The sequence below is a fragment of the Candidatus Bathycorpusculum sp. genome, assembly GCF_009778815.1.
GTDB classification, from domain to species: domain Archaea; phylum Thermoproteota; class Bathyarchaeia; order Bathyarchaeales; family Bathycorpusculaceae; genus Bathycorpusculum; species Bathycorpusculum hydrogenotrophicum.
Genome location: NZ_WRFL01000011.1, coordinates 1 through 46,245 on the forward strand (window position 1 = coordinate 1; position 46,245 = coordinate 46,245).

Annotated in this window: 49 protein-coding genes and 3 pseudogenes; 43 read left to right on the forward strand and 9 right to left on the reverse strand. The window is 43.4% G+C overall.

Going from position 1 to position 46,245, the window contains the following annotated elements; translation table 11 throughout:
* The 4 genes and pseudogenes from FWF39_RS03630 to FWF39_RS03645 form a co-directional block, all read left to right on the forward strand.
* A pseudogene (locus FWF39_RS03630) lies at window positions 1–1,161 on the forward strand (hypothetical protein); the annotation flags it as partial.
* Window position 1,162: 1 nt separating this feature from the next.
* Window positions 1,163–1,831 (forward strand): DUF4255 domain-containing protein, encoded by a 669-nt coding sequence (locus tag FWF39_RS03635; RefSeq protein ID WP_343382078.1) that lies wholly within the window; start codon window positions 1,163–1,165, stop codon window positions 1,829–1,831.
* Window positions 1,832–1,870: 39 nt separating this feature from the next.
* A complete protein-coding gene (locus FWF39_RS03640) occupies window positions 1,871–3,856 on the forward strand; it encodes an ATP-binding protein (protein WP_343382079.1) in 1,986 nt (661 codons plus the stop codon).
* Complete coding sequence (locus FWF39_RS03645; RefSeq protein ID WP_343382080.1) at window positions 3,840–4,094, forward strand: hypothetical protein; 255 nt, start codon at window positions 3,840–3,842, stop codon at window positions 4,092–4,094. The genes FWF39_RS03640 and FWF39_RS03645 overlap by 17 nt, the downstream gene beginning before the upstream one ends.
* 145 nt (window positions 4,095–4,239) lie before the next feature.
* On the opposite strand, the gene FWF39_RS03650 is transcribed toward FWF39_RS03645, so the two are convergent.
* From FWF39_RS03650 to FWF39_RS03665, 4 genes are read right to left on the reverse strand one after another with little or no spacing between them, the layout of a single operon-like run.
* Window positions 4,240–4,728 (reverse strand): phage baseplate assembly protein V, encoded by a 489-nt coding sequence (locus FWF39_RS03650; RefSeq protein ID WP_343382081.1) that lies wholly within the window; start codon window positions 4,726–4,728, stop codon window positions 4,240–4,242.
* Window positions 4,725–5,807, reverse strand: a complete 1,083-nt coding sequence (locus FWF39_RS03655; RefSeq protein WP_343382082.1) for a hypothetical protein — start codon at window positions 5,805–5,807, stop codon at window positions 4,725–4,727. The genes FWF39_RS03650 and FWF39_RS03655 overlap by 4 nt, the downstream gene beginning before the upstream one ends.
* Before the next feature lie 49 nt (window positions 5,808–5,856).
* Complete coding sequence (locus FWF39_RS03660; RefSeq protein ID WP_343382083.1) at window positions 5,857–6,147, reverse strand: hypothetical protein; 291 nt, start codon at window positions 6,145–6,147, stop codon at window positions 5,857–5,859.
* Between the two features lies 1 nt (window position 6,148).
* Window positions 6,149–6,817 carry a hypothetical protein gene (locus FWF39_RS03665; protein WP_343382084.1) on the reverse strand — a complete coding sequence of 223 codons (669 nt, stop codon included), beginning with the start codon at window positions 6,815–6,817 and terminating at the stop codon, window positions 6,149–6,151.
* A gap of 524 nt (window positions 6,818–7,341) precedes the next feature.
* Here FWF39_RS03665 and FWF39_RS03670 point away from each other — a divergent pair.
* Both FWF39_RS03670 and FWF39_RS03675 read left to right on the forward strand, forming a co-directional pair.
* Window positions 7,342–7,551 carry a hypothetical protein gene (locus tag FWF39_RS03670; protein ID WP_343382085.1) on the forward strand — a complete coding sequence of 70 codons (210 nt, stop codon included), beginning with the start codon at window positions 7,342–7,344 and terminating at the stop codon, window positions 7,549–7,551.
* Window positions 7,552–7,582: 31 nt separating this feature from the next.
* Window positions 7,583–7,993 (forward strand): hypothetical protein, encoded by a 411-nt coding sequence (locus FWF39_RS03675; RefSeq protein ID WP_343382086.1) that lies wholly within the window; start codon window positions 7,583–7,585, stop codon window positions 7,991–7,993.
* 107 nt (window positions 7,994–8,100) lie between these two features.
* Here FWF39_RS03675 and FWF39_RS03680 read toward each other — a convergent pair whose 3' ends face one another.
* Window positions 8,101–8,340 carry a hypothetical protein gene (locus tag FWF39_RS03680; RefSeq protein ID WP_343382087.1) on the reverse strand — a complete coding sequence of 80 codons (240 nt, stop codon included), beginning with the start codon at window positions 8,338–8,340 and terminating at the stop codon, window positions 8,101–8,103.
* A gap of 37 nt (window positions 8,341–8,377) precedes the next feature.
* A complete protein-coding gene (locus FWF39_RS03685; protein ID WP_343382088.1) occupies window positions 8,378–8,527 on the reverse strand; it encodes a hypothetical protein in 150 nt (49 codons plus the stop codon).
* Between the two features lie 139 nt (window positions 8,528–8,666).
* Between FWF39_RS03685 and FWF39_RS03690 the strand changes: the two genes are divergently transcribed.
* The 21 genes and pseudogenes from FWF39_RS03690 (at window position 8,667) to FWF39_RS03790 (ending at window position 25,046) form a co-directional block, all read left to right on the forward strand.
* Entirely contained in the window at window positions 8,667–10,520 is a 1,854-nt protein-coding gene (locus tag FWF39_RS03690; protein ID WP_343382089.1) for a ribosome biogenesis/translation initiation ATPase RLI, read from the forward strand.
* A 297-nt stretch (window positions 10,521–10,817) separates the two neighbouring features.
* Window positions 10,818–12,875 (forward strand): DUF4157 domain-containing protein, encoded by a 2,058-nt coding sequence (locus FWF39_RS03695; RefSeq protein WP_343382090.1) that lies wholly within the window; start codon window positions 10,818–10,820, stop codon window positions 12,873–12,875.
* 281 nt (window positions 12,876–13,156) lie between these two features.
* Entirely contained in the window at window positions 13,157–13,297 is a 141-nt protein-coding gene (locus tag FWF39_RS03700) for a hypothetical protein (RefSeq protein WP_343382091.1), read from the forward strand.
* Between the two features lie 483 nt (window positions 13,298–13,780).
* On the forward strand, window positions 13,781–14,890 hold the full coding sequence (locus FWF39_RS03705) for a DUF4157 domain-containing protein (RefSeq protein ID WP_343382092.1): 1,110 nt from the start codon (window positions 13,781–13,783) through the stop codon (window positions 14,888–14,890).
* A 1,178-nt stretch (window positions 14,891–16,068) separates the two neighbouring features.
* Entirely contained in the window at window positions 16,069–16,554 is a 486-nt protein-coding gene (gene rplV / locus FWF39_RS03710; RefSeq protein ID WP_343382093.1) for a 50S ribosomal protein L22, read from the forward strand.
* Window positions 16,555–17,433: a 30S ribosomal protein S3 gene (locus FWF39_RS03715; protein WP_343382094.1), complete on the forward strand. Its 879-nt coding sequence runs from the start codon at window positions 16,555–16,557 to the stop codon at window positions 17,431–17,433.
* Between the two features lie 2 nt (window positions 17,434–17,435).
* Window positions 17,436–17,720: a 50S ribosomal protein L29 gene (gene rpmC / locus FWF39_RS03720; protein ID WP_343382095.1), complete on the forward strand. Its 285-nt coding sequence runs from the start codon at window positions 17,436–17,438 to the stop codon at window positions 17,718–17,720.
* On the forward strand, window positions 17,717–18,004 hold the full coding sequence (locus FWF39_RS03725; protein WP_343382096.1) for a ribonuclease P protein subunit: 288 nt from the start codon (window positions 17,717–17,719) through the stop codon (window positions 18,002–18,004). The genes rpmC and FWF39_RS03725 overlap by 4 nt, the downstream gene beginning before the upstream one ends.
* Window positions 18,005–18,011: 7 nt before the next feature.
* Window positions 18,012–18,326, forward strand: coding sequence for a 30S ribosomal protein S17 (locus tag FWF39_RS03730; RefSeq protein WP_343382097.1), 315 nt, complete (start codon window positions 18,012–18,014; stop codon window positions 18,324–18,326).
* A gap of 3 nt (window positions 18,327–18,329) precedes the next feature.
* Window positions 18,330–18,773, forward strand: a complete 444-nt coding sequence (locus FWF39_RS03735; RefSeq protein WP_343382098.1) for a 50S ribosomal protein L14 — start codon at window positions 18,330–18,332, stop codon at window positions 18,771–18,773.
* A gap of 12 nt (window positions 18,774–18,785) precedes the next feature.
* Window positions 18,786–19,343 carry a 50S ribosomal protein L24 gene (gene rplX, locus FWF39_RS03740; protein ID WP_343382099.1) on the forward strand — a complete coding sequence of 186 codons (558 nt, stop codon included), beginning with the start codon at window positions 18,786–18,788 and terminating at the stop codon, window positions 19,341–19,343.
* Between the two features lies 1 nt (window position 19,344).
* A complete protein-coding gene (locus FWF39_RS03745; RefSeq protein WP_343382100.1) occupies window positions 19,345–20,109 on the forward strand; it encodes a 30S ribosomal protein S4e in 765 nt (254 codons plus the stop codon).
* Entirely contained in the window at window positions 20,102–20,647 is a 546-nt protein-coding gene (locus FWF39_RS03750) for a 50S ribosomal protein L5 (protein WP_343382101.1), read from the forward strand. The genes FWF39_RS03745 and FWF39_RS03750 overlap by 8 nt, the downstream gene beginning before the upstream one ends.
* Window positions 20,648–20,656: 9 nt before the next feature.
* On the forward strand, window positions 20,657–20,821 hold the full coding sequence (locus FWF39_RS03755) for a 30S ribosomal protein S14 (RefSeq protein WP_343382102.1): 165 nt from the start codon (window positions 20,657–20,659) through the stop codon (window positions 20,819–20,821).
* A gap of 15 nt (window positions 20,822–20,836) precedes the next feature.
* Complete coding sequence (locus FWF39_RS03760) at window positions 20,837–21,220, forward strand: 30S ribosomal protein S8 (protein WP_343382103.1); 384 nt, start codon at window positions 20,837–20,839, stop codon at window positions 21,218–21,220.
* Window positions 21,221–21,232: 12 nt separating this feature from the next.
* Window positions 21,233–21,781, forward strand: coding sequence for a 50S ribosomal protein L6 (locus FWF39_RS03765; protein ID WP_343382104.1), 549 nt, complete (start codon window positions 21,233–21,235; stop codon window positions 21,779–21,781).
* Window positions 21,781–22,164: pseudogene (locus FWF39_RS03770) on the forward strand (50S ribosomal protein L32e); the annotation flags it as partial. The gene FWF39_RS03765 and the pseudogene FWF39_RS03770, both read left to right, overlap by 1 nt.
* 200 nt (window positions 22,165–22,364) lie before the next feature.
* Entirely contained in the window at window positions 22,365–22,820 is a 456-nt protein-coding gene (locus FWF39_RS03775) for a 50S ribosomal protein L19e (RefSeq protein WP_343382105.1), read from the forward strand.
* Window positions 22,821–23,420: pseudogene (locus FWF39_RS03780) on the forward strand (50S ribosomal protein L18); the annotation flags it as partial. It lies immediately after the preceding gene.
* 461 nt (window positions 23,421–23,881) lie between these two features.
* Entirely contained in the window at window positions 23,882–24,547 is a 666-nt protein-coding gene (locus FWF39_RS03785; RefSeq protein ID WP_343382106.1) for a 30S ribosomal protein S5, read from the forward strand.
* A gap of 1 nt (window position 24,548) precedes the next feature.
* Window positions 24,549–25,046 carry a 50S ribosomal protein L30 gene (locus tag FWF39_RS03790; RefSeq protein ID WP_343382107.1) on the forward strand — a complete coding sequence of 166 codons (498 nt, stop codon included), beginning with the start codon at window positions 24,549–24,551 and terminating at the stop codon, window positions 25,044–25,046.
* A gap of 339 nt (window positions 25,047–25,385) precedes the next feature.
* Here the strand turns inward: FWF39_RS03790 and FWF39_RS03795 are convergent, their stop codons facing one another.
* Window positions 25,386–25,784: a hypothetical protein gene (locus FWF39_RS03795; RefSeq protein WP_343382108.1), complete on the reverse strand. Its 399-nt coding sequence runs from the start codon at window positions 25,782–25,784 to the stop codon at window positions 25,386–25,388.
* A gap of 253 nt (window positions 25,785–26,037) precedes the next feature.
* Between FWF39_RS03795 and FWF39_RS03800 the strand changes: the two genes are divergently transcribed.
* A complete protein-coding gene (locus FWF39_RS03800; protein WP_343382109.1) occupies window positions 26,038–26,181 on the forward strand; it encodes a hypothetical protein in 144 nt (47 codons plus the stop codon).
* Window positions 26,182–26,310: 129 nt separating this feature from the next.
* Here FWF39_RS03800 and FWF39_RS03805 read toward each other — a convergent pair whose 3' ends face one another.
* Window positions 26,311–26,505: a hypothetical protein gene (locus tag FWF39_RS03805; RefSeq protein ID WP_343382110.1), complete on the reverse strand. Its 195-nt coding sequence runs from the start codon at window positions 26,503–26,505 to the stop codon at window positions 26,311–26,313.
* Window positions 26,506–26,953: 448 nt separating this feature from the next.
* On the opposite strand from FWF39_RS03805, the gene FWF39_RS03810 reads away from it, so the two are divergent.
* From FWF39_RS03810 to cmk, 11 genes are all read left to right on the forward strand, one after another.
* Window positions 26,954–27,475, forward strand: coding sequence for a hypothetical protein (locus FWF39_RS03810; protein ID WP_343382111.1), 522 nt, complete (start codon window positions 26,954–26,956; stop codon window positions 27,473–27,475).
* 152 nt (window positions 27,476–27,627) lie between these two features.
* Window positions 27,628–30,579 carry a COR domain-containing protein gene (locus FWF39_RS03815; RefSeq protein ID WP_343382112.1) on the forward strand — a complete coding sequence of 984 codons (2,952 nt, stop codon included), beginning with the start codon at window positions 27,628–27,630 and terminating at the stop codon, window positions 30,577–30,579.
* A gap of 241 nt (window positions 30,580–30,820) precedes the next feature.
* On the forward strand, window positions 30,821–31,153 hold the full coding sequence (locus FWF39_RS03820) for a hypothetical protein (RefSeq protein ID WP_343382113.1): 333 nt from the start codon (window positions 30,821–30,823) through the stop codon (window positions 31,151–31,153).
* A gap of 451 nt (window positions 31,154–31,604) precedes the next feature.
* Window positions 31,605–32,447 (forward strand): DUF4157 domain-containing protein, encoded by an 843-nt coding sequence (locus tag FWF39_RS03825; protein ID WP_343382114.1) that lies wholly within the window; start codon window positions 31,605–31,607, stop codon window positions 32,445–32,447.
* A gap of 849 nt (window positions 32,448–33,296) precedes the next feature.
* Entirely contained in the window at window positions 33,297–35,156 is a 1,860-nt protein-coding gene (locus FWF39_RS03830; RefSeq protein WP_343382115.1) for a hypothetical protein, read from the forward strand.
* On the forward strand, window positions 35,153–36,778 hold the full coding sequence (locus FWF39_RS03835; protein ID WP_343382116.1) for an RICIN domain-containing protein: 1,626 nt from the start codon (window positions 35,153–35,155) through the stop codon (window positions 36,776–36,778). Before FWF39_RS03830 ends, FWF39_RS03835 begins: the two co-directional genes overlap by 4 nt.
* A gap of 374 nt (window positions 36,779–37,152) precedes the next feature.
* Window positions 37,153–37,599 (forward strand): Hsp20/alpha crystallin family protein, encoded by a 447-nt coding sequence (locus FWF39_RS03840; RefSeq protein ID WP_343382117.1) that lies wholly within the window; start codon window positions 37,153–37,155, stop codon window positions 37,597–37,599.
* Entirely contained in the window at window positions 37,589–37,999 is a 411-nt protein-coding gene (locus FWF39_RS03845; protein ID WP_343382118.1) for an uL15 family ribosomal protein, read from the forward strand. Before FWF39_RS03840 ends, FWF39_RS03845 begins: the two co-directional genes overlap by 11 nt.
* 9 nt (window positions 38,000–38,008) lie before the next feature.
* Window positions 38,009–39,448 carry a preprotein translocase subunit SecY gene (secY, locus tag FWF39_RS03850; protein ID WP_343382119.1) on the forward strand — a complete coding sequence of 480 codons (1,440 nt, stop codon included), beginning with the start codon at window positions 38,009–38,011 and terminating at the stop codon, window positions 39,446–39,448.
* Window positions 39,449–39,720: 272 nt separating this feature from the next.
* Entirely contained in the window at window positions 39,721–40,608 is an 888-nt protein-coding gene (locus FWF39_RS03855) for an EMC3/TMCO1 family protein (protein WP_343382120.1), read from the forward strand.
* A 30-nt stretch (window positions 40,609–40,638) separates the two neighbouring features.
* Window positions 40,639–41,259: a (d)CMP kinase gene (cmk, locus tag FWF39_RS03860; RefSeq protein ID WP_343382121.1), complete on the forward strand. Its 621-nt coding sequence runs from the start codon at window positions 40,639–40,641 to the stop codon at window positions 41,257–41,259.
* 157 nt (window positions 41,260–41,416) lie between these two features.
* Here cmk and FWF39_RS03865 read toward each other — a convergent pair whose 3' ends face one another.
* Window positions 41,417–42,454, reverse strand: coding sequence for a radical SAM protein (locus FWF39_RS03865; protein WP_343382122.1), 1,038 nt, complete (start codon window positions 42,452–42,454; stop codon window positions 41,417–41,419).
* Window positions 42,455–42,707: 253 nt separating this feature from the next.
* Between FWF39_RS03865 and FWF39_RS03870 the strand changes: the two genes are divergently transcribed.
* The 4 genes from FWF39_RS03870 to FWF39_RS03885 all read left to right on the forward strand — a co-directional run bounded on the left by FWF39_RS03870 (window position 42,708) and on the right by FWF39_RS03885 (window position 46,113).
* Entirely contained in the window at window positions 42,708–43,439 is a 732-nt protein-coding gene (locus FWF39_RS03870; RefSeq protein WP_343382123.1) for a glycosyltransferase family 2 protein, read from the forward strand.
* Window positions 43,440–43,857: 418 nt separating this feature from the next.
* The gene (locus tag FWF39_RS03875; protein WP_343382124.1) at window positions 43,858–45,474 is read left to right on the forward strand and encodes a DUF4157 domain-containing protein; all 1,617 of its coding nucleotides are present in this window, start codon (window positions 43,858–43,860) and stop codon (window positions 45,472–45,474) included.
* 15 nt (window positions 45,475–45,489) lie between these two features.
* Window positions 45,490–45,900 (forward strand): hypothetical protein, encoded by a 411-nt coding sequence (locus FWF39_RS03880; RefSeq protein ID WP_343382125.1) that lies wholly within the window; start codon window positions 45,490–45,492, stop codon window positions 45,898–45,900.
* Window positions 45,901–45,960: 60 nt separating this feature from the next.
* Entirely contained in the window at window positions 45,961–46,113 is a 153-nt protein-coding gene (locus tag FWF39_RS03885) for a hypothetical protein (RefSeq protein ID WP_343382126.1), read from the forward strand.
* Window positions 46,114–46,245: the final 132 nt, after the last annotated feature.

Below are 46,245 nucleotides of genomic sequence, written 5' to 3' on the forward strand. Positions count from 1 at the left end.
CGTGAACAGGGGTCTGTGTCTGAGCAAAAATTGGTTGATTCTTCTAAAGCGGTGGTAGTAGTGGATTCTTTGTCAGTTGAGGGTTCTTCTTCTTCTTCTGTTCGGTCTGTGTCTGATTCGGTTAATTATGAGGGGTTGAGACCTGATTTGGTGCCTCAAGAGCCGCCAAATTCGCCCAAGTATATGGTGTTTGATTCAACTGAAGAAAAAATTACTCAAGACTCTTCTGAGGAGATATCTGGCACTTTTTTAGCTAAGGCTCCAAAGCTGGATGTTGATACACAGATAATCGAGCTAACCAACAGAGAACTTAAGCGTGCTACCGCAGATTCTATAGTTGGACCCCAAAAGGCTTCTCTGCAGTTGGCACCTAACAAACAAACATTAAACGAGCAGTCTGTTGAACTGGCATCTTCTTTGGGGGATCGTTGGAATTCTGCATATCCACCTAAAGAACCCCTGCCCAAAATTCCAACCAGTGCACAAACAAACATAACCGAAAAAAACTCTGACCCCCCTATTGATGCAGAGCAAACCCATACAAATGCCGCAGTTGAAATCAACCCCGCAACCAAACCTATAGATTCATCTTTTGCAGGTAATTTTGAAGATTACAGCCTCAAACTTGCGGATGTGACACACGCCGTTCTTGAACATCGCTCTGGGGATTTTTCTGAAAAAATTTCTAATGTCTCTTTGGGTTCCAAAAGTGGTCCGGTACCTCTTGTCACTGCCCAAAAGGACGTGATACAAACATCTTCCCCTAGTCTTGAGGCGGATTCTTCTTTGGATGTTTCTGAAAACATAGTTGAGCCTGTGAGCCAGCCTAAAACACCTCAACCAATTCCCTCTCTGCATCCGGTGTCTTTGGTTTCTCCTAAACCCCTGCCGTCTCCAATTGCAGTAACACCCCTAAACATTGATACACAAAATATCCCCGGTGAACTTAGGGCAAAGCCGCCTAAACCTGTTCTTCCGATGAATACCCTCTTTTCTGCTAAGGTCCAGTCCCCCTCTAAAGAGCCTGAAACCACTGTCACCATACATATTGGTCGTATCGAGGTTCATGCTGTGAGAGCCCCTGAGCCACCGGTTGAGTTGCCCCCTGCCCCTGTTTTGTCTCTTAGTGATTATCTCAAACAACGATCGGAGAAAAATTAACATGAGTGATTATAGCGCTATAGCAACTGCAACTGCAGTTATCCGTGAAATATTACGCGAGAGTCAAAGTGTACTTGACGGTGGTTCTGTTGATGTTAGCACCTCCACACCTGCTACTGTCCTAAAAAACCTAACCAAAGACAATGATATCTTGAACCTGTTTCTCTACCAAGTAACCCCAAACATCGCCTACCGTAACGCCGATTTACCCACCATACACCAAAATGGCAACCGTATGCTCTCAAAACCTCTTCTTGCTCTTGATCTACACTACCTGCTTAGCGCCGCATCTACCCATGAACTAAAGGCTCAGCTGATGCTGTCTAGCGCCATGATTGCCCTACATGAAAATGCCATCATCCCCAAACGCAAAATCAAAGAAACCATAGACACAATTGCCCAACTCAAACCGGAAGGCGAAGAATTCATAGCGGCCTCAAATCTTGCCAGCCAAACCGAATCCCTAAAAATCAGCCTAGAATCACTCTCCATCGAAGAATTAACCAAACTCTGGTCCACATTTGCCCAAACCGAATACCACCTCTCAGCCGCATACCACGTTAGCGTACTCCTACTTGAAAGCACCAAAAAACCAGAAACTTCCAAACAAGTAGACAAACGCATACTACATATCAACCCCCTGCAACAAAAACCCCCAACTAAAAAATAGGTCTCCCAAGTCTCTCCTAATAATAATGACGGTGCCGCGATGTATAAAACAAAACTCCAACCCCCCCCAAACTCATTGACCTCAAGCATTAACCAAGTTAAAACCCTGCTAAAACACTACATCGGCCACCCCTATGAACAACCTCCCAAAATCGAAAACACAACCCCCCCCAATGAAATTAACTCTGAGCCTGATACCGTTGATGGAGTGCCCTCTATTGAAACATTACAGTATCTTTTTGGATTATCCAAATTCGAAGCCCAACTGATTGCTCTATGCGCTGGCTATGAGCTAGAATCCGAGATTAGAACCCTCATAGCAGAAGCCAATAACAACCCCAACATAACCTACCCCACCTTTGGCCTAGCCCTAACTTGTCTCCCAAACGCACACTGGAGCGCCCTCACCCCCGCCTCGCCTCTAAGACGCTTCCACCTCATAGAAATCAACCCCACCCTAAACACTTCCATCACAACCACACCCCTACACATCTCCGAACGTATCCTGCACTACCTCAAAGGCGTCTTCTACCTCGACACCAAACTCCAAGGCATAATCACCCCCATCCCAAACAACAACGATTCCCCCGTCAAATCACACCAACACATCGCAAACCAAATCCAAACCACTTGGCACAACAACAACTACAACAAAGAAAAACTCACCATAATACAACTCTGTGGTATTGACCAAACCGACAAACTCACCATCGCCCAAACCGCTCTCACCACCCAAGGATTAACCCTCTGGCAACTACCCGCCGAACTAATTCCCCAAAAACCCAGAGAAACCACCCAACTAGCCCAACTCTGGACCCGCGAAGCCACCCTGTTTGGCGCAGGTCTAATAATTACAACCGACGATATCCCCACCACCAATATCCAAACCCAAAAAGCCACCCTGCGCTTCATAGAACAACTCTGCGGCCCCATTTTTCTAGCAACAAAAGATCGTCACCCAACCCCCCCAAACACCCTAACCCTCCAAGTCAACAAACCCCTAAAAACCGAACAACGCCAACTCTGGCAAACAAACCTAACAAATCCCCAAACCCCCAACCTCCCAAATACCCTCTCTATTCTAGTAAACCAATTCAACTTTAACGCCTCCACCATCAAAGCCGCAACAAACCACGCTACCCTACACAACAATGAAGACTTAGATGTGACAACTCGATTGTGGAAATCCGCCTGTGCAGTTTGCCGCCCCAAATTCTCCGAACTTGCCCAACAAATAACTCCCAAAGCCAACCTCAACAACCTAGTGCTACCCGAACGCGAAAAACAACAACTCAGAGACATCATCATCCACGTCGCCCAACGACCCAAAGTCTATGAAGACTGGGGCTTTGAAGACCAAAGCAGCCGCGGCCTAGGCATAAGTGTTCTCTTCTCAGGATCCAGCGGCACCGGCAAAACCATGGCCGCCGAAGTCATCGCACAAGAACTCCACCTAGACCTCTTTCGCATTGATCTCTCTGCAGTTGTGAACAAATACATCGGCGAAACCGAAAAAAACCTCTCCAAACTCTTTGACACCGCCGAAGACACCGGCGCCATACTCTTCTTTGACGAAGCCGATGCCCTATTTGGCAAACGCACCGAAATAAAAGACAGCCACGACCGACACGCCAACATCGAAATCAACTACTTACTGCAACGTATGGAAAACTATCGCGGCCTAGCCATCCTAGCAACAAACATGCGTGAAACCCTAGACCCCGCCTTTATCCGACGACTTAAATTCATCATAAACTTTCCCTTCCCCGACGAAAAAAGCCGCCTCGAAATCTGGCAACACATATTCCCCAAAAAAACCCCCACTGAAAATCTAAACTTTACCCAATTAGCCAAACTCAGTATCGCAGGCGGAAACATACGCAACATTGCCCTCTACAGCGCCTTTCTTGCCGCAAACGAAAACACACCCATAAACATGCAACACATAAAACGAGCCGCCCAAGTTGAATACATAAAAATGGAAAAACCCCTAACAGGAAACTGGCCCCATGAAAATCAACGTTAAAATCGACAAACTCGTCCTACACGGCTTTAGCCCACACGAACAAACAAACATACAAAACATGATAATAACCGAACTAACAAGCACCCTAAAAACCCAAAACCCCAACCTATACAAAACCACCCAAACCAAACCCCTAACCTACAACGTAAACTCCCTAAAAATAAACACAACCGCCAACCCCCAAAAAATCGGACAACAAATAGCCCACAACATCAAAAACAAAACAACACCACAATAAATGCCAAATATTGTAACCTCATAAAATATATGCTTAGAGCCTGGCCAGCGTTTTGTGTTTTTTTGAAGGTTATTGGTATTTAGATATGTTGTTATCTTTGGGTAACTTGTTGTTTATTTTTAGTTTTGTGTAATTGTTGGTGTAGTTATATTATTTCTAGTGCACCGTCGTTTATTGTTACGCTTGAGGAGCCTATTTTGATTTTTTGGGAACTGTTACTTAGTTCTATGCCGTCTTTGTTTATGATTATTTTTATATCTTCGGTGTCAAGGGTTATGCTTTTTTCTTTGTCGTTTAGTATGATGGTTGTGTTGTCTGTTTTTAGGTATTTGATTTCGGGGTCTGCTGAGTCGTCGGGGGGTTCGCCTTCGTTCCAAAATCCTCCGGTCCAAATTGGTTTTTCGGGGTTGCCGGATTCAAATTCGATCCAAACCATAGCGCCTATGGGGGGTATGCAGAATAATCCTACGCCTGCGCCTGCGTAGGGGGTGCAGGGCAGTGCCCAGTCTGAGTTATCTTCACCAAAAATGGCTGGAACATTGGCTTGTATGCGGCCTAGCTTTTCGGGGTCTTTATTGTCGGCTACGGTTCCGCGGTATTTGCCAAAAAATCTCTGGGGCTCTTCGTTGCTCATGTTTTTTTATCCACCTTTGTTACTGTGGTTCCTGTTCCTTCACGGCTAAGGGTGAAGCTTTGTTTGTAGGTTCCTTTGCTAATTGAGTGTGTGACTCTTTTGACGTAGTATAGTCCGTTGTGTGCTTGCCCTACGCCTCGTAGTGTCACGGGGTGTCTTGCTCTTAGTACATCACCATAGAGCATGGAATCTAATTCGCCGCTAACTGTTAGCGCATCGGCTGAGCGTTTTGCTTCTGCTTGTGCTTTGATTCTGGCTTCTTGCATGCTAAGCCCGCTCTCACGTAATTGGATAGTTACTTGGTTGTCTGAATCTTGTTTATCTACCGATTGTTCTGCAAATGCGGTATCGGAATTTGTCTCGTCGGGGATATCCATTTTTTCGCCCTTTTCGGTGTCTTGTATTTTTCCTTTCAGTGCACTCTGACTTAGGGCGTTCATTTGGAAATTAATAGAATTCACATTGGTCTCCTCCCCCATATTAAATGAAAGCGTTTGCTGTGGTTTACCTTCACGGTCGGGAGGTCCCCAATAGGCCCTGTTTTTCTTTTGGCTATCTGACTCCACATAAAATACATATTTATATCTAGTTGCTAATTCCTGAAGGAATTTCAAATCTGATGCATTCTGAACATGCTCCTTTTCTTGTGCGGAGTCAGGGGCAATCACATCGTCTTCTAAATCATATTTTGAATACGCCCCAATAATTGTTTTAACTACTTTGTCCACGCTTTGTTTGGGGTGTTTTTTTTGTTTGTCTTTTAGTCCCATCATGACGCTTAGGTCTTCGCCTGTGATGCTAAGAGTGGATTTGCCTGGTTCGGGGTTGAGTCTTATTTGATGATGGGTGATTATTCCATCAATTAGCACCTTGGGAACCACTCCAAACGACACCATAATTATAACCCGATTAAATGCTTTAATCAATGGATTAGCAAGCAGGGGGTATTCGTAGGCATCTGCTACTCCACTGCGGCCAATTGAGAAGCTGAGTTGAAATCCATCCCGGTCCCCATCAGAGGATGTTACCTCTACACTTTGCAGAGCATCTATTATTGTTGCAGGTGCGGGTTCTGGCACGTCTTTTCCAATAAGTAGAGATAAATATATGCCCAATGCTGACATGTTATTAGGTTCCTGCGAGTGCCACTCTTAGAATCTTGTTTGCATTGTTGACTAAATCAAAGGGATACATGGCATTGTTTGCATCACATATGCGCCAAAACTGTTCCGGATCACCCAAAACTCTGCTTGCTATAAGATCTAGACGGTCCCCTGCGGTAACGGTGACTTCTTGAACCAACTCCATTTTCTCGCCCTGAGGGAGAAAACGACGTTTTTTATATCTAATCACCTGACCACTCTCAGTAGTTAAAACCTCCTCCTCTATCTGCGCATAACGACTATCAGAATCAAACATACTATGTTCCCCAGTATATGTTCGCCGTTTCTTCTTTTATACTATGATTTGCCGTGGTAGCCCTTTGGAGCTGTTTTAGATCTGTATACGTTAGAACACTCATGGTTATGGTCACTTTTGCCAAAATAGGATTGAGTCTGCTATCGTAGGATTGCTCTTGGATTTGGTATTGAGTTATTTTTACAGGTAAAACCATTCTTTCGCCAAAAGCAAACATTACTAAGGGTCCGATAGGCGGCACAATCTCCATTTTACCCTGCTTTGCTAGGTCAGCATTGTTACTGATCTGCTCAGAGGTGGGATAAATAATCGACTCCAACGCAGCTAACTGCGGACTAACCCCAAAAAAATCCTCCTCAGGTTTTGGCTCTTCTACACTTATTTGTGTTTGGTTGCTTTGTTGTTCTTCATTTCGGGCTCTCATTATTGCTGTCCCTATCTGTTCTAGTTGGTCTGTGGCATCAAACTCTATCTCTACTGTTATCACTTCCTCTGGTTCACCTTCAAGGCGAAACGCTTCAGCATTACCGCTTTTACCATATTTGGGTGTTAGAGTACGCGATATGGTGTCTGGATTATACTGAAACTCGATTCTCTCAGCCGGCGAATTACCCCTTATAACCTCTATTGCACCCATCTTTGTCTTCGGCGAACCAGGAAAACCTGACATACCAACAACAACCTAAACAACCTAAGTCTAATTCGTATATACATTTTGTGGTAACTCACATGCAATAACAGACAACTATTGTCCTCCAAGAATTATTATACACAAACCAAACAACCATAGTTGGCTGACAAAACTCTGCCCACTAGAAGCTGATGCTGTTTTGTTTGTTTATGCTTATTTTTTGGTTGTTTGTGAAGTGTACAAATCCTTGGTGTAAAAACGGTTTTTTCCAAGGGTTATACTACATGTTAACGTCAGTTGACGAATCTAAATCCTTAAACCCAGCCGGGCGCAGGATAATTTTGTGTGGTCCTGATGGAGGTGAAAGAGAATGATATTTGAAGAGGAAGATGATTGGGAAGAAGGCGAAGATGAAGAATGGGAAGAAGAAGAATGGTAAATCCAGCCTAAATAGGAATTCAAACATACTTTTCTTTTAAATTTTAACAATTATTGTTCTGGTTGGTGTTTGTAGGCAATAGCTTTTTACGCTATGGTGTGTTTATTGTGTATGGTGTATTTTAATGGTCGACACACAATCTGGTAACCAAATAGAGAAAACTGCCCAAGAAATGGCTGCAACCGTCATAGCAGTTATGGATAAACTAGCGGGAAAAGAGTCGGATATAAAACTAAGCTTTGAAGATCTGACTCTTGACTTGGGCAGATTTAAAGCAAAACTCAACGGCTCTGTCGTCTTAGATATAGTCTATGCTAAAGAAGCAAAACCCTAACCAACTAACTACTCCATAAAAGGACGTCAAGATGTCTCTTGTAGCAGTTTTAGCAGACATGCTAAAGTCAGGGAAAGTCACTGTATCGGCTAACAATACCGAGGCCCTTAAAATCGAAGCGCTCGACAAAAAAATCGAAATCGAAGCCCTAAATAAAGACATCATAAAAGACACCCTTGCCGCTACAACACAAGGCACAGAAAAAAACAAGGGCCTAACCGGGGTATTTGGTCAACTTGGCTCTGCACGCAACAGCCTAGGCATGCTCAAAGAGGTCGCTGAGGACCTAGCTAAATCCGGCATAACAGTCACCCTTACCTACAAAGACAGTGTTGTGGTTACTCTGGGTTCAGAAGCCACCCCCAAACTATCCAGCATCGTCACCGGGACCAAAGCCATAGAAATCAACAGCCCCCTAAAACTCATCGAACTAGGCATCTAACACAACTGTTATTGCCTGCCCTTTTATTGATTGTATGTTTGATTTCCTATTTTGTCTAACTTCTTGATTTTCGGTCGACATTTTTTCTATCTACTTCCCGGGTACATCTATTTCAGCCTGATCAATAGGTTATTTTTCAGCAATTGCAGGGTCAGGTTATCTGTAACTTCATCCCTTTGTCTCTTGTTGGGATTGTTGTCAAGCGGGTTACCTTTGATTTGTATTCTGGGTTGAGCTATTGGGAATATACTATGGTTTACTGTGTAGTTGTGGTTCTGTTTTGGCGTGTTTTTGTCCTCAGCCAACATATCAAAATTACTCTGCAAACCAACCTTATCACCGATCACTATCACATCGCAGAGATCAGCCTCTGCTATGGAGAGTTTAAAAGCAGTAACTTCGAATGTTGCCGGGCAATATGCGGTAGCAGGCTGGCATTTTGTTTTTGACTGCAAAGGCATAGAGTAAATTTATTTGGGGTTCATATTCTTCTTGGGGGTTGTAGCCTTTGCGGCTGTGGGGGGTAGTTAACAAACATCTTTGCTATGATTGTGGTGATGTGAAAAGTTTGTTGGAATGGTTGGTGTTGTCTTGATGGGTATGTTTGATTGGTTGGTTTTGTGGTTTTAGCTTTATAACTTACTATTTTTATTGATGTAGTGGACGTTTATTTATGACGCGTATTGCCGTATTAGACACTGATCGATGTAAGGTCAAGAAATGCAATCAGCTTTGTGTGAGCTTCTGCCCTATGGTGCGTAGTCGGGTGGAGGCTATACGTGTGGAGGGTAACAAGGCGATTATTTCTGAGACTCTTTGTAGTGGGTGTGGTATATGCGTTAAAAAGTGTCCTTTCAAAGCAATCAGTATTGTTAATCTTCCTGATGAGCTTGAAAAGGATTGTAGTCATCGCTTCAGTGAAAATAGTTTCAAACTTTATCGGTTGCCTATGCCTTCTCCGGGTACGGTGCTGGGTCTTTTGGGCCAAAATGGTATCGGTAAGAGCACCACGCTCAAAATGTTTAGTGGTGAAATCAAACCCAACTTGGGCAAATTTGATACACCGCCTGAATGGAGTGAGATTATTCAGTATTATCGTGGTTCAAGTTTGCAGGATTATTTTACTCGTTTGAGTGAGAAAAAGCTCAAAATTAGCAGTAAACCCCAGTATGTTGACAAGATCCCCAAAGCTGTCACCGGCAAAGTCGGTGATTTGCTTGATAAGGTTGATGAGCGCAAGGCGCTTGATGTTATTGCGGAGGCTTTGGAGCTCAAAAATATTTGGGATCGGGCTCTTGAGGTGCTTAGCGGTGGGGAGCTTCAGCGGGTAGCTGTTGCGGCTGCTCTGAGCCGTGACGCAGACGTTTACCTATTTGATGAACCCAGCAGCTATCTAGATGTTAAACAGCGTCTTGTGGTAGCTCGGGCTATTCGTAGCTTAAAAGAGCAGCAAAAAACTATCATAGTTGCTGAGCACGACTTAGCCATCATTGACTATCTCAGTGACCAAATCTGTGTCTTCTACGGCGAACCAGGCGTCTACGGTGTCGTTAGCCATGTGCATGGCGTTCGCACAGGTATTAACATCTATCTCCAAGGCTACATCCCCGATGAAAACATTATGTTCCGAAAAGAAAGCATCATATTCCAAGAAAAACCCCCCACCGCCGGAGAAAACATCGGCTCTCCCTTGCTGAGCTGGAATACGATGACCAAATCCTTTGGCGGCTTTAAACTCTCAGTTGAACCCGGCGAAATCCGAGCCGGCGAAATCATCGGCATACTAGGACCCAACGGCATCGGAAAAACCACCTTTGTAAAAATGCTCGCCGGCATCGAAGAAACAGATGACAAATGCGCGATAAGCAAACTTACAGTGAGCTACAAACCCCAATACATCGCACCCGACTACGAGGGCACCGTACAAGAGTTGTTGATGAATGTGGCCAAAGAAAATTTCACCTCAAGCTGGTACAAAACCGAGATCGCTCTGCCTCTGCGCCTACAAACTCTTATGGACCGGAACGTCATGGAACTCAGCGGAGGCGAGCTCCAAAAAGTCGCCATAGCTGCCTGTCTGAGCCGCAAGGCCGATCTGTTTCTCTTTGACGAACCCAGCGCCTACCTAGACGTGGAGGAGCGCCTAAATGTAGCCAAAACCCTGCGCCGAGTCGTCGAAGCACATGGTATCCCCGCCTTTGTGGTAGAGCACGACGTAGTCACCCAAGACTTCATTGCCGATCGTCTCATAGTTTTCAATGGCAAACCCGGAGAAACCGGCCACGCTCACCCCCCAACAACCCTGCGCGGCGGCATGAACACCTTTCTAAAAGAAATGGACATCACCTTCCGTCGAGACTCAACCACCCTTCGACCCCGCGTCAATAAAGAAAACAGCCAAATGGACAAATTCCAAAAAGACATAGGCGAATACTACTACACCAAAATCGCCAAAGAAAAAGATGATGACGAAAAAGATGAAAAACAGCATAAAACCCGCCAAAACATCTCAGTGACATTCAGCTAAAACCACAGATCTGCATTAGGTGCGCAACAACGCATCACTTCCTATGGGTTAAGGCGCTCATTGGTTGTTTTCGCCTGAGCATACGGTGATTGAGTGCATGAACAGCCCAACCAAACCCCAGAGACCACAGCTCTCCAACAAACGTCACATTAGCTACTAAGGTTCTGTTTTTTACGGGAATACTCTCTAATTGATGTTAATCCTATAATCAAGTAACAATTTGATATACAAAAAATTAAAATAACCTCCATAAATATTCAATAAATGACCTATTTGTACCTTAAGGGTGACATGACTTTGAGTACTTATGAAAATGCAAAGCGGTCTGATAAAAAAGCAGATAATAGTAGCTGTAGTAGTTTTGCGGTCTCAGAGTTATTGTCGTCTCAACAACCCAACTTTGAATATGGGCGTTATGACTATAATTTTTGCGGCCTGTCCATAAACGATCCGACAGCTGTTAAACCTGAGCGACATGTGTTGATAAGTCGATTGGGTAATTCAGGCGGCGGTGAAGCTCTTGATGGCAAAACAAGGGGTAGAATGGAAAATGATTTTGGCTACAACTTTGACTCTGTTCGAGTGCACACAGATAATTATGCAGTCAACTTAACAAATGCATTAAATGCTAAAGCAACATGTTATGGCAATGACATCTACTTTGGGAAAAATCAGTTTGCCCCAAACACCCCCGAAGGTACAAACCTTCTCAAACATGAACTAGCCCACTTCCAACAACAAAATCAAATAGGAACAAAAAAAATCCAAAACCAGCCGTTAGAAGCACCACAAACAGGTGGCACCAAACAATCATTAGGTAACCATTCAGATGGATTAAAAGACGACGTTAACATCTTAACTGAGGCAATATGGCGTTCCAATGTTTCCTGCATGTCCACGTTTGATCTTATTATTGCTAGATGGGGCCCTGCTGTTGACAAGCTTTTAGATGCATTGGGGGAAACCGAAGGTTCAGATATTATAGATAGATTATTATTTATTGTGAAAGACCAATTAGGAATTGCTGCGGAAATTATTGTTAAGCATAGCACGAAGTATAACTGGCACTCTACGGTGATTGAATTAAGAAAGATCTTTAGTGTACCCGCACCCGTTTGGGCATTCACTTTTTACAGTCGTTGGTTAAAAGAAGTTATCACTATTTCTAAGAATCCAAGTATTGAAACGGATCGACGTTATTTGATTGTAGAGTATGGCTTTGCTAAAATTCCATTGATTGATCGTGAATACTATGCATTTACGTCGACCGGTCCTGAGCAAGATGGGGGTGATCCGCTGAGTAAAACTGACTTAGAAAATGTACTGACTGAGGAATTTAAAGCCATAACCGCCGAGCACATTCGTTACAATGATGCAGGTGAAAAGTCTGCTGGGGTATCTGATGGTGGTGGGGTATCTGATGGTGGTGGGGTATCTGATGGTGGTGGGGTATCTGATGGTGGTGGGGTATCTGATGGTGGTGGGGTATCTGATGGTGGTGGGGTATCTGATGGTGGTGGGGTATCTGGCCGCGGGGCGCATCCTGTTTGCAGGTTTTACCATCCTGGGCGGTCTATGGGGGCGGTGCCTGCGAATGGGCGAGAGTACAAAGAGGCAGATTATTTTAATGAGCTTACAGAAGGATTCAAAAGAGGGTCATTATTAGCGAAAATACTATTTATTGCCTCTATTACAGGAAGTACTGTTGAAGAAATTGAAGATGAAGACTCTATTTATGTGCCAGAGGAAAACAAGGTTTATATAAATTATAAGAAGGACTTTAGTGAAGGTAAGTCTCTGATCTATTTTCATGAAATAGGTCATTTTATTGATTATAATCCTGGACCAAAGTATGATAAGTCTCACTTCTCAAATGATTCTACATTTGAGGCGTGCTTATTTGCTGACCTTTTGAAGTTATTTAACGAGGCAGATGCGATACAGCAAAAAGAAGACAATCCACAACGGGTGCCCTTTACAACCCTGAAGGATCTTCGCAGTAACAATATAGCCTACTTTAATAATCTATGCGAAACGATTGTAAATAAGATGGTCTCGGAACCTTGTTGGACAAGAGTATATGATATTTGTGGTGGGTTGCTATATTTTATCTTGGATCATATCTGTCCCCCTGCATTTACTATGTGCACACCTGACGGTTTTGCTTGTGGTAGGCATATGGAGGATGAGTGGACCGACCCCAGTGTCCCATATAAAGAGGCAATAGGGCATTTCTATGAATCCCAGTTTAACTCGGATTTAAATGCAGTTCTTAGAAGCTTTTTTCGCAGTGCACTCGAGCATTTTGAAACAGTAATGCTGGAGAATATGGTTAAGAGCCATGCCTCAAAATAGCTACTTGGTAGACAATAAAGTGATCCAAAAAATAATGCACCTTTGAACGCTTCCACCAGCCCTTATTTAACGAATTTTTTTGCCACCCAAAGCTATTATTCCAAATCAACCCACATCGCCGACTGAGCCGTAACTTATGTTTCGAAAAGAACGCGTCATATTCCAAGAAAAACCACACTGCTGGAGAAAATATCGGCTCACCATCGCTAATCTGGGATGCTACACTTTTCTAAAGGAAATGGATATCGCTTTCCGCCGAGACTTAACAACCCTTCGTCCTCATGTCAATAAAGAAAACAGCCAAATGGACAATCCAAAAAGACGTAGGCGAATACTACTGCACCAAAATCGCCAAAGAAAAAGATGACGACGAAAAAGATGAAAAACAATCTGCCAAAAAACCAGTTAAAAAACGCTCGTGATGTCGTAGCTAAACAGCCAATTTGGGGATGTTGGTGAGCAAACAAAACGTTGCCTATGGGTGTGTCCTTGATTGTTTTCACATGCGTTGAGTGATGAATATGTAAACTATGTGGTAAAATACTCTTAAATTTTATTTAAATATTTGTGTTTTTTATACAAATCTTTTGTTATATTTTGGGTGATAGAGATTATGTGTTATAAGGGCTGATTTGCAAAAAATTTAATAATGCCTTTAGCTGTATTTTTGACAGCTGGGGCCTCAGAGGTAATGTGGCTTGGGTATTTACAAAAAACAAAGCGCTCTGATAAAAGAATCAGGCAATAACGATTGCAGTAGTTATAGCGTCTCAGAACTAGTTAAACCTCAACCCCAAACCAGCGTCAACTATGCGGAAACAGAACCAATTGGACGTAACACATACAATTTTAGTGAAATAAGTTCATATGATCCAGCATCAGAAAAATCTGAAATGGGGGTACTAATGGGTAACTTGGGTTGTTCAAGCGGTGGGGTAGCTCTCGATGGCAAAACAAGGGGTAGAATGGAAAATGATTTTGGTTACAATTTTGGTTCCGTTAGAGTACATACAGACTCATATGCGGTCAATTTAACAAACGCCTTAAATGCTAACGCAACCTGCTATGGACAAGATATATACTTTGGAAAAAATAAGTTCGTTCCAAACACTCAAGAAGGTACAAACCTTCTAAAACATGAACTCACTCACTACCAACAACAAACCCAAACAGGAACAAAAAAAATCCAAAATAGCTCTAATAGTGAAACACCATCAGGCGGTGTACCCGAGTCTGGGGATCCAACAACAGATGATGCTGTAGCATTAGCAAAACGGCAACAGGCATACCAAATTGAGGAAGGCCTACTGACGAATGAGGCTATACTGGGGCGCCTGTGTAGTGATATAATAGGTCCACCGTGTCTAAACGCCCTGAGCAATTTAGATTTAACCTTAAGTGGTCAATTCACTACGACTCAACAACCATCTTTGATACCGTTCTCCAACGATTCATCATCACAACTCGCACCCTCCCAACAAGGAGCTCCCTGGGACCCATATCTCGGGCAAATTGCAAAAGACTTTGACGCCTTTAGTAGTGCTCTTGGCAAATTTAATACATCCGCGATAACTACATCACTTGGCGGTACTCAGTTAACATTCAAAGCGATAATGTTTGGTAATACAGAAGTGGGTGTCTCCAAATTTCTGAAAGAAGGACAAGTATCCATGAGTACGCGTGCTCTTGGTTTATCTCTCGTTGCTGATTTGTGGAAGAATCCAATGTGGCATAGCAATTTCACAACAGAATTTTACTTTCACAAATTGAATATGAACTGGAGCAATAACACCTTGGGAGTTTACTCAGCAAACCCCCTAGGGGGTAAAGTTGCACTTACATTTAATATTGCAGATAGACTGAAATTATCCTTTAATTTGCAGGCGTATCTACAAACAACGAAGGAAGCACCAAATGTATCAACTATGGTTTATACAGGCGGTGTCCAACTAACGATAGATCATTCAACATTAAGTAACTGGCAAAATTTTTTTAAGAACGCGGTGACTAAATAGAGTTGTAATTATGACCTGAACTCTGCAAAGTTACCCTAGTCTTGACTGGTTGGTACTTGATTTATGTCGATTTTAGAATTTAACCGTATCAAGTTTTCAGTTACCCTATTGCTCATAGGCTTGCTCTGCTGGATGTCCTCAGATCAGTGTATTAAGTCGTAAACATTTACTGAAGCGCGTTTAATTGCCGAAATTTGCATAAATACGCCATATACTCTATAAATGGGAATTAGAGATAAAACGTGTCAACAGACATTTCTGCCATTTTCCAAGGATTAAACAGATTTTTATGATTTTCATACCTTGTTGCCATGACTAGGGGGTAAAACCGTTAATCCGGTATCTAAAGAATTGCGCGTTGCATCTGGTACTGGGGATTACGTTAAGGTGTCTGGTTGTATGACCCAGAGTGCACTAAAAATTCGCCAAATTGTTATACATGTGCACTTAGCCTCAGAGTCCCCGGAAGAACCTTGGCGAGATAGCGGAATATCATTTTAATATTTTTGAATTGATGAATTAGCCGCGGTTGTGTTGGCTGATACGTGTGCTGGAAGATCAAAGTAAACGAAAAGGCCAAGATTGGGTGAATTATGTACTGGTGCGTTTGAGTCTCAGGAATATAGAATTGCACTGAGTGGGAGATGCCACTGATTCGAAGATGAGGCTTATCATTTTATGATGCAACATAAGATGGATCTTAATCAGAAAAACATGGTACATGGAATATTTGAGTCTTATGGAGGATCAGATAAGAAGTAATGAAAACACCTGATGAACTATCGTGGGCCGTGCAATTATGGCATTTAACTTCCTGGCCTACTCAAAGATACTATAATAGCAAATCCGTATGGTGATTACTATGCTGGATGTTGTTACTGCTCTTTAAATTAGTTCGAAAATACCTTATAAATTGGACACTGTGAACGCTTTATTGAGACAAATATGCTTCCAAAGGTTCGGTTTGACGTTTGTGGTTGGTTATTTTTGGGTTTTTGGTGTTGTTTTTGGGTAAACTATAAATGGTTATTTGTAATCGTGGAACTGTACACCTCACGCGTTCGAACGGTTCCTTCGCCGGGACATCATTTAGTCGTTTAAGAGTGAAATCTTAGTTGTGATACGGAAAGCCATATAAATCGCTTTTACGTGTTTGTTTGCGCATCGGAGATATAATAATGCCAAAATGGGGCTATTCAATCATCGAAGAAATGCTTAATCCAGAAAAAACAGCGAAAGCCAGCGGAAGAGAACTCAAAGTATCTCACAAAGCCGCCCGTGAAGTCGCTAAGGCCATCAAAGGCATGGAGCTCTCCCAGGCAAAGGAATACCTGCGTGATGTAGCTGCCAAGAAAAAACCGATTCCCTACACAAGATACACTAAAAAATTGGGGCATAAAGGCGGTATGGCGAAACGTTTTGTTGGCCGTTACCCCATAAAAGCCTCAGAGGCAGTCCTTAAGATTTTGCAGGCTGCACAAGCCAACGCAGAGAATAAGGGCTTAGATGTTGAACACCTCCGAATTATGCACAGCGCAGCATATCCCGGCGTTAAGCTAAAGCGTTATACCCCCCGAGCACATGGGCGCGCTTCACCTAAATATGAAATTACTACTCACTTTGAGATCGTGCTCGAAGAGAAAGCTACCTCAGGAGAACAGTAAATGAGCATAGTCAAACGGTTTATAACAGAATCAATTAAACGCACTGAAATCGATGAGTTTTTGCAGAAAAAACTTGAACGTGCCGGATACGGCGGAGTTAACCTCTCTAAAACTCCATTGGGCACTCATGTAGTTATATATGCTATGCGTCCCGGTCTTGTTATCGGTCGCGGCGGCGAAACTATCAAAGAGCTTGCCGCTCAACTTGAGCATAACTTCAAAGTTTCCAATCCTCAAATCAGTGTTTCAGAAATTGAAGTTCCCGAATTCAATGCACATGTGGTTGCTAATCGTGTCTCCTCCGCTCTTGAACGCGGGGTACACTTTAGACGTGCAGGCTTTTGGGCTCTAAACCAAGTTATGGAAGCAGGCGCACTGGGCGCTGAAATCGTTATCAGCGGCAAACTCACAACTGAACGTGCACGCTTTGAAAAATTCAAGGCAGGCCACTTCCCAATTGTCGGCGAACCCGCCGCACGTGCCATGCGAACCGCTGAAGCACACGTTCAACTAAAACCTGGAATTATCGGCATACGCGTAAAGCTCATGCCCCCAGATGCACACTTCCCAGACAAAGTCACCATCCTACCCCAAGCTCCCCCTGCAGAAGAAACACCCATCATCGTCACCCAAACCACACCCACACCCGTTCCAACAGTAGCCCCAACAGCTCCAGCACCCGCTCCAGCTAAACAAGCACCCCCAGTAGCTACACCCAAAGCTCCAGTCAAAGAAACTGCACCCGAAGCACCCAAAGCTGAACAACAAGCTCCCCCTGCAGAAGAAACCCCCCCAACACCAGTAGTAGCAGAAGCCGCGGTAGCAGAAGAAACATCACAACAACCAAAAGAAGAAGCTAAGCCTGTGGAGGAACAATAATAATGCCAGTTATGCGTCTTAAAGAAATCGCTGAAATGTCTGCGGAAGCCCAAGAACAACGTCTCATTGATTTACGCGTTGAACTTGCTCGGATAAGAACCATGGTTAACGCCGGTGGTGCAGTAGAGAATCCTGCCCGTATCCGAGAACTCCGCAAAACAATCGCCCAAATACTCACTATCCAAAATGAGCAAAAACTTGGTATGCGCAAAGCACCTGAGGCAAAGAAAGAAGACAAAGCCAAAAAACCTGCCAAGAAAGACTCTAAGGAGACTGCCTCTCAATGAAAGTAACGCCCGATATTATCCGATATGAATTCATCGGCACAAACGGCCTAGTTGCCCAAAGCTCAAACAAAAGCTACATCGGCGTAGGCGGCACAGTGATAGGCGAATCAAAAAACACCTTCACTTTCCAAAATCAACAAAAAACCTGCAGCACAGTAGTAGTCAAAGAAGCTGCAACTTTTGATTTTACCTTCAACGATGGTACAGTCGTTGAAATTGACGGTAAACTTTTAGTCGGCCGCTCAGAGGACCGGCTTAAGAAAAGCACAAAGAGGCTATGGTAATATGTCAATGACTTTCAAGCAGCCAAAAAAGACCTGTGAGGATCCCAATTGTCCCTTCCACGGTGAACTTGCCGTGCGCGGTCGCGTCCTGGAAGGTATCGTTCACACAGCCAAGATGGAGAAAACCGTTATCGTCGATAGAGAATTTATGCAATTCTCCTCGAAATACGTACGGTACGAACGCAGACATGGACACATCCCATCACACAACCCCCCCTGTTTAGACGTAAAAGAAGGCGACCGAGTAAAAATTGCCGAGTGCAGGCCACTTAGCAAAACCGTTTCCTTCGTAGTGGTCGAAAAATTAGGCGAGGAAAGATAGTCGATGTGTGCAGCAAAGTCCAAACAGAGAGCTCTAACAGCAAAAGGCATGATTAGCCGCGGCCAAAAAATCAGCCGAGGCCTAGTCGCTGGGTCAGAGCTTAAATGTGCTGATAACACAGGTGCACGTGTGTTGCGCCTAATCCAAGCCATGGGCTACAAGGGTCGTCTTAGACGCTACCCCTCAGCCACTGTTGGCGACAAAGTCACGGTGTCAGTACGTCAAGGCTCACCTGATATGCGTAAAAAAATCTTTCAAGCCATCATCATTAGGCAACGCAAGACCTATAGACGTGTTGATGGCGTCTGGATCCAATTTGAGGATAATGCAGCCGTCATTATCACCCCTGAGGGTGAAATGAAGGGCTCTGAAATCCGCGGCCCAGTTGCACGCGAAGCAGCCGAGCGCTGGCCCAGAATCGCAAGTGCCTCAAGTATCATAGTGTAGTAGGTGGAAAATATGCAATCAACAACAACTAACCCTGGTAAACAAAGAAAAAAACTCTTCAAAGCTCCGGCGCACTTACGCCACAAACACATGGCCGCGCCCCTATCAAATGAGCTAGCAAGCTCTAAGGGAGCAAAAACCCTTCCTATTCGCAAAGGTGACACTGTACGCATCATGCGCGGTGACAACAAAGGCTTTGAAGGCAAAGTCTCACGCGTTGATCTAAAGACCTATCGTATCTACCTCGAAGGTCTAACCCGTGAAAAAGTGGATGGCACAAACATCTTTTTGGCCGTTCACCCCTCAAAAGTCCAAATCCGCAACCTAAACCTAGACGATAAATGGCGCAAAAACATCCTCGGACGGAAAACCGCGCCCGAAAAGAAGGATAAAAAACAAAAGGATAAGCAGGCAAAGAAAGCCGAGAAATCCTCTGCTAAAACAAAGGCTCCAGTCAAAGAAGAAGATGAACCCGAAATCGAAGAAACCTTCGAAGACGAAGAAGTTGATGAGCCCGAAGAAGAGACTGAAGAAGCCTCTCAAGATGATGATGTAGGAGACGAAGAATAAATTGGGTAAAAAAGGAAAAACCGCAAGGCTGAAACGTAATCCAGCACCAGCATTCTGGCCTATCCACAGAAAAACATCTCCGTGGGTTGTGAAGCCCTCTCCAGGTGCACATTCACTCCAGAAAAGTGTTCCCCTGACGTTGGTTATGCGTGAGATGCTAGGCGTAGTGCAAACACGAAGAGAAGGCAAGCTTGTCATTGCTCAAGGCAAAGTTCTAGTTAACGGTAAAGTCTGCAAAAAAGACGACAGTCCCGTTGGCTTGATGGATATTATTTCCCTGCCTGCAAGTAACAAGTACTACCGTCTTATGCCGTCTCATAAAGGCTTGTATTTAGCTCCTATTAGCAAAGAGGAATCCAGTGTTTCTCTGCTAAGAGTTGAAAACAAATCTACCGTTCATAACGGTGTCCAGGTTGCAGTGCATAACGGTTCACTTATGCTCATAAAAGTAGCTGATCCCAAAAATCCTGTTGAGGTAACCTATGATACCTTTGATATCTTAAAGGTTAGCTATCCTCAAAAACAGGTCACTGAAACGCTAAAAACCAAAGAAGGCAACCTCGCAGTAATTACCGGTGGTAAAAACATTGGCAAAGTCGGAAAGATTGTAGAGATCGAAAAGACTGAAGCTAAAAAACGCCGCCAAGCTCTAGTTATGATCGAGGATGCCCAAGGCCAACGTTACCAAACAATATTGGACTTTGTCTTCTCTATCGGCGAGACTGCCCCAATGATTAACACCCTGGAGGCTCTTGTAAATGTCTGATGCGACTGCAGCAATAATTAAAACTTGGCAAGAGCAGCCAATGCTCCAGCCCAAGATTGAGAAAGTCGTTGTGAACCTCAACGCAGGCAAATCCGGCGAACCTCTTGAAAAAGCCAACTCGGTGCTAAAAGAAATCACTGGACGCAACCCTGTTAAGCGACGCGCCAAAAAATCCGTCCGCGACTTTGGTATACGTGAAGGTGAATCCATCGCGGTCGTTGTAACCCTGCGCAAGCAGGAAGCCATTGACTTCCTAAAGAAAATCCTGCCTGTAGTCGATAACAAAATCTCCAGGCGTTGCTTTGATGTCCGCGGCAACTTTAGCTTCGGACTCAAAGAACACATCGACATCCCCGGAGTCAAATACGACCCCGAAATCGGCATCTTCGGTATGGATATCTGTGTCACCATAAACCGCCCCGGCCGCCGCATAACGATCCGCAAACGTCAAAGCAAATCGCTAGGTCCAAAGCATGTGCTTAGCGCCGAAGAATCCATAGTCTTTGTAAAACAAACCTTAGGAGTCGAAATCATCTAGGTGTAATGTATGGGAAAACAGCAAGTCAAAAAAGAACGAAAATACGGCAAAGGTTCACGTCCATGCGTAAGATGCGGTTCATTTGGTCCAGTCATTCGACGTTACGATTTATATTTATGCAGGACATGCTTTAGAGAAGCTGCACCCAAATTAGGTTTCAAAAAATATGAGTAGGAGCTAAAGAACAAAATGGATACCTTAACTAATGGTCTTGTTACCATAATCAACAACGAAACCCGAAACAAACGGGAATGCATCATTAGCCCTGCCTCTAAACTATTGGGACGCGTCTTGCGTATCATGCAGCTCAACGGTTACATAGGCGAATTCGAATTCATCGATGACGGGCGTCAAGGCAAATTTAAAGTCCAACTCCTTGGCAGAATAAACAAATGCGGCCCTGTAAAACCACGCTTCGCAGTTAAAGCCACCGAATATGAGGATTGGGAAAAACGATTTTTGCCCTCACGTGATGTGGGTATCATGGTTGTTTCCACCTCAAAAGGAGTCATTGCCCACAAAGACGCCGAAGAGAAAAACATTGGAGGAAGGCTGCTAGCCTTCGTGTATTAGGAGAACATTACAATGCGTCTTCCAGAAGTATCCCGAACAGTTGAAGTCCCAGACGATATAACTCTCAGTTTAACTGGCAAAGTTGTCAGCGTAAAGGGTGCCAAGGGTAGCATCACACGCGACTTCTCCTTTGCCCCCATAGAGATAGCAAGCGAAGGCAAAAACGTCCGCATATCCGCCAAATGGCCGCGCAAAAAAGAAGCCGCCCTAGTCGGCACCATCTACTCACATATAAACAACATGATCGTAGGCGTCACCAAAGGCTACTCATACAAACTAAAAATTGTCTTCTCCCACTTCCCCATAACAGTTAAACTACAAGGCAAATCCCTCCTGGTCATAGAAAACTTTACCGGCGAACGCAGACCCCGATGCGTCGAAATCTTGGGCGGTGTCAAAGTTCAACTTGAACCCGAAGACATCATCATCGAAGGTATAAACCTCGAAGACGTCAGCCAAACCGCCGCAAATATTGAACAATCCACCAAAGTCCGCAAAAAAGACCCCCGTGTCTTCCTTGACGGCATCTATGTCTATGAACGAAACGAAGGTATGGCATAATGAGCGAAAAAAAAGTTTCCCCCTCACGAAAAGCCCTCCAAGTCCGAGCCCGCGCTAAAAACAAAAAACCAAACTTTGTACGCGCGGAAAGCTGGCGGTTTGCACGCTTTAGCCTAAGCTGGCGCAAACCCCGAGGACTCGACAACAAAATACGCCGAAAAATCAAAGGCTGGCCACCCGGACCAAGCACCGGCTACAAAGGCCCCAAAATCGCCCGCTACCTCCACCCATCCGGCTACCGCGAAGTCATAGTCCACAATGTCGATGATCTAACCAACATCGACGCACAAACCCAAGCTATCCGCATCGGCCACACCGTCGGCAAACGAAAACGCGCAGATATCATCACCAAAGCCAAAGAACTCGACATAAAAATCCTAAACTTCACCGCCACAACAAAACCCAAAGAAACAAACGAAGAAAACGACGAAGAAACAGAAACAGAAACCACTGACGAAGAAAAAACAACCAAAGCAGCCAAAGAAAGCAAAGAAAAGTCTAAGCCTAAAAAAGAAAAGAAACAAAAGAAGGCACCCAAAAAAGAAAAGAAATCTAATAAATCCAAGAAAGGAGACAAAAAGCAATGACTAATCTAAGCGGACAAAGACGATTGGCAGCCCAGATCCTCAAAATCGGCCAAAACCGCGTTTGGATAAACCCTGACCGCATCGATGATGTAGATGGCGCCATCACACGCGAAGAAATTCGCAAACTCATTCACGAAAAAGTCATCGTTTCCCTACCCCAAAAAGGCGTAAGCCGCTCACGCGCAAAAACCATACGCGCTAAAAAACGCCTCGGCAGACGAAGCGGCCCCGGCAGTGTCACAGGTGCAGGATACGCCAAGGTCACCCAAAAAGACGCTTGGATGCTCAAAATCCGCTCTCTGCGCCGCAAACTCCGCGAACTAAAAGCCAGCCGCACTATAAGCGAAACCACCTACACCCAATACTACCGTATAGCTGGTAGCGGCAGATTTGATTCCATCGCAGAGTTAGAACGTCACCTAAAAGAAAACGACCTATGGAGAAAACGTTAAATGGCAAACAGCAGCAACTACCGCGTTCAGCTAAGACGCAGACGCGAAGGAAAAACAGACTACCAAGCACGTAAAGCACTAGTCATATCTGGCCGACCACGGCTTGTCACCCGAACCTCACTCAAAAACGCAAACGCCCAAATAATCATCGCAAAACCCATCGGCGACCACACCGTAGCCGCCGCCAACAGCCGCGAACTGATCAAAAAATACGGCTGGAAAGCACCCGCAGGCAACCTCCCAGCAGCATATCTAACCGGATTACTCTGCGGCCTAAAAGCAAAAACCGCAGGCATAGACGAAGCCATCCTAGACATCGGATTAATCCCCCCAACCAAAGGCGCAAGAATCTTCGCCATCCTACACGGCGTCATCGACGCAAACGTCGAAATCCCCCACGGCGACAAAAAAATCGTCGAAAACCGCGCCAAAGGCGACCACATCGCATACTACGCCAAAGCCCTCCAAACAGACGAAGACACAAACACCTACAAAGCCAAATTCACCAAATACAACGCCCAAGGCATCGCACCAGAAACCATAGCCGAACACTTCAGCAAAGTCCGAAACAACATCATAGTAGCATTCAAAGACGCCCAAGTCGCACCCGAACCCCCAAGCGCACCCCAACCCAAAACAAAACCCAAACCCAAAACCGAAACCAAACCCACAACAAAACCCAAACCAACCGAAACCCAGCCAACAGCAACAACCGAGCAACAACAACCAAAGCCCTCTAAAGCAACCGAAACAGCTCCAACCGAAACAAAAGAAGCAAAAGCTCCCGAAGAAGTGGTGAAGCCTAAAACCAAAGCCGCCAAAGAAACCCCGCCTGAAGAAACCGAGGCCCCAACCAAAGTTGCCAAAGAAAAAGCCGCACCCACAAAAGCCTCCGTAAAGAAAGCAGAGACGGCCCCGGCTAAAACCAAAGCCGCCAAAGAAGAAGAAATAGAAGAAGAATCTCCCACTAAAGAAAAAGCATCCTCCAAAAAGAAAACCCCCGAAAAAAAGGAGCCAGCTGCTAAAGCTGTCGCCAAACCAAAGAAGGGTGAAAAGAAAGAATGAGCAGAAACCAACGAGATAGAAGCCGAGACAGCGATCGTCGCGCACAAAGTCTCGAACAATGGGTCCCAAGAACTCGCTTGGGCAAAATGATCCAAGAAGGCAAAATCACAACCATCGAAGAAGTCTTCTTAACAGGCATAAAAATCAGCGAATCACAAATCGTCGACTCCCTATTACCTGACCTCCAAGAAGAAGTCATAAACGTCAACCTCGTCCAAAAACAAACCGACGCCGGAGAAAAAAGCCGCTTCAAAGCCATCGTTGCAGTCGGCAACCGCGACGGCTACATCGGATTAGGCCAAGGCAAAGCGAGCCAAGTCCGCAACGCCATCGAAAAAGCCGCAGTCAACGCCCGCCTAAACGTCATCCCCGTTAAACGCGGATGCGGAAGCTGGGAATGCGGATGCGGCAAACCCCACAGCGTCCCCTTCCAAGTAGAGGGCAAATGCGGCGGTGTCCGTGTCGTTATCGTCCCCGGCCCAAGAGGCCTGGGTCTAGTCTCAAGCGAAGTCGCCAAAGTCATCTTAGGACTAGCAGGCGTCAAAGACCTCTGGATGCGTAGCTACGGCTCAACAAGAACCGTACCCTCATACGCATGCGCCATCTTTGACGGACTAACCAAAACCTATAACCTAATTACAACAACCGATTGGGTGAAGTAACATGGCACAACAAACACAAACACAACCAAACGACATCAAAAGCATCATAGTCATCAAAGTCCGCGGAACCATCAGCGCCCGCAGAGAAACACGCGAAACCCTCGACCTCCTCCGCCTAACACACACAAACCACGCCATCCTCATCGACAACCGCCCAGCCTACAAAGGCATGCTCCAACGCGTCAACAACTATGTCACCTGGGGCGAACCCACCAAAGAAACCGTCATAGCTCTCCTAGAAAAACGCGGCAGATTAGCAGGCGACAAAAAACTCGCCGAAAACCTCGCAGTAACAGGCTACCAAACAATCGACGAAATAGCTGATGATATCCTAAGCGGCAAAATCGCATACAAAAACCTACCCGCCATCGAAGCACGCTTCAAACTCCACCCCCCAAGCAAAGGCTACCACGGCGCAATCAAAAAATCCTTCCGCACAGGCGGCGAAGCAGGCTACCGCGGCGAAGCCATCAATGACCTCGTCAAACGCATGATCTAATCCTCCAAATTTCAATCTTTATTTTTTGTTATCTTAAGCTACTGCTTGGCAGGTTTGGCTACACTTATTTGTGCCAGATCTTTGGTATTTGACTTTGAGGCAGTTTCACAATTTACTCCCAAGAAACAATATCTTTCCAAGTTTTTGAACAATTTTCCTCAATACAAAACTTTAATCTCTCCGTATTAAATAGTGGTGTAAAATCTCAAACATATATTGTCTAAAACTGTGATTTTGGGTTTAATTCTGTAAAAAGGCCAAGTCAGCAAATGCACAAAAATATCTTTGCGTTTGCCTACTTGGGATTAGAGGAAATGGGGTTGATTTGTAGATTCAGTTTTAAAAACTGTATAATGATATGTCAAATTCTACTTTTTTGGAGAATTTACTCTCGATATGACCCTTTAGTCCTACCATTTTCTTGTTAAAGTCGACATATGTAGCTACATGACCCTTAGCTACGAACACGTTGATATCTACGGCTATCTTGGGGTTAGCAATGTCTAGTCTTCCATTGATTATTTGTTTGCTATAGGCAGACACATTGACTTGGAAATAGCTTTTTTTAAGGTCGTCATTATCGATGTGTGCTTCAACAGTCCAGATGAGGGGTCCCCAATTACCTTTCAAGTTAACCGGTGTGGATGGCCGCTCTTGTTTGAGGGTCACCATTTCGGTATCATTTAATGGTTTAACGCCATTTTCTGGAAGGCAAGAATCGACAGACTTGACATTCATGGGCATCTCACCAAATCACTTATTTTTAAATTTTTTTCTGCTTTATTTTTATGTAACATTTTTGTCACATTTGATTATATTATTTGAGGCTAATTTAAATCGAATGTGTAGTTTATGAAATGACTCTGAGTATGTTTTAGCTTAAATCCCGATAATTTGTCGCCCAAAGAAAAACTCTAAAAAAGCCTCGACAATCCCACAGCATCACAGCCGTTGCATGTAGCGAATTTCTGCTAGCATCAAAGGGGTGTTTTTGAAATGGAGCGTTGATTTGACGGGCTTTATTTACCAATCCGACAATGCGGCTGTTGATTTAATTTTTGTTTTGTGTGGTGTGTGGATGGTGATTTTTGCACTCCGAATTGTTGCCCTGTTGCGAGTGGTAACGGCTCTGTGAGGGGCTTTTTGCCGGCGTGCAAAAATCCAACCGGTCACTATTTCTTAAAAAAGGATAGTTGCTTTGGTGTTGTTTCCGCGTACTGAACTCACTGTATGGCGCCGTAATTTGTACTGTTGATAGATGCAGTTACTTTATTGTTGCCCGTGTAGGGTTGCTAAAGCGCACTTGAAAGTCAGCACCATCTTGGACGCCTTTCCATAATAGTTCGTCGTCTACTCTAACTAGGGCCCCATCACGGCTACAAACTTTTAGTAATCCTTTTGTCCCATTTGGGATGCATTTTGATTTTTGATCATCGGGGATGTCTCCCCCATCTGCCATGTGCAAAGTTTTCGTAGGCCAAGGTATAAGTCTTGTCCTGAAAAGTTTTCTATTGTAAATTCAAACGATCTATATTTCGTATATTTCGCCGGATTTGTTTCTTATTTTGTTTTGTGTAGTATTTTTGTCGCAGTTAGTCGTGTTATTTAAAATTAATTTGAGCTAAATGGGTGATTTATGAACTGACTTTGAACATAATTCAGCCAAATCTCGCCAATTGCCAGAAAAACCACAAAACGCCTGAACCGTTCTTTTTGTTTTTTAGTGCTTCATCAAGGCGATGTCTGCCTGATTTGATCTGTGTTTCTGCTTGTATGGCGGCGAGGCTTGAGTGCACCAGTTTCTAAGGGTTATTTCGTAAACAACTCATTTAACTTAAATTATCTGACGTAATTTACTTAATTGTAACAAAACGTTACATACAAACTAAAAAATGTGGTTGATAAATGTGGCAGTTCCAAACTCTGTAGGTGTGCCGGTCTCATATTATGAACAAAGGTTTCCCCGAAAAACTGTTGGTCGGTATACTTCTAATGAACTATCTTCTGTTGGTAATTGCTGGGAATCTGCCTGGATATATCTGAGAGATGAGGGGTTTGATGTGCGTTCCTGGGGATATTTAGCTTCTATGACAACAGCTGGGAATTATTCTGTGGTGTATCGTCATCCTTCTCAGAGGGTGATTAGGGCGCCTGTCCCTTTTGATGTTGTCCTTAGACAGTTTAGACAACATGTTGGAGGTCAATTTGTTGCTTTTATCAATACGGGGGATTACATGCCCGGTTTAGTCGCACATGTCATGGCTATGGTTGACGGACGTGTATATGGGTCACGTAATGCCTGTGTTTTTGGAAATGATGATGCAACTAAACAGGCATTCGGTCACTGGCGAAATATCCCAGGAGATGTTGTAATCGAGTCCGCGCGTGATTTCAATATTTGTGTTTCGGGTCAATTAGTTCGTGGGTAATTTAGCCATTATATTAGCATATGTGGTATGTGCGGCAAATATGCACAATACCTTTGTTAGAAAAAATATTGCTCAAACGATTTGGAGTTGTGCGGTTCCAAATAGTTGCCTTATGTTTTTTCACAGTGTGTGGATTATTGGGCGAGTTTGATATGGGTGAAAATTTTAGTCTTGCCTATAGGCGTGCACCATCCACGTACTCGGATATGCAAAAAATGTCTGAGGTTGATGAAAAAATCAAAATGGATGAAAAATTTAGTATGGATGAAAACCAAGTTCGAAAAAATTTAGCTGGATTTTCACGTGAAGACATTTGCTATTTTGCTTGGCTGTGTGCAGTGCGCGCTTTGCCCTTTATGACTGCAGCTGGCAGTTTTGATTACTGGAAACATACCCAAGACGAAAATAAACGACAAAGACACCTGCTCTCAGTATTAAAAGCCATAGATATCGCGTTTTTTGCCACCCGCACCACCACTACCCTCAATGTCTCCTCCAACACCGCTAACGCTCGTACCGCTTTCTATGCTTCTCGTGCTGCTGCTGATGCAGCCTACGACGCCTATGCTGCTCGTAACACTGATGTCAACGCACGTTCTGCTTTCTATGTTGCCCGCGCTGCCGGTGATGCCACCCGCGCCGCCAACACCTCTAGCGCCATTGCCGATGCCAATGCATATGCCACCGCTGCTGATGCCACCCGAGCTGCGGCCCAACAATCAATCGACCTGCGACCCATACTACTTGAGGACCTAGAAATAATAAAAACCAAAAAGAGCAAATTCCAAAATGACACCGCCATATATGGACAAATATGGAGCAATTTCCAAAAAGCTCTACACGATTTAGGTTGTCAATATTGGGCTGAGTGGTATGCACAAATATTTGCTAAGGGCTTCATACTCGATGACAAGGACCGGGCAGAAATTGAGATGCGCCTCAACGTACCCGGCGAGATCATGGAACGCGGCGCTGCAGATGTTGCCCGCTATGTTTTAGAATTAAAAGAGTACGGTGCCACACGGCTAAACGAGGCTCGAATTCTTATTTTAGGCAATAAAGGGGCAGGCAAAACCTCTCTTACCCGACGCCTAAAAGACCCTTCTCACACCATGCCTAAAAACGATGAAAGCACAGAGGGCGTGGATGTTTTGGACTGGACCATACCCCCTGAACCCAACCAGCCTGAGAGCGGAGTTAATGTTCATATTTGGGATTTTGCTGGCCATGTCATAACACATGCGGCTCATCGCTTCTTTATGTCTGAGCGATGTTTGTACATAATGATTATTGATGGACGCACCGAGGGTAACAGCCGTACCGAATACTGGCTGGAGCAAATACGCAATCACGGCGGAGATTCCCCGGTTCTAGTTCTTATTAATGTCAGAGATAAACATCATGTAGACGTACCCGAAAATACTTTGAGGCGCGAATTTCCCTCAATTGTGGGTTTTTATCCCGTTGATATAAACGCCGGCGGTAAAGTCTTGGATGATTTTCGTCAAACGGTTATAACGATTTTGCGTGAGAATCCGCTTTGGAAAAACACCCAAATAGCCGCTCCCGTATACAAAGTCAAAGAGGCCCTTGGGCAGCGCTTTAAACAAGGTAACGAGTTTCTTGATCGTGCTGAATTTGATAAAATCGCCAAAGAAAGCGGCATTGAAACAGAAGCCGATAGAAAACAGTTGCTAAAAGACCTCCATGATTTGGGCATTTGTTTGTGTTATGACGATGCTGATCTGTGTGTCTTTGATACCCTGGTGCTAAATCCCAGCTGGATCAGCCATGGCATATATCGGCTAATTAACTGGGGCTCAAACAACAAAAAAACAGTGCTCTCTATTGCAGATTTTCATAAAATGTTTACCGGTAAAGATGCCTTCAAATATGTGGGTAAAGCGGGTTTTCTGTTTAGTTTGATGAAGGCTTATCAGCTGGCATTTTTTAAAAATACTCAGGCGATTTTTGTCCCGTTGCTGTTTCCCACAGATCGTCCCAAGGATTCCCGGCTTCCTGAGTTTAATTTTGGCGACCGTTTACGGTTGGATTACTGTGCAAATCAGGCTCTGCCGCCCTACACTGTAGCGCGTTTAGCTGTTTTGCATTCCCAGGAGTTAGATGAGCAGAATTCGTGGCGGTTTGGTGCGGTGCTTCATTTTGGCGATACTGTTGCGCTTGTGGAAGAAAATGATCGTGCACGTACTATAACTGTGCTTGTTAGGGGTTCTAAACAAAAAGAGTACCTGGCGCATCTGCGCAATACCCTAAACAGCATTTTTGATGACTATAAACATAATCGGCCTGAGCTAAAATATGAGGTTCTTCTTCCCTCTGTGGGGTTTGATTCTGAAGATAAACGCTTATCGGTTGATGACTCTACTGCATTTATGCAAACGGAGTCACAAATTATTGAGCATGCTAAACGAGGTCGAAATCTACTTACCGGTAACCGCTACTTCCCAGAAATTGAACCTAACGAAACAATCTGGGGTTATGGTTTAACAATAATAAATGGTGATGTTATAATGCGTGACAAAAACGCTGACCACTCAAAACACATCAACAAATCCCAAACCACCATCCATGATGATCATTCTACCCGCGATGATCATTCTACTCATGATTACTCTGTTCATGATGATCATTCTAAGCATATTGATATGTCTCAAATTATCAACATATCTTTCCAAGATTGTTCGATTAATTTTCAGGGGGAGCTCAATGCTCTTGCTCGTCGATTTCGTGAATTAGGTAGCCCAGATGATGTTGAGCTGGCAAATGAGTTGCGGGGGGTTGCTTCTGATTTGGATGAATCCATGAAAGAGATTCCGGCTGATGCTAAACTGGGTTCTTCTGAGTTGGTTAAGGTTAAGGAGTCGTTGCGGAAAAATGGGTTGCTTGACCGCTTAGGTGGTCTTTATGAGGATTTAAATGATGAAAATTCAGAGTTGCATAAAAAAGCTGCTAAAATCCGTAAAGGTGTTGAGGCTCTCCAGAAAATTGGAACCTGTTATAACGATGTAGCTCAGTGGTTGTGCCTCCCCCAGATACCTCGTCCATTGCTTGGGACATTTGGAAAAAGAAACAGTAGCTCATAGAAATCGTCAAATTTGTAAAAACATGGGGCTGGTTATTTGGACACATCTAGTGACATATGTAATGACATTGTTGATATATGGGATAATACGCTAGATATGTTAGATTACAAAACCGCTTCATCATATAGTTTTGTATATGAGTCGATATTGAGGGGTGTTTCTGAAACCGCTGGTTTGATTTAATAAGCTTTGTTTGTTTCCATATCAGAATCATCGTTAAACAAGAGAGGGGATTGATTTAATGAATCTTAATGAAGTGTGTGCATCAAAAATTCGACAACGCATTATCATAGAATTATCAAAGACAAAGCTAAAAACGCTTCGCATGATGGAGCTGACCTGCAGAGTGGACGCTAAATATAATGAAGTCAACAGAAATCTCAAAATATTGGAAACTGAGGGCATTATAACCAATGAATACCACAAAAAGCCTAAACATCCAAAAACACGAATTATAACACTACAAGACAACTGCCGAACTCAAAAATTACTTGTGGCATTAAAAAACCTCAAAGAAGATGACAATTTTGAGCCGATGTCAATGTACCTTGAGATGTGTAGTAGCCCTCATTAATTTACAGTTTGAGACAAACTATCTCATCTTTTTTGGTCAGAATTTTATGTCTTCAACTGTTAGTATGCTACCTTTTGTGTAACTTTCTGGATGAAATAGCTGAGTGGCACCTCACCATAATTGTTACGGCATATTTGCGCAAATGTTGACGGGGCGGCCTCTTGCTTTCATCTTTCTGTGCGGGTTTTCGGAACGGTTGGATTGGGTGACTCAGCGTTTTATGCATTATGTTCTGAACTTTCCTGCTGTTTTAGTTGAATGCGCTCAAGTGTTGTTTCATAAACACCGCACACTACTTAAATTTATTTGAATTATTGATGTAAATGTGGTAAAAATGTTTGCGTATGAAGCAAAAAAAGAGTCTCAACAAAAACAACAATCAAATTTTAACATAAACAAAGAAAATGTTTTACAACTAAAAATTCCACACACCTCCCCGAGGAACGGGTGTATGTTACCCTCTGAGGTGCGTGGACAGCTTGAGAAACTCACCGGTTTTTCATTTGCTGACGTACAAGTATACTACAATTCTGCAGAACCCGCTAAAATAGAAGCCTATGCCTATGTACAAGGAAACAAAGTATATATCGGCCCTGGTCAAGAACACCATTTACTACACGAATTAGGACATGTAATACAACAAAAGAAAGGCATAGTAAAACCAACTGCCAAACTAAACGGTGTAGACATAAATGATGATCCACGTCTTGAACAAGAAGCCGACAACATATTAAACATGAGTAGCCCACAAAACACAGAAAAACCCGACATGTTGAACTCAACTGTTCCCGCTTCGAGTGTTATACAACGTAACGCCTATTTACGTAGCAAACCATTGGATGTAATTAACACAATTAGAGATTCTATGGGAAACATTGTTGCTAATGCTATTGAGGCAGCCGCTCGTCGTCTCAATTTTATTCCTCGTCATTATCACATCTTTTTTGATAGCGGTGATAAAAATCTTCCAACGGGACTCAATAACAATATTGGGTATACAATACGCTCTGTTAATGCGTTCCAAAGTTCTTCTGGCTGGACTGTTACTGGCCCAGGTGCTTTATTCCAAGATCCCTCTGGTGGTAGTTATAGTGATGAAATGCAAATTTCAGATAAGGATAGCGACCAATTGGTAGTGGATGCAATTAATGCTGTTGGTCTGCTGAATTTTGGAACATATAATTTGTGGTCCTGTAATTGTCAAACATGGACTAAGGCCGTTGTAGATGAATATGTCCGTAGGGGCGGTAGATTGGTCCAACCAGCTAGATATGCCCAACTATGGCGGAGGTAAATTGGTCCAACCGTGACTATTGGCACTATAAGCACTTGATTGCCTATCTTTTCCCAAAAGTATATCCTTTTTTTCTTTGGATGTTTCTGTGTGTTCTCTGTTTGTTTGCTCTTCACATCCCGACCTGGGGGAACATCTTTCGAACAAAGCTTGATTTGGTGCCTCAGCCTATATATTTTAAGACTTCTAGTATCCTACAATTATACAGTTAACCAATTTTTGATGATATCTGTTGCGAGGTAGTTCATAGAAGTCCAATCACTTCCCGACTTTGTTATTGATCGTGGTGGGTGATTAAACCTTAAACAGCATGGAGATCAGCGAGGTACCCAACAGACCTTTTTCCAATCCCTCTCCAAACAGGCTGTGAAAGTTTTTTTTCGTCCTGTTTTCTTAGATAACATTTGATAATAATGGACTAAGCATGCCTTATTGGGGGTCGCTCAGGGTTTTATTGTATCTCCCATTCTCCATGTAACCGCTTCTAAGACATAATTCGGGACAAACATTTGGTGCACCAAAACACTAAAAAAACAGCCCTCAACCACACTAACTATCATATTTTCCCTCAATTACCTTAGCAAAAAATTGTGGGTCACGCAAGTTTCTTGATGATTGATTTGTTTGATGATTTGGTGGATTTTTTGTTATAAATATGTGTATGCCTTGTTGAAATTTTTGAAAATAATGTACTGAGAGGTGGTTTCTGATATACCTCGTAACGTATAACTGGAGTGGTCTGGCTGATGCTTACATGGATAATGTAATGAGAGATGACCAATGGAAAAAAAACAAATGGTAGTTGATAACCAAGAATGAACTGGCCTAAATTGATGGAGGAAACAGCAAATGAGCACTGAGATTGTTGCTTCAAAGCCTATGCTTTCAATTACATCTTTTACAAATGACAGAGTAGAAGATGGTGTATTGATTGTTAAAAATAATGTGACAAATCAAGAGGAAAGATATGTCCTCACTGAAATTCCAAACGAAGAAACCAAACTTGTTTTTTATCAGAAGCAAGACGCGTTGGGCGCTGTTGATCTAAAAAAATTATTATTCCAATTACAGCTTTGTGTTGATTTGTATGAAATTACCTATAATGCTGTCAATGGAATCGATGGTTTGGCCGCCGATGTTACTGAATTGCGGTTACGTTTCGGTAATACATTACGTGAAAGCGACATCACTGCGGCTCATTTCAAGGCAACCACGGGCGGCGTTGTTGACTCGCTTATGCTGGCATACAACCTATTGGTTGAAAATGAAAAAACTCTTGCACTTAAAATATTGGCTTCTGTATCCGACGCGGCTGCGAAAATGAAAGAAGAAAGCGCAAGAATTGCGACATTATTTAAAACAGTCCGCGATGATACGACCACTACACTGGGTGCAGTTACCAAGAAAAATGAACTGTTTTATAAAAAAATTGAGGAATATCAAAAACAGGAAGCCGAACTAAAATCTTCTCTAGCAAAATACTCTTCGATTGCGGATTCTTGTAAAACCCGAAGCGATAGATTACAGACACAAATTAATGAAACAAAAGCTGATATTAAAACGCAAGAAAGCAATGCTTTGACACTTTCAATCATTTCAGCAATAAGCGGCTCGGTATCTGGCATTGCAGAAGGTGTTGGAAAGGCCATGGCCGGGCCCGGTATACATATCGGAATACCCACTTCGGGTTCTTCAGACACTACTGGATCCAAGACGAGCACGGGTAATCAAAATCAAGGCGGCAGTTCAAGCGGAATTTCGACACAGGATGTGGAAACGAAAAAGCAATACTCAGAATCCAAAAATAAACTTAAACAATTAACAGCAGAAAAAAATGTGTTAGATGAGAAAAAGCGCCTTATTGACGAGGTGCTTGATGATAAAAATAAAACAAAAAAGGACAAACTTACTGCAACCATTCAGGAAACTGATAAGACGGACACAAAAGACTATAGCAAAATGACCGATGAACAACTGCAGCAAGAAAAAGATCAAATAAAATCTGCAATCGAGATGAAAAAAACCGAGATTGAACACCAGACGGAGACTACAGACAACTATCGTGCGTCTTTACAGGTTTTGGGGTATGCATTCGATAGTGTGTCAGGTGATTTAAAAGAGTTAAGCGCGCAATCAGAGCAAAAATCTGGTGATTTACGTACAACTCTAAGCGACTTACGTACACAACAATTTAATGTTGACAGTTTATATGCTGACAGTTTAGCAAAGGTATGTGAAACCACTGCCCGTCTTGCAAACGCTCTTAACGGCAAAAAGGATGTAGAAGTCGCGGTTGATTCCCTTATACTTGCAATTGGGGCTTTGAATAACGTTATTTCTTTTCTTGAAATGATTACTTTGTTTTGGGCCAAAATTGAAGTTGCATGCGGCATCCTTGCCAAAAACAACGCTGATATAAACAAATTAGCAACAGATGGCGACGCAGCGTTTTTCAAGAAGTCTGTGTTTGCGTTTCCGTATTTCAAGTCGCTTGCATATTGGGTTGCGTTAAACTGTGTATTTGCTGAATATCTCGACGCCGCAGATCAAGCTCATTTGGCTTATACAAATTCCCTCCAGAAAACAGAAAAGCGTCGTGAAGACCATTGGGAAACCGCAAAAATACTTGCTAAGGCAATTAATGAAAAACTTGGTCGAGAAATCGCAGTAACAAACAAAAAAATAGCTTTGCTGGGTGAAAAAGAATGATTGAAACTTTGACAATTCATGAGTCAATTGCAAAAGTGGTGGATCTATATGGAGATGTGAAAACTGGAAACCTGGCTATTGCGACAAATTATACTTGGATAAAATCACAGCTCGATATTTTAGCCGCCGATGCTAGCAAAAATGCTGCACACTGTAAAGAGAACAATGTCGTCGCCGAAAAAAACTACCTGACTTTAGTTGAAAAAAAAGCTGTTCTTTATGGTAAAACAGACAAACAAAAAGAGGCTCTTGATGCTTATAGCGAGCAAATTATAGGTCTTGAATCGAAAATCAACAGTTGTCGTAATGAAATCGGGAAACGCAATGCTGAAATAATGCAATATCAAAATGAGCGGCTTAAATCTAAAGAAAATTTGGAAAAGCGCAAAAAAGACATGTGGTGGTCATGGGTTACGCCTCCGACTTTGATTTGGAAAACTACTGAATTAATAATATCAGCAAAACAATACGATAAAATACTGGCAGATTTATTAAATAAGACTCGACAATTGGAAGAAAACATTCGATACAATATAGAAAAAATAGCCTCATTGAAAAGGTCTCGTGAAGAAACTGGTGCGCAATCTAGTGAACTGGCAATGCAGATGCACCTCATAGAGATGCAAATCAGCGAAGTTATTAATGAGATAAATGTTGCTACTGCAGTTTTAGGAATTTGGGAACGGCTTCAAAGATTATATGAGATAGCGGTTGTGAGTATTGAGAACTCTTTTACTGTTGAAAAACTTCGTGATTGTTTTGAAGCGGTCATTGAGCTTGGCAAACAACTTGATGTTGCGGACGAAACCGTCGTTGTTGGTAAAACGAGTATCATTAGCGGTATGTTATATCGTGGAAATGCTCTGTATTTGGGTCAGGTACTGAAAAAAGGCGAGTATCTTGCAAGCCTTAATAAACGATTTGTCGCGGTTTTAAAACGAGATGGAACTTTCGCTGTAGCTAATGGTGAAAAAGAAATTTGGTATACTGCGGTAAAAGGTGATAAGGTTGTATTTGGAGAAGACGGTCTTGTAAAACTCGACACATGGAATACAAAACGCGGCGGAGCGAGCATTTTAATAATGCAGGACGATGGAAACCTTGTTACATATAATTCGGCTGGTCAACCGTTATGGGCAACAGATACGTGGACATATGCAACAATTGACGCAGGCGCATACAATATACCCTTGACAAAGTACAGTGGTACATATAAAATAATGGGACAAAACAATATGTGTTTTGATGTGTTTGGCGGAAGGATATCTAATGCCGCGATTTTACAACTTTATCCGGCTCACGAGAACGATAATCAAAAGTTTAACATTGAACCATTATCAAACGGAGCCCATAAAATCACCGTGGTATGTGGCGGAAAAGCACTTGATATACGCGGGGGCAGTAAAGACTGCTATGCCGACCTTATTCAATACACTCCTCATAACGGTCCTAATCAGCAATTTTGGATCGTGCCTTGCAAAGACGACTATGTCAAAATAATTCCAGTGCATTCAGGTAAGCCTATCGACGTTGCAGGTGGAAATTTCGCCAAAAATGCAAAATTACAACAAAACGATGAGAATGGAACCCAAACACAGATGTTCAAATTAATAAATGCCTAAACTTAGCAGATATGGCTGTCACAAACAAATACCTTCTTTATTTTTTTATAGAAATGTCAAACAACTAAATTCACTATATTACAGTGTTAAATTGGTTTGTTTGCTTGGTTGCGCTGTATTTAGTGTTTATTTGCGTTATGATTTTCTTTTCGTCTTGTGTGTTGGAAGTGTCTATGCTTTGCAAAGCGGGTTATCCATGGCTGGAATGTTGTGGTAACTTTATTTGATGGCTGTATCGGGTTATCCTGGTGGTTTGTGTTGTGTTTGTGTTGTTTGGGTGTGTGTTGTTCTTTAGGGGTTTTCTATTTTTTTCTGTGCGATATGTTTTATAATGTCTTTGGGTGTTGCGTTAGTTATTCGGAGGGGGACACAACATGAGTGCAAAATGGAGAAGGTCTAATAAGAATCGTAAATGGCTTGATATAGATGAGTTAGCGGCGCCTAAAAAATTGAAGGGTTCGGCTCACAAGTGTAAGTCTTTGCCTATGCCGCCTAATTTCCGTACGTCGGTTAGCTATGCTAAGCGTAAATGTCAGGAGCCTAAGCCGCTTATTGATATCTTCCAAGATAGCAGCACTATTACTGTTGTTGCAGAGATTGTGGGTTTTAGCACTGATTCTGTAAAGGTCAGTGTTAAGGATCAGAGAATTACGCTTTCTGCTAAGTCAAAAGAGCGCCGTTACTATAAAAGTTTAAATTTACCGAAGGTAGTGATTCCTGACGAAACGCACACCAAGTTTAAGAATGGTGTGTTAGAGATTAAACTTAAAAAGGCTGAATCAACAGCTATTGGAAAAGAAGCGGACCAACATGCCCCATAAACTTAGGAAAATCAGAAAATTTAGAGGCTCAAGAACACAAGGATACGGAAGAATAGGCCAGCACAGAGACAGCGGAAGCAAAGGCAACCGCAAAGTCGGACGCCATAAGCATCTCTGGAGCAAAATCGTAACCAGCGAACCTGACTACTTTGGAAAGCACGGATTTACTTCTCCCCAAAGCAAGAACAGGGTTGAGTCTACCATTAACCTCTACAAACTTGACCAAATCAAAGGAGGCACTGAAATCAACCTGACCGAAATGGGGTACACCAAACTCCTCGGCACAGGCACGATCACCAGAGCCTTAACTGTTCAAGTCAAAGCTGCCTCAAAATCTGCTGTCCAGAAAGTTGAAAAAGCTGGCGGCAAACTCATACTTGCTGAAGCGACTGAGGAGTAAGACGGTTAGATGGCTGGAAGATTTCTAAGTATTTTCAAACCAATCGGCAGAATCCTGCCGGAAATCAAAAAACCTGAACGCAAGGTTAGTTTTAACGAAAAAATCTTTTGGACCGCTTTGGTCCTAGTAATCTTTCTTGTCATGACCGAAATTCCACTCTACGGCGTAGCCCCATCTGCCAATGACAATTTTGGTCAGCTAAGAGTTATCTTTGCTTCAAACCGGGGCACACTGATGGAGCTAGGTATTGGCCCCATCGTCACTGCTGGATTAATTCTGCAGTTACTTGTTGGTTCTGGTATAATCAAATGTGATATGTCTGATCCTGAAGACAGAGGACTCTTTACAGCAGCAAGCAAAGTTTTCAGCATCGCCCTAACAGGCATCCAAGCTATTGCCTACATCCTAAGCGGCATGTATGGTAGCATAGGCGAACTTGGAATAACGGTAATTCTTGCAATATTAATACAGTTAATAGCCGCAGGCATAATTGTCATGTTAATGGATGAGCTCGTACAGAAAGGCTGGGGTCTTGGCAGCGGTATAAGTCTCTTCATCATGGCCGGTGTTGCACAATCCATCTTCTGGTCCATGTTCTCACCAGTCAACGGACTATTCGTCGGCGGTCTCTCCCAATTCTTAGCTGGCGCAGATCCGTTCAATGGCGCAAACGCAGCTTTCACCTATGTCTTTGGCTCTGCTAATAGCATCTATCCAACCCTGCTCGGCTTCTTTGCAACAATCGCAGTGTTCCTCATCGTCATCTACCTCCAAGGCGTCCGAGTCGAATTGCCCATGAGTTACGCAGGCTACAAAGGCTTCCGCAGCAGATACCCAATTAAACTCCTCTATGTCAGCAACCTGCCCGTCATCTTCGCCTCTGCACTGTTTGCCAACGTGTACTTCTTCACACAGTTGCTCTGGAACCAGTTTGGACAACCTGCACCAGGAACTAACCTGTTCTTCCAAATCGTAGGTGACTACATGCGGACCGAATCAGGCAGCGTCGTTCCGGTCGGAGGATTAGCCTATCTCGTCACAGCACCCCACAACATCTGGGGAGTCATCGGCGCACCCCTGCAAGCTTTGGCATACTTGGGTATACTCATAGCTTTCTGTGCTGGGTTCTCGCTAATTTGGCTTGAAGTCGGCGGCTTAGGCCCAAGTAAAGTTGCCAAGCAACTCATGGACAGCGGCATGCAGATCCCAGGCTACAGACGCAGCGAACGTCCCATCGAACAAATCCTCAAACGCTACATCCCCATCGTCACTGTCTTGGGCGGTATACTCGTCGGGTTAGTGGCTGGGTTGTCGGATTTCCTTGGTGCGTTTGGTACCGGAACTGGTATCTTGCTCTCCGTAGGCATCATCTATCAGTACTACGAATTACTGATGCGTGAACGGGCAGCAGAAATGTTCCCAGCGTTTAGGCGGATTATAGGCGAATAATCCCCCGCCCCTTTCTCCTCCTCTTCTTTCTTTTCTTTTCTTAATTATTTTTTTTGTAGCTAGTTATCCTTTAGCGTTTAGCAGTCTCTGCACGTTAGGTTGACTTGTATGCATGACTGGAGCGGTTTAATTTAGGTAGTATTGTTGGGTTGGAAGTGAAAACGGTTATTAACAAGAAGCATGTAGGCATAGTCTAAATAAACAAGGAACGCTCTGAAACGACGGAACTTGAGTGAAAAGTCATGAAAGCTTACCGAAAGATAATGTTTGTTATGCTATTAGCGCTCGTAGCGGGTTTTGCTTTGAGTGTTTTTGCTGGATCAGCAAGTGCCGCCCTGAGTTATCAAGGCTCCATATCAACTGATAATCAAGGGGTGACTGAAGAGGCATCCTACACTCTAACTCTTGCCAATACCGGTACTGACCGCTTATTATCTGCAAACATTACCGTTCCGAGCGGATTTACAGATATTAAAAATCTCGTCGTGGTAACTCCCTCGTCATGGACTGTACATGACACTCTAATTGATGATACTCTATACCTCAACCTTCAGTCCACTGAAGGCCTAGCCTCTGGCACACAAGTTACAGTTAAGTTTGATGCAACAAACCCCCGAGAAGCTAGAGACTATACCTGGATTGTTAACGCAACAGGCACAGATGGCACCCATGACTCCACTTTTGATGTGGAAGTTATTTCCCCCATACGTATCACAACCATGGTGCCTGCCCTTACAATATTGGGCATAGCTGTGGGGTTTGCTTTATTGTACAGCGTCCTTAACCGCGTTTTAATAACCTACTTTGTGGGTTGGGATCAGCATCATGTTATGCGCCGAGAAATTGCCGAATTCCAAAGAGCCCAAATGGCGGCGGCACGGGCAAACGATCAAAAACAAATGGAAAAACTCAAACGCAAACAAACTCAAATCAACAGCATGCAAGCAAAAATGATGAAACCCCAATTACTTCAACTCGGCGCTTCCTTTATCCAATTTGGTTTTTGGTTTTTGGTGTTAACCCCAACATTTGGCGGCACCAGCTTGGCGTTTCTGCCCGGATTTGGCGCTATCCCAGTGTTTTGGCTCTACCCCGCAATATCGATGTTCCTCTCCATAACCCTATCACGTATAATTGGTACTATGCCCATAGACATCTAATCTAACCCTGCCAAAAACTGGTGACCCAAAATGGCTGACCCCCAAAAAACCTGTGCCCAATCAAACAAAACGGTTCTCTGTATTTCTGGCCTAGCGGGCACAGGCAAAAGCACCTTAGCCAAAAAACTTGCCCAAAAATACAATCTCCAGTACTACTCCGGCGGGGATGCCCTAAAAGATTTAGCCAAACAAAAAGGCTATGACATATCGGTTCAGGGCTGGTGGGAAAGCGATGCTGGGATAAATTTTCTCAAAGAACGCCTAAGTGACCCCAAATTCGACTGTGCAGTTGATGAAAAACTCTTAGAATACGCCAAACAAGGCAATGTCCTCTTAGATAGTTGGACCATGCCTTGGTTGCTTAAAGGCGGATTTAAAATCTGGCTGGAAGCCTCAACTGAAAAACGCGCAACCCGCGTAGCTGAACGCGACAACATGCCCTTTCTTGAAGCACGCAAAATGCTAGAAGAGAAAGAAAAACGCACCAAAGAAATCTACCAAAGCCTCTATGGCTTTGCACTGGGTGAAGACTTAACACCCTTTGACTTTGTTTTAGATACCGATAATTTAACTGCCGCTCAAGTTTTTGAAGTTTTATGCCACGTCGTTGACAATCTAGTTCTCACAACCACCACATCATCTACTTCTTGATCTAATCTCTCTTGACTACTACTGTTGATGTTGTCCCTGTTCCTTAGCTGTTTACCTCTGACCGTAGAATTGTTTATTCCAAGTGGTGATAGTATTTTGGGGGGATGTGTTTGTTCTTTTTTGGTTAGAATGTGTTTTGTTGTTTGTTGGTGGTTGTTTATTTGAGTAGTAGTTTGATGTTTTTCCATTGGTCGTTTGCTAGGGAGAGTATGCTTTTGGGGCCTCCGTAGAGTGAGTATGCGATGTAGCAGAGGTAGTTGCATTGGGTGCAGTCTTGGTATGTTTTTCGGAGTGTTTTGAATTCGTTGCTTTTCCATTGTTTTGGTTGGTCAAAGATGGAGCCGGCAAAGTTGTGGTTGTGGCAACCTGAGATGCGGCCTAGGTGATCAACAACGAGGAATTGGTTTAGTGCTTGGCATTTCCAGGTTCGTTCGGCATTTGGTTCGTAGAGGCTTCGCAAGGTTTGGAGTAGTTTTTTGGTCATGAGGATGTTTGGGTTTTTTTTCATTGATGCGATGAGTTGGTTGCAGAGGTTTACCATGGCTTCTTTGTCTGTTATGATGAATTCGTCATTTGCTTTGCCGATGCGAAAGAGTTGTTTGCTATCTACGGAGGTGTCATATGAGTATAGGCAGAACCACATTGGAATTTTGCGTTCCATGAAATAGTTTGTCATATCCATGATTTCGTAGAGGTTTTTCTGTGAAATGGTTGGGGTGACTGCCACTCGGATGCCTTCTTTTTGCAATACTTCCACTGTGTGTATTGCGTTTTTCCATGCGCCTGGGACTGCTTTTATGGCATCGTTTTTTGCTTCATCTAGGCTATCGATAGATATGGCAACAAAATCCACTTTTCGCAGAGCCTCGATTTTTTTTGTTGCCATACTACCATTATCGTAGACGGTTGTGAGAAACCGCTCCGAGGCATAATCTAGAATCTCTGCAATATCTGATCGGAGCAGTGGATCGCCGCCTGAGATGGTAAGCTCAACAATCCCCAGACCTTTTAAAATATCGAGCCCTTTTTTTATTTCTGCGGCTGAGAGCTCCTGGTCATCTTGCTCTTTCCAGACGTTGCATCCCACGCAACGGTAGTTGCATTTCCTTGTAACTAACCACTGTGCATGATGAGGCTTACCTGACGATAAATACCGACCCGCCAACGATGATGCTTTTCTCAAACCGGATGTCATTTGCCTCAATAGCACCTAATTATTTATGCTAAGATTTATTCAAAGCAGTACTATAAAAACAATAGCAACCTTCCCTTGTTGCTGCAGTGCTGAAATGGGTTGGCGTGTCGCTTGGGTGTTTGACTACTTTTTTTGGGCTAAACTATTTTAGGCTAGAACATCAAAGCAAGAGTAGCATAACACTCACGCCAAGCGGCAACAACAATGCAAAACAATCTACCAATTAATTCTCTATATAGCCCGGGGGAAGCGTTTGGTAGTTGACTCTTTAGATGTTGTGCTGATAACCAAAAACAGCCAACGCATCCTAACCCAATGCATAGAATCCATCTATGCAAACATCCCCGTTGCTAGGCTCATCGTGGTCGATGGCGGCTCAACCGATCAAACAATTCCCATCCTCAACAAATTACACAAAAAATATCATAACGTGACCATACTCTTTGATAATGGCACCCGCGCCACTGCCCGCCAAAAAGGCATTAACCATGTAACCACAGAGTGGTTTATGTTTGTAGACAGCGATGTCGTGCTGTGCCACGACTGGTACAAAAAAGCCCAAAAATACCTCATCCAACCCAACGTCGGCGCCATTTGGGGAACCGAAGTTTGGTCAACCCTAAACAACCCCAAAGTTCTGCAACTATTCTTAATCATAACGCGCAAAATCTTTGAAGTCCGTGGCGGCACCCATGACACCCTAATCCGCACAAGCACCGTCAAAGACATCAAAATCCCCCCAAATTTGCATATGTTTGAGGACGCCTACATAAAAGACTGGATCACAAACAAAGGCTATCGTGTCATTGCATGCTATAGTCCGTTTTGTCTTCATTACCGGCCCGCCTCTGTTTGGACTCTGAGAGGCAGTTTAGGTTTGATTGCTGAAGCATTTGAATTCGGTAACATCCGTCTAATCAGCCGACTGTTTTTAGCCTATGGCTTCTACACCCTATATTCCATCTATCAATTACTTTCCAAATAATTACGACCATATATGTCGCTTTTATAATCGGTTAATTTACTGTGTTTAATTGAATGCACACAAATTGCTTTTCTCTCTACTGGTAAACAAAAAATTACCTCAACTCTCAAAAGTTGTTCCAGATATGCAAACATAAGCTGCCTATTGCATATCCAAAAATCAAATTTTTGTCTAGCGCATAATGCCAAAAGGATAGCTTGGTGTCGAGGGCAGGGTTTGAACTTTAAAGCAGTGGAGATATCGCAATTATAGCCTCTTTTTCTTTTTTCTATACTCCTTCTCTCTGTTACCAAAAAACTTGCAGAGTTAAGGTTTAAATAGCCATCAGAAGTATCAACTCTAAAAGGTTCCGAGAGCAAACCTAAATCTGGAGCATATCAACAATAGTGTTATGGAGTATCAAGGGGTCAAATATTATATGGGTACTCATGTAAACGCAGAGCGCACGACTAAAAAAGCAGAAGACGGGTCGTCTACCTCAAAAATGTTTGAACCCCAACCAACTAACACCGAACAGGAAACTATTGCACCAATAGGGAATTTTGTCTACAATTTTACAAACATAAAGGCAACTGACACCGTAGATCCCTCTAAAAATATCCCTCTAATAAACCAGTTAAACAATCCCGAGCATGGAGACGCACTTGACCCAAAAAGGCTTGAACTTCTCAAACATGAACAAATCCCTATACAACAACAAGAACAAATAGGAACAAAAATAACCCAAAACAAACTCAGCAATAATACCATCACAACCTCAACACGAGAAGAGGGTCAGCATGTGCACGCACAGGGCGGTAGTATCTTTAAAGATGCTGTACACTTTCAGCCGCGCCTTGAAATAGGCGAGGTTAATGACCCGTTAGAGTACGAAGCGGAACGTGTGGCTCATCAAGTGACATCGTCGCCACTCCCATCCGCTGTGAATAGTGTACCTGTACAAATACAGTGTCTTGCAGGCGGCAACAACACTGGCTCGTTGCAGTTAGCGCCGCCAAGTGTAGAACGTACCCTTGTCCGCGGTGGACAACCGCTTGAGCCCATCGTACGCCATGACATGGAACGACGATTTGGTTATGATTTTTCCAACGTACGCGTGCATGACGATGTGCAGGCTCAGGCATCAGCATGCGACGTGAATGCACATGCGTACACATCCGGTTCACACATCGTTTTCGCAGGTGGCAAATATTCACCTAGTACGAAGGATGGGCGGCGCATCCTTGCGCATGAACTGACTCACGTCGTTCAGCAGTCACAGGGTAGTAACTATTTGCAGAGGCTGATCAGATCTCCTTATCCCTGGATAGGGGTGATTATTCCAAGCATTGGTGCCAATATTAGAAGCACCCCCAACTTAAGCGATCCATCCAATATCATCGATGCTCTTCCACAAAGAGAAAAGGTAAAAGTACTCCACGCGTCCGGAGACTGGTTGTATGTCAGGACCCATAGAAATCCAGCTATGGAAGGCTATATTTACCATACCTCTGTGGATGATGCGACCTCTAAGCGAATGGATCAAAGTGTTGCGGATACAGAGACAATGACTTGGAAGCCGTCTGGACCAGGAAGTGGGACAACTTTTGAATCATGGGCTTCAGCTCCAAAAAAAGATTCTTTTCCAGCCGTAACTCAGCTAACCATAATGAATTGTTGGGAAGCTGTCTTGCTGTCAGCATATAGAGCTGGAGCCATCAGTTGGGACTGGATTCATAATCTCTACGTCTCAATACCAATGGGCGATTGGGTTGACGCCATGTCGCGTGGTGTTCGGCGTGAATATAACATCATAGGACCGAATCTGCCGATACAACGGGGTGATCTTGTTTTCTTTGATGGATTAGCGCATGTAGCTCTGGCAACAGGGAACGGCTCTGATGTCTTTACATTTTGGCCGCCGCCAGATACTCCGTTCACCCACGGCGGTACGCTTGATCGAGTAAAGGTGTTCACTATTGAGGAGCTGACCGAATGGTGGGAGACAAATTTTGGATCCACGCCTACTGTTGAGTTTGTTGCCCCCGCTTGGTAGGTGTTTTTACAAAATATGAGCTGTGGTTTTATAGATGAAGTTATTTATGAATGGGGTAAGAATATAAAGAATATGAAATCCGCTATTGGTGAACTGGTTTTAGTCATGACTGCTTCTTATAAAGGCGACATTGGCTTTGGTACAGTATTCGATTGTGAGATAAAAAAAGTTTTGGTTGGTAGTTTAAATGCGCACAGAATATGCCTCATCGTTCTACCAAACGATAAGGATAGTCTGAATTTCATTATGACACATCTGCATCCTGAGGAGATTCAGATAGAATTTATAGTTTATCAAAAAGGAGAGTCATATAGTACTGCAGTTATTAGCGGCTTTGTTGACGAATCTAAGACTTCCTGGAAAATCAGTCATGTCAGTGAAGCGAATGGGGTAGCAGGCAAACAATCGGGAGTAGACCACGATTAACATAACTACGATGCTGTTGTGAAAGGAAGTTGTTAATTTAAGGGTAAATGGTTTGGTATTGTGGACGATTGTGGTGGAGTTTGGGGTTTAGAAGAAATTGCGCAAGGATTAAAGACTGGGCAGGGTGAAGATTGGGAAGACCGTAAAGAGTGGCTCAAAGAACGTTATCCTGATGTTTTAGAGAAGGGCTTAGAGTTTTTTGATATTGAGTGAAATAAATATTAGACCTTAGTCTTTATTATTTTTGGTGTTTTTAACTGTGGTTTGGGTGTGTTTGTTTGCGTTTTTAGGCTGTTAAGGTTCCAGATATGCGAAAATTGACTATACCGCAGACAATATTGGCCA

Excerpts from the sequence above, each read along its gene's own strand:
- FWF39_RS03650 (WP_343382081.1), bottom strand. The coding sequence starts at position 4,728 with ATGAGCAACGAAGAGCCCCAGAGATTTTTTGGCAAATACCGCGGAACC.
- FWF39_RS03790 (WP_343382107.1), top strand. The coding sequence starts at position 24,549 with ATGGCACAACAAACACAAACACAACCAAACGACATCAAAAGCATCATA.
- FWF39_RS03635 (WP_343382078.1), top strand. The coding sequence starts at position 1,163 with ATGAGTGATTATAGCGCTATAGCAACTGCAACTGCAGTTATCCGTGAA.
- FWF39_RS03815 (WP_343382112.1), top strand. The coding sequence starts at position 27,628 with ATGGGTGAAAATTTTAGTCTTGCCTATAGGCGTGCACCATCCACGTAC.
- FWF39_RS03805 (WP_343382110.1), bottom strand. The coding sequence starts at position 26,505 with ATGGCAGATGGGGGAGACATCCCCGATGATCAAAAATCAAAATGCATC.
- FWF39_RS03775 (WP_343382105.1), top strand. The coding sequence starts at position 22,365 with ATGACTAATCTAAGCGGACAAAGACGATTGGCAGCCCAGATCCTCAAA.
- FWF39_RS03845 (WP_343382118.1), top strand. The coding sequence starts at position 37,589 with ATGCCCCATAAACTTAGGAAAATCAGAAAATTTAGAGGCTCAAGAACA.
- FWF39_RS03675 (WP_343382086.1), top strand. The coding sequence starts at position 7,583 with ATGTCTCTTGTAGCAGTTTTAGCAGACATGCTAAAGTCAGGGAAAGTC.
- FWF39_RS03665 (WP_343382084.1), bottom strand. The coding sequence starts at position 6,817 with ATGTCAGGTTTTCCTGGTTCGCCGAAGACAAAGATGGGTGCAATAGAG.
- FWF39_RS03690 (WP_343382089.1), top strand. The coding sequence starts at position 8,667 with ATGACGCGTATTGCCGTATTAGACACTGATCGATGTAAGGTCAAGAAA.
- rplX (WP_343382099.1), top strand. The coding sequence starts at position 18,786 with ATGCAATCAACAACAACTAACCCTGGTAAACAAAGAAAAAAACTCTTC.
- FWF39_RS03785 (WP_343382106.1), top strand. The coding sequence starts at position 23,882 with ATGAGCAGAAACCAACGAGATAGAAGCCGAGACAGCGATCGTCGCGCA.
- FWF39_RS03855 (WP_343382120.1), top strand. The coding sequence starts at position 39,721 with ATGCTATTAGCGCTCGTAGCGGGTTTTGCTTTGAGTGTTTTTGCTGGA.
- FWF39_RS03840 (WP_343382117.1), top strand. The coding sequence starts at position 37,153 with ATGAGTGCAAAATGGAGAAGGTCTAATAAGAATCGTAAATGGCTTGAT.
- FWF39_RS03725 (WP_343382096.1), top strand. The coding sequence starts at position 17,717 with ATGAAAGTAACGCCCGATATTATCCGATATGAATTCATCGGCACAAAC.
- FWF39_RS03735 (WP_343382098.1), top strand. The coding sequence starts at position 18,330 with ATGTGTGCAGCAAAGTCCAAACAGAGAGCTCTAACAGCAAAAGGCATG.
- FWF39_RS03730 (WP_343382097.1), top strand. The coding sequence starts at position 18,012 with ATGACTTTCAAGCAGCCAAAAAAGACCTGTGAGGATCCCAATTGTCCC.
- FWF39_RS03795 (WP_343382108.1), bottom strand. The coding sequence starts at position 25,784 with ATGAATGTCAAGTCTGTCGATTCTTGCCTTCCAGAAAATGGCGTTAAA.
- FWF39_RS03645 (WP_343382080.1), top strand. The coding sequence starts at position 3,840 with ATGAAAATCAACGTTAAAATCGACAAACTCGTCCTACACGGCTTTAGC.
- FWF39_RS03755 (WP_343382102.1), top strand. The coding sequence starts at position 20,657 with ATGGGAAAACAGCAAGTCAAAAAAGAACGAAAATACGGCAAAGGTTCA.
- FWF39_RS03700 (WP_343382091.1), top strand. The coding sequence starts at position 13,157 with ATGTCAATAAAGAAAACAGCCAAATGGACAATCCAAAAAGACGTAGGC.
- FWF39_RS03670 (WP_343382085.1), top strand. The coding sequence starts at position 7,342 with ATGGTCGACACACAATCTGGTAACCAAATAGAGAAAACTGCCCAAGAA.
- FWF39_RS03825 (WP_343382114.1), top strand. The coding sequence starts at position 31,605 with ATGTTACCCTCTGAGGTGCGTGGACAGCTTGAGAAACTCACCGGTTTT.
- FWF39_RS03820 (WP_343382113.1), top strand. The coding sequence starts at position 30,821 with ATGAATCTTAATGAAGTGTGTGCATCAAAAATTCGACAACGCATTATC.
- FWF39_RS03640 (WP_343382079.1), top strand. The coding sequence starts at position 1,871 with ATGTATAAAACAAAACTCCAACCCCCCCCAAACTCATTGACCTCAAGC.
- secY (WP_343382119.1), top strand. The coding sequence starts at position 38,009 with ATGGCTGGAAGATTTCTAAGTATTTTCAAACCAATCGGCAGAATCCTG.
- FWF39_RS03835 (WP_343382116.1), top strand. The coding sequence starts at position 35,153 with ATGATTGAAACTTTGACAATTCATGAGTCAATTGCAAAAGTGGTGGAT.
- FWF39_RS03715 (WP_343382094.1), top strand. The coding sequence starts at position 16,555 with ATGAGCATAGTCAAACGGTTTATAACAGAATCAATTAAACGCACTGAA.
- FWF39_RS03705 (WP_343382092.1), top strand. The coding sequence starts at position 13,781 with ATGGGTAACTTGGGTTGTTCAAGCGGTGGGGTAGCTCTCGATGGCAAA.
- FWF39_RS03760 (WP_343382103.1), top strand. The coding sequence starts at position 20,837 with ATGGATACCTTAACTAATGGTCTTGTTACCATAATCAACAACGAAACC.
- rplV (WP_343382093.1), top strand. The coding sequence starts at position 16,069 with ATGCCAAAATGGGGCTATTCAATCATCGAAGAAATGCTTAATCCAGAA.
- rpmC (WP_343382095.1), top strand. The coding sequence starts at position 17,436 with ATGCCAGTTATGCGTCTTAAAGAAATCGCTGAAATGTCTGCGGAAGCC.
- FWF39_RS03765 (WP_343382104.1), top strand. The coding sequence starts at position 21,233 with ATGCGTCTTCCAGAAGTATCCCGAACAGTTGAAGTCCCAGACGATATA.
- FWF39_RS03865 (WP_343382122.1), bottom strand. The coding sequence starts at position 42,454 with ATGACATCCGGTTTGAGAAAAGCATCATCGTTGGCGGGTCGGTATTTA.
- cmk (WP_343382121.1), top strand. The coding sequence starts at position 40,639 with ATGGCTGACCCCCAAAAAACCTGTGCCCAATCAAACAAAACGGTTCTC.
- FWF39_RS03875 (WP_343382124.1), top strand. The coding sequence starts at position 43,858 with ATGGGTACTCATGTAAACGCAGAGCGCACGACTAAAAAAGCAGAAGAC.
- FWF39_RS03830 (WP_343382115.1), top strand. The coding sequence starts at position 33,297 with ATGAGCACTGAGATTGTTGCTTCAAAGCCTATGCTTTCAATTACATCT.
- FWF39_RS03660 (WP_343382083.1), bottom strand. The coding sequence starts at position 6,147 with ATGTTTGATTCTGATAGTCGTTATGCGCAGATAGAGGAGGAGGTTTTA.
- FWF39_RS03880 (WP_343382125.1), top strand. The coding sequence starts at position 45,490 with ATGAGCTGTGGTTTTATAGATGAAGTTATTTATGAATGGGGTAAGAAT.
- FWF39_RS03750 (WP_343382101.1), top strand. The coding sequence starts at position 20,102 with ATGTCTGATGCGACTGCAGCAATAATTAAAACTTGGCAAGAGCAGCCA.